Annotated in this window: 42 protein-coding genes and 1 riboswitch (1 of these 43 running past the window's edge); of the genes, 18 read left to right on the forward strand and 24 right to left on the reverse strand. The window is 67.9% G+C overall.

What is annotated here, in order from left to right; translation table 11 throughout:
• Positions 1-38: 38 nt before the first annotated feature.
• On the reverse strand, positions 39-932 hold the full coding sequence (locus tag UB43_RS20450) for a DMT family transporter (protein ID WP_045214605.1): 894 nt from the start codon (positions 930-932) through the stop codon (positions 39-41).
• A 256-nt stretch (positions 933-1,188) separates the two neighbouring features.
• On the opposite strand from UB43_RS20450, the gene UB43_RS20455 reads away from it, so the two are divergent.
• On the forward strand, positions 1,189-1,989 hold the full coding sequence (locus UB43_RS20455; protein WP_045214607.1) for a helix-turn-helix domain-containing protein: 801 nt from the start codon (positions 1,189-1,191) through the stop codon (positions 1,987-1,989).
• 3 nt (positions 1,990-1,992) lie between these two features.
• Here UB43_RS20455 and UB43_RS20460 read toward each other — a convergent pair whose 3' ends face one another.
• Positions 1,993-2,529: an RNA polymerase factor sigma-70 gene (locus UB43_RS20460; protein ID WP_045214609.1), complete on the reverse strand. Its 537-nt coding sequence runs from the start codon at positions 2,527-2,529 to the stop codon at positions 1,993-1,995.
• Between the two features lie 347 nt (positions 2,530-2,876).
• Here UB43_RS20460 and UB43_RS20465 point away from each other — a divergent pair, with 347 nt between their 5' ends.
• The 6 genes from UB43_RS20465 (at position 2,877) to UB43_RS20490 (ending at position 26,905) form a co-directional block, all read left to right on the forward strand.
• Entirely contained in the window at positions 2,877-3,095 is a 219-nt protein-coding gene (locus UB43_RS20465; RefSeq protein WP_045214611.1) for an MbtH family protein, read from the forward strand.
• A gap of 3 nt (positions 3,096-3,098) precedes the next feature.
• Entirely contained in the window at positions 3,099-3,821 is a 723-nt protein-coding gene (locus UB43_RS20470) for a thioesterase II family protein (protein WP_052969585.1), read from the forward strand.
• 21 nt (positions 3,822-3,842) lie between these two features.
• Entirely contained in the window at positions 3,843-4,829 is a 987-nt protein-coding gene (locus tag UB43_RS20475) for a TauD/TfdA family dioxygenase (protein ID WP_045214612.1), read from the forward strand.
• Positions 4,830-5,241: 412 nt separating this feature from the next.
• On the forward strand, positions 5,242-18,042 hold the full coding sequence (locus UB43_RS20480) for a non-ribosomal peptide synthase/polyketide synthase (RefSeq protein ID WP_045214615.1): 12,801 nt from the start codon (positions 5,242-5,244) through the stop codon (positions 18,040-18,042).
• An 11-nt stretch (positions 18,043-18,053) separates the two neighbouring features.
• The gene (locus tag UB43_RS20485) at positions 18,054-25,934 is read left to right on the forward strand and encodes a non-ribosomal peptide synthetase (RefSeq protein WP_045214618.1); all 7,881 of its coding nucleotides are present in this window, start codon (positions 18,054-18,056) and stop codon (positions 25,932-25,934) included.
• Positions 25,931-26,905: an alpha/beta hydrolase gene (locus UB43_RS20490; RefSeq protein WP_045214620.1), complete on the forward strand. Its 975-nt coding sequence runs from the start codon at positions 25,931-25,933 to the stop codon at positions 26,903-26,905. The genes UB43_RS20485 and UB43_RS20490 overlap by 4 nt, the downstream gene beginning before the upstream one ends.
• Before the next feature lie 250 nt (positions 26,906-27,155).
• Here the strand turns inward: UB43_RS20490 and UB43_RS20495 are convergent, their stop codons facing one another.
• Positions 27,156-28,217 (reverse strand): ABC transporter substrate-binding protein, encoded by a 1,062-nt coding sequence (locus tag UB43_RS20495; protein ID WP_045214622.1) that lies wholly within the window; start codon positions 28,215-28,217, stop codon positions 27,156-27,158.
• 257 nt (positions 28,218-28,474) lie between these two features.
• Here UB43_RS20495 and UB43_RS20500 point away from each other — a divergent pair, with 257 nt between their 5' ends.
• The 3 genes from UB43_RS20500 to UB43_RS20510 all read left to right on the forward strand — a co-directional run bounded on the left by UB43_RS20500 (position 28,475) and on the right by UB43_RS20510 (position 32,622).
• Positions 28,475-30,076: an ABC transporter permease gene (locus UB43_RS20500; protein WP_082085883.1), complete on the forward strand. Its 1,602-nt coding sequence runs from the start codon at positions 28,475-28,477 to the stop codon at positions 30,074-30,076.
• The gene (locus UB43_RS20505; protein ID WP_045214625.1) at positions 30,073-30,900 is read left to right on the forward strand and encodes an ABC transporter ATP-binding protein; all 828 of its coding nucleotides are present in this window, start codon (positions 30,073-30,075) and stop codon (positions 30,898-30,900) included. The genes UB43_RS20500 and UB43_RS20505 overlap by 4 nt, the downstream gene beginning before the upstream one ends.
• A 111-nt stretch (positions 30,901-31,011) precedes the next feature.
• The gene (locus UB43_RS20510) at positions 31,012-32,622 is read left to right on the forward strand and encodes an arylsulfatase (RefSeq protein ID WP_045214627.1); all 1,611 of its coding nucleotides are present in this window, start codon (positions 31,012-31,014) and stop codon (positions 32,620-32,622) included.
• Positions 32,623-32,779: 157 nt separating this feature from the next.
• Here the strand turns inward: UB43_RS20510 and UB43_RS29885 are convergent, their stop codons facing one another.
• From UB43_RS29885 to UB43_RS29625, 3 genes are all read right to left on the reverse strand, one after another.
• Complete coding sequence (locus UB43_RS29885; RefSeq protein WP_177329812.1) at positions 32,780-32,932, reverse strand: hypothetical protein; 153 nt, start codon at positions 32,930-32,932, stop codon at positions 32,780-32,782.
• 2 nt (positions 32,933-32,934) lie between these two features.
• Positions 32,935-33,312: a DUF3509 domain-containing protein gene (locus UB43_RS20515; protein WP_045214629.1), complete on the reverse strand. Its 378-nt coding sequence runs from the start codon at positions 33,310-33,312 to the stop codon at positions 32,935-32,937.
• A gap of 89 nt (positions 33,313-33,401) precedes the next feature.
• Positions 33,402-33,665, reverse strand: coding sequence for a hypothetical protein (locus tag UB43_RS29625; protein WP_156160460.1), 264 nt, complete (start codon positions 33,663-33,665; stop codon positions 33,402-33,404).
• Positions 33,666-33,726: 61 nt separating this feature from the next.
• Here UB43_RS29625 and UB43_RS20520 point away from each other — a divergent pair, with 61 nt between their 5' ends.
• The gene (locus UB43_RS20520; protein WP_045214632.1) at positions 33,727-33,957 is read left to right on the forward strand and encodes a hypothetical protein; all 231 of its coding nucleotides are present in this window, start codon (positions 33,727-33,729) and stop codon (positions 33,955-33,957) included.
• Between the two features lie 33 nt (positions 33,958-33,990).
• On the opposite strand, the gene UB43_RS20525 is transcribed toward UB43_RS20520, so the two are convergent.
• On the reverse strand, positions 33,991-34,305 hold the full coding sequence (locus UB43_RS20525) for a YqjD family protein (RefSeq protein ID WP_045214634.1): 315 nt from the start codon (positions 34,303-34,305) through the stop codon (positions 33,991-33,993).
• A gap of 359 nt (positions 34,306-34,664) precedes the next feature.
• Between UB43_RS20525 and UB43_RS20530 the strand changes: the two genes are divergently transcribed.
• Together UB43_RS20530 and UB43_RS20535 are read left to right on the forward strand one after the other, a co-directional pair.
• Positions 34,665-35,111 (forward strand): N-acetyltransferase, encoded by a 447-nt coding sequence (locus UB43_RS20530; protein WP_045214896.1) that lies wholly within the window; start codon positions 34,665-34,667, stop codon positions 35,109-35,111.
• Positions 35,105-35,416: a DUF2388 domain-containing protein gene (locus UB43_RS20535; protein ID WP_156160461.1), complete on the forward strand. Its 312-nt coding sequence runs from the start codon at positions 35,105-35,107 to the stop codon at positions 35,414-35,416. Before UB43_RS20530 ends, UB43_RS20535 begins: the two co-directional genes overlap by 7 nt.
• Before the next feature lie 38 nt (positions 35,417-35,454).
• Here UB43_RS20535 and UB43_RS20540 read toward each other — a convergent pair whose 3' ends face one another.
• The gene (locus tag UB43_RS20540) at positions 35,455-35,862 is read right to left on the reverse strand and encodes a hypothetical protein (protein WP_045214636.1); all 408 of its coding nucleotides are present in this window, start codon (positions 35,860-35,862) and stop codon (positions 35,455-35,457) included.
• Between the two features lie 132 nt (positions 35,863-35,994).
• Complete coding sequence (gstA, locus tag UB43_RS20545; RefSeq protein ID WP_045214639.1) at positions 35,995-36,609, reverse strand: glutathione transferase GstA; 615 nt, start codon at positions 36,607-36,609, stop codon at positions 35,995-35,997.
• A gap of 109 nt (positions 36,610-36,718) precedes the next feature.
• On the opposite strand from gstA, the gene UB43_RS20550 reads away from it, so the two are divergent.
• The 5 genes from UB43_RS20550 to UB43_RS20570 all read left to right on the forward strand — a co-directional run bounded on the left by UB43_RS20550 (position 36,719) and on the right by UB43_RS20570 (position 44,085).
• Positions 36,719-37,042 carry a helix-turn-helix domain-containing protein gene (locus UB43_RS20550; protein WP_045214642.1) on the forward strand — a complete coding sequence of 108 codons (324 nt, stop codon included), beginning with the start codon at positions 36,719-36,721 and terminating at the stop codon, positions 37,040-37,042.
• Positions 37,043-37,406: 364 nt separating this feature from the next.
• The gene (gene putA / locus UB43_RS20555) at positions 37,407-41,342 is read left to right on the forward strand and encodes a trifunctional transcriptional regulator/proline dehydrogenase/L-glutamate gamma-semialdehyde dehydrogenase (RefSeq protein WP_045214644.1); all 3,936 of its coding nucleotides are present in this window, start codon (positions 37,407-37,409) and stop codon (positions 41,340-41,342) included.
• Positions 41,343-41,802: 460 nt separating this feature from the next.
• Positions 41,803-42,393, forward strand: a complete 591-nt coding sequence (locus UB43_RS20560; protein WP_045214646.1) for a c-type cytochrome — start codon at positions 41,803-41,805, stop codon at positions 42,391-42,393.
• A 9-nt stretch (positions 42,394-42,402) separates the two neighbouring features.
• Entirely contained in the window at positions 42,403-43,458 is a 1,056-nt protein-coding gene (locus tag UB43_RS20565) for a c-type cytochrome (protein ID WP_045214649.1), read from the forward strand.
• 96 nt (positions 43,459-43,554) lie between these two features.
• Entirely contained in the window at positions 43,555-44,085 is a 531-nt protein-coding gene (locus UB43_RS20570) for a hypothetical protein (protein WP_045214651.1), read from the forward strand.
• A gap of 58 nt (positions 44,086-44,143) precedes the next feature.
• On the opposite strand, the gene UB43_RS20575 is transcribed toward UB43_RS20570, so the two are convergent.
• From UB43_RS20575 to UB43_RS20640, 15 genes are all read right to left on the reverse strand, one after another.
• Entirely contained in the window at positions 44,144-45,007 is an 864-nt protein-coding gene (locus UB43_RS20575) for an ABC transporter ATP-binding protein (RefSeq protein WP_045214653.1), read from the reverse strand.
• Positions 45,008-45,012: 5 nt separating this feature from the next.
• Complete coding sequence (locus tag UB43_RS20580; protein ID WP_045214656.1) at positions 45,013-45,843, reverse strand: ABC transporter permease; 831 nt, start codon at positions 45,841-45,843, stop codon at positions 45,013-45,015.
• A complete protein-coding gene (locus tag UB43_RS20585; protein ID WP_045214658.1) occupies positions 45,840-46,607 on the reverse strand; it encodes a hypothetical protein in 768 nt (255 codons plus the stop codon). Before UB43_RS20585 ends, UB43_RS20580 begins: the two co-directional genes overlap by 4 nt.
• A complete protein-coding gene (locus tag UB43_RS20590) occupies positions 46,595-47,233 on the reverse strand; it encodes a cysteine hydrolase family protein (RefSeq protein ID WP_256205196.1) in 639 nt (212 codons plus the stop codon). Before UB43_RS20590 ends, UB43_RS20585 begins: the two co-directional genes overlap by 13 nt.
• Positions 47,230-47,994, reverse strand: a complete 765-nt coding sequence (locus UB43_RS20595; RefSeq protein WP_045214660.1) for a creatininase — start codon at positions 47,992-47,994, stop codon at positions 47,230-47,232. Before UB43_RS20595 ends, UB43_RS20590 begins: the two co-directional genes overlap by 4 nt.
• The gene (locus tag UB43_RS20600; RefSeq protein ID WP_045214663.1) at positions 47,991-48,866 is read right to left on the reverse strand and encodes a DMT family transporter; all 876 of its coding nucleotides are present in this window, start codon (positions 48,864-48,866) and stop codon (positions 47,991-47,993) included. Before UB43_RS20600 ends, UB43_RS20595 begins: the two co-directional genes overlap by 4 nt.
• Positions 48,866-49,615, reverse strand: a complete 750-nt coding sequence (locus UB43_RS20605) for an SDR family NAD(P)-dependent oxidoreductase (RefSeq protein WP_045214666.1) — start codon at positions 49,613-49,615, stop codon at positions 48,866-48,868. The genes UB43_RS20600 and UB43_RS20605 overlap by 1 nt, the downstream gene beginning before the upstream one ends.
• The gene (locus UB43_RS20610; protein WP_045214669.1) at positions 49,615-50,388 is read right to left on the reverse strand and encodes an SDR family NAD(P)-dependent oxidoreductase; all 774 of its coding nucleotides are present in this window, start codon (positions 50,386-50,388) and stop codon (positions 49,615-49,617) included. The genes UB43_RS20605 and UB43_RS20610 overlap by 1 nt, the downstream gene beginning before the upstream one ends.
• Positions 50,389-50,390: 2 nt before the next feature.
• Positions 50,391-51,413 carry a fatty acid desaturase gene (locus tag UB43_RS20615; RefSeq protein WP_045214671.1) on the reverse strand — a complete coding sequence of 341 codons (1,023 nt, stop codon included), beginning with the start codon at positions 51,411-51,413 and terminating at the stop codon, positions 50,391-50,393.
• Between the two features lie 53 nt (positions 51,414-51,466).
• Complete coding sequence (locus UB43_RS20620) at positions 51,467-52,474, reverse strand: ABC transporter substrate-binding protein (protein ID WP_256205198.1); 1,008 nt, start codon at positions 52,472-52,474, stop codon at positions 51,467-51,469.
• A gap of 44 nt (positions 52,475-52,518) precedes the next feature.
• A riboswitch (guanidine-I (ykkC/yxkD leader) is annotated at positions 52,519-52,622 on the reverse strand.
• A gap of 222 nt (positions 52,623-52,844) precedes the next feature.
• Positions 52,845-54,014, reverse strand: a complete 1,170-nt coding sequence (locus UB43_RS20625) for an MFS transporter (protein ID WP_045214673.1) — start codon at positions 54,012-54,014, stop codon at positions 52,845-52,847.
• Between the two features lie 124 nt (positions 54,015-54,138).
• Positions 54,139-54,279, reverse strand: coding sequence for a hypothetical protein (locus UB43_RS29630; protein WP_156160462.1), 141 nt, complete (start codon positions 54,277-54,279; stop codon positions 54,139-54,141).
• A gap of 192 nt (positions 54,280-54,471) precedes the next feature.
• A complete protein-coding gene (locus UB43_RS20630; RefSeq protein ID WP_045214675.1) occupies positions 54,472-56,265 on the reverse strand; it encodes an amidohydrolase family protein in 1,794 nt (597 codons plus the stop codon).
• A complete protein-coding gene (locus tag UB43_RS20635; protein ID WP_045214678.1) occupies positions 56,262-57,005 on the reverse strand; it encodes a sulfite exporter TauE/SafE family protein in 744 nt (247 codons plus the stop codon). Before UB43_RS20635 ends, UB43_RS20630 begins: the two co-directional genes overlap by 4 nt.
• Positions 57,002-57,671 carry the 3' portion of a bile acid:sodium symporter family protein gene (locus tag UB43_RS20640; RefSeq protein WP_045214681.1) on the reverse strand. The gene runs 242 nt beyond the window's last position, so 670 of the gene's 912 nt are visible here — the last part of the coding sequence; its start codon lies beyond the right edge, outside the window — the gene reads right to left on this strand; it ends in the stop codon at positions 57,002-57,004. The genes UB43_RS20635 and UB43_RS20640 overlap by 4 nt, the downstream gene beginning before the upstream one ends.

Below are 57,671 nucleotides of genomic sequence, written 5' to 3' on the forward strand. Positions count from 1 at the left end.
ATGGCCCGCTCCTACAGGGGATTGCCGGTGTTCTTGAATCAGCGGGCGCTGACGGCCGCGACGGGTTTCTCCCGTGGCCGCCAGAGCTCGGCGAGCAACACGCCACCCAGGATCAGCGCGCCACCGATCAGGTGGTAACTGGTCAACTGCTCACCCAGCACCACGGCGGCGATGGCGGCGGTGATCACCGGCAGCAGGTTGAAGAACAGCGCCATGCGGCTCGGCCCCATGCGCTGCACGCCCTGCATCCAGGCCAGCGCGCCGACGATGGAGGCCAGCAGCCCCGCATACAGTACCAGCGGCAGGTTGGCGGCGTTCAGGCCATGGTGCGGCGAGGCCAGGTACAGCGGCGCCAGCGCAACGATGGCCACCAGCACCTGCAGATAGAGCATCAGTAGCGGCGGCAGCGGCAGGTTCCATTTCTTCAGCAGCACGCCATACACGCCGTAGGCGAGGGTGGCGACGATCATCATGCCATCGCCCAGGTTCACGCCATGGCTGATCAGTTGCCGCGGGTTGCCCTGGGTGATCACCAGCAGCACGCCGCCCAGCGACACCAGCGCGCCCAGCAGTGCGGCGATACTCAGCTTGTGGCGCAGCAGGATCGACGCCAGGGCGAGGGACATCAGCGGCATCAGCGACAGGATGATGCCCATGTTGGTCGCCGAGGTCAGCGCGGCGGCGTAGTACGCCAGGCACTGGTAGACGGCCATGCCGAGCAGGCCGAGGGTGACGATCCTGCCCAGGTTGGCGCGGATCACCGGCCAATGGGCGAGGGTGGCGCGCAGCAGGAAGGGCGTCAGCAGCGCGCCGGCCAGTACCCAGCGGAAGAAGCCGATCTCCGCCGGGGCGATCTGCCCCACGGCGAGCTTGTTGACGACGGTGTTGCCGGACCAGATGACCACGGCCAGCAGGGGGAACAGGTAATTCATGGGTTCTTGCAGATCTCAATTTTGTCGTCGGAGTGGTGGCTGTTTCCCTCTCCCTGAAGGGAGATGGGACTGTCTCGAGTTTGCGGACAATCCAGTGCCAGCCGGCTGACTCCGCTATTGCGCTGCGCGCCAGCCGGCTCCCTCTCCCTTCAGGGGGGGGGCTGGGGAGAGGGCGCCCCACGGATGGCACCCATTCTCGCTCCGTCCTAAACCAGACGTATAATGAAAACCGGACAATCCACCCCGGCTTTCGGACATGACCCGCGTACTGCCGCTTCCCCTTCCTGACATCGACCGGCTGCCGGCCGATCTGTACTTCCGCTACGACGAGTTCGACGCCGGTACCCACTCGCCCAGCCACCGCCACCCCTGGGGCCAGCTCAACTACGCCTCCCACGGGGTGATGGAGCTGGAAGTGGACGGCCAGCGCTTCCTCTCGCCGCCGCAGTACGCCGTGTGGGTGCCGCCGGGGCGTTTGCACAGCTGCTACAACCGCCAGGCCATCATCTATCGCTCGCTGTACGTGTCCGCCGAACTGGCGCGCAAGCTGCCGGAGAATCCCTGCACCCTGGCGATCAGCGACATCCTCAAGGCGATCCTCTCCGACTTCGCCGCGCGGGAAGTGAACGTCCCGCAGAGCGCCGCCGACCAGCGCCTGGCCGAAGTGGTTTTCGACCAGTTGCAGGCCGCGCAGCCCCACGACGACTACCTGCCTTATGCCAGCGGCGGCGCGCTGGGCGAGGTGCTGGCCGCGCTGCAGGCCGAACCGGGCGACAACCGCACCCTGGCGCAATGGGCCGAGCGCGTGCACAGCACCGAGCGCACCCTGGCGCGGGCCTGTCAGCGGGAGTTGGGAATGTCGTTCGGCGAATGGCGCCAGCGCCTGCGGTTTCTCGCCGCCATCGAGGCACTGGCATCGGGGGAGGGGGTACAGCAGATCGCCTTCAACCTGGGCTACAGCAGCCCCTCGGCGTTCATCGCCATGTTCCGGCGGCTGTCGGGCACCACGCCGGAGCAGTATCGCTTGACCTTCCGCGCCCTGGCGGCGGAAGGCTGAGCATCAGCCGCGGCCTTCTTCCAGGCCCTTGAGGGTCTTGCGGCAGTGGATCAGCGCGTCGCGCACCATGAAGTTCACCAGGGTCGGGGAGACGCCCAGTTCCTCGGCGATTTCCTTCTGCGTGCGGCCGTGCAGGCGGTACATCTCGAAGGCGTAGCGGGTGCGCTCGGGCAGCGTCTGCAGGGCGCTGGAGATGGCCTCCAGGGTCTGCCGGTCCTCGTGCTCGATCTCCGGTGACGCGGACGGCGTCGCGATGTGCATGCCTTCTTCCTCGCTACCCGAGTAGCGCTTCTCCAGCGCCTGGCGACGATAGAGGTCGATGGCCAGGTTGCGCACCACGCGCATCAGGTAGCCGCTCTGCGACTGGATGCCGGGGGTGAGGTCGCTCGCATTGAGCTTGAGGTACGCATCATGCACCACGTCTTCGGCATGGCTGCGGCAGCCGAGGATGCGTGCGGCCGCATTGATGAAGGTCTGCCGGTGGGTAGCGAACAGCTCGTGGAGAGCGGGGCGCGACTCGGCGGGCATTGGCTTGGACATGCAAGGGTTTCCTATGCGGCGGCGGAGGCGGGGACGTCCACATGGGTTGAGGCGGCCAATCTAGTTCAAATGATAATTATTATCAATTTATTCGGAAGACTCGGACTATCGCTCTGGGACAGGGTTCCCACACAAGTGTGAAGATTTTTCATTCGCATCCATTCGTCAGAACTCTCGACTTACAGGTGAAGGGCAAGCCCGGAAATTTCGCCGGCGCATATCTTATGAGAATTAATCGCATCCGAGAACACTAACTATTTCATTGCCTCTCTCGTCTTCATGGCAGAGCTGGAAAACATCGGTAATGGCCGGTGGCCGGCATCCCATACAGCTGAAGGAGAAAGGCGATGGCGTTCGATCGCGAAGAGGCGGTTTACAAGGTGCTGGTCAACGGTGAAGAGCAGTACTCGCTGTGGCCGGACTACAAGGAAGTCCCGGCCGGCTGGCGCGAAGCCGGCAAGCAGGGGAGCAAGGCCGAGTGCCTGGCCTTCGTCGAAGCCAACTGGACCGACATGCGCCCGCTGAGCCTGCGGCAGAAGATGGACGGCCAGGCAGCGGGGCACTGACCCGTGCTGCGGCTGTTCTGCCTGCCGTACTCCGGCGCCAGCGCCATGGTCTATGCGCGCTGGAAGCGCCAGCTGCCGTCCTGGATCGAAGTCTGCCCGGTGGAGCTGCCCGGTCGTGGCCGGCGCTTCGCCGAAAGCCTGCAGACCGACCTGCGCGCGCTGGCCGGCCAACTGGCCGATGAGATCGCCGCGCGCCTGGACCAGCCCTACGCCGTCTTCGGCCACAGCCTCGGTGGCCTGCTGGCTTTCGAGCTGGTCCACGCCCTGCGTGAACGCGGCCTGCCGATGCCGCAGGCGCTGTTCGCCTCGGCGGCCTCCGCGCCGGCGCGCCGCGACAGCCATCGCGAGCTGGCGCAGGAGCAGAGCGACGCCCAACTGGTCGAACGCATGCGCCGCCTGGGCGGCACCCCCGAAGCGGTGTTCGCCGACGAGGAAATGCTGCGCCTGACCCTGCCGGTGATGCGCGCCGACTTCCTCCTCTGCGGCCTCTACGACTACCGCCGACGCGCGCCGCTGGCCTGCCCGATCCACGTGTTCGGCGGCAAGGCCGACCGGCTCTCGGTGGAGTCCCTGTCCGCGTGGCAGGACGAGACCAGCGCGGGCTTCTCCCTGGAGATGCTCGACGGCGGCCACTTCTTCCTCAACGCCGGCGAGGCGCGCCTGCTCGAGCTGCTGCTCGGCCGTCTGCGCCTGCCCGGCCAGTCGACCAGCGCAGCGCTGGCCTGATCGATTCAAGTGGAGACCCCGATGCCCAGCTCCTCTCTGTTCGACATTGCTCCCCTGGCCGAAGCGCGCGGCGGCCTGCCGCTGCTGGTCCAGGCCCGCGGCGACGGCATCGACCTGCTCGACGCCCTGGCCGAGTTGCGCCCGCTGGTGGATGAGCGGCTGCCGGTGTGCGCCGGCATCCTCTTCCGTGGCTTCCAGGTCGGCGCGGCGGAGCGCTTCCGCGAGTTCGCCGCCGGCTTCGGCCACCCGCTGCTCAACTACGAGTTCGGCTCCACGCCGCGCAGCAACGTCACCAGTGGCGTGTACACCTCCACCGAGTACCCGCCGCACCAGCACATCCCGCTGCACAACGAGCAGGCCTACACCCGCGAGTGGCCGATGAAGATCTGGTTCTACTGCGTGCAGGCCGCGCAGAGCGGCGGCGAGACCCCCATCGCCGACAGCCGCGAAATCTACCGCCGGGTGGACGAAGGTATCCGCCGCCGCTTCACCGAGCGCGGGCTGATGTACACGCGCAACTTCGGCAACGGCCTGGACGTGGCCTGGGAGCAGGTGTTCAACAGCGACGACCCGGCCGTGGTCGAGGCTTACTGCAAGGCCCACCGGATCGGCTGGGAGTGGAAGGAAGACGGCGAGCTGCGCACCCGCCAGGTGTGCCAGGCCGTCGCGCAGCACCCGGTGACCCGCGACTGGGTCTGGTTCAACCAGGCGCACCTGTTCCACGTCTCCAACCTGCCGCCGGAAGTGCGCGAGAGCCTGCTGGAAATCGTCGACGAGGAAGACCTGCCGCGCAACGTCTACTACGGCGACGGCAGCCCCATCGAGCCGTCCGTACTCGACGAAGTCCGCGGCGTGCTGGAGGAGGCCAAGGTGAGCTTCCCCTGGTACAGCGGCGACGTGCTGATGCTCGACAACATGCTGGCGGCGCATGCGCGCTCGCCGTTCTCCGGGCCGCGCAAGGTAGTGGTGGCGATGGCGGAAGGGCATGGGGCTGATGCACAAGCTTGAACGCCGCACGGATAGCTCCCTCTCCCTAACCCTCTCCCTGAAGGGAGAGGGGACTGATCGGAGTTTACGGAAGCACCAGAAGTAAGCCGGTTCCTGCAGCCGACACAGATAGCTCCCTCTCCCTGAAGGGAGAGGGGACTGATCGGAGTTTACGGAAATACCAGAAGTAAGCCGGTTCCTGCAGCCGACACAGATAGCTCCCTCTCCCTTCAGGGAGAGGGCGGGGGGAGAGGGCAGCGTCCAGCGCCGGAGCGGCCGGATGCACCCTCTCCCTAACCCTCTCCCTGAAGGGAGAGGGGATTGATCGGAGCCCGCGAGAAGTTTGGTGCTCTGATTCAGAAACGCAAAACAGCTGCATCCACGAATTTCCTCCGGCGAGCACCCACCGCCCGCCGCCAGAACAGGTGATGTCATGAACGACCGTTACGAAGCCGCAGGAAACCTGGTCGAGGCCCTGCTGCAACGCGCCTGCGAAATGCCGCGCAAGACTGCCCTGCGATTCATCGCCGAGAACGTCGAACAGCCCATCAGCTTCCGCGAGCTGGACGAGCGCGCCCGCGCCATGGCCGCCTGGATGCTGCGCCACGGCCGGCACGGCGACCGCGCCGTCCTGCTGCTGCCCAGCGGCCCGGACTACGTCACGGCGTTCTTCGCCTGCCTCTACTCGGGCATCATCGCCGTGCCGGCCTATCCGCCGGAATCCGTGCGCCCACAGCACCTGGCGCGCCTGCGGTCGATCCTCGACGATGCCGAGCCGAGCCTGGTGCTCACCGACTCCACGCTGATCGAAGCCCTGCGCCCGGCCTGCGTGCGCGAGAACGGCGAGAGCCCGCTGCTGCTGGCGGTGGACCAGGCCGACCCGGCGCTGGCCGTCGAATGGCAAATGCCCGAACTGGCCGACGACGACATCGCCTTCCTGCAGTACACCTCCGGCTCCACCTCGACGCCCAAGGGCGTGCAGGTCAGCCACGGCAACCTGGTCGCCAACGAGCGCCTGATCCGCCACGGCTTCGGCATCGGTGACGACGACGTGATCGTCAGCTGGCTGCCGCTGTTCCACGACATGGGCCTGATCGGCGGCCTGCTGCAACCGATCTACAGCGGCATCGAGTGCGTGCTGATGTCGCCGCGCTACTTCCTCGAGCGCCCGCGCCGCTGGCTGGAAGCCATCGCCCGTTTCGGCGGCACCGTCAGCGGCGGCCCGGACTTCGCCTACCGCCTGTGCTGCGAGCGGGTCAACGAGGCCGCGCTGGAAGGCCTGGACCTGAGCAAATGGCGCGTGGCCTTCTCCGGCTCCGAGCCGATCCGCCCGGACACCCTGGAGCGCTTCGCCGCCTGGTTCGCCCCGGCGCAGTTCGACGCCTCGTCCTTCTACGCCTGCTACGGCCTCGCCGAAGCGACCCTGTTCGTCACCGGTGGCGTGCGCGGCGAAGGTATCGGGCAACTGGAAGTGGACCTCAACGCCCTGGGCGAAAACGTCGCCCGCCCGGGCCGCGGTACTTCGCTGATCAACTGCGGCCGCACCCAGCCGGACCACGACGTGCAACTGGTCGACCCGGTGAGTGGCGAAACCCTCGGCCCGGACCGCGTCGGCGAAATCTGGAGCAGTGGCCCCAGCGTGGCGCTGGGCTACTGGCGCAACCCGGAAGCCAGCGCGCGCACCTTCGTCCTGAAGGACGGCCGCACCTGGCTGCGTACCGGCGACCTGGGCTTCCTGCACAACGACGAACTCTTCGTCACCGGCCGCCTCAAGGACATGCTGATCGTCCGTGGGCAGAACCTCTACCCGCAGGACCTGGAGCGCTGCGTGGAAGAGGAAGTGGACCTGGTGCGCAAGGGCCGCGTCTCCGCCTTCGCCATCGAGCACCAGGGCCGCGATGGCATCGGCATCGCCGCCGAAGTCGGCCGCAGCGTGCGCAAGCTGATCTCCGCCGAAGCCCTTGCCAAGGCCATCTCCGCCGCCGTGGCGGAAACCTTCCAGGAGGCACCGCTGGTGGTGGCGCTGCTGGAGCCGGGCGCACTGCCCAAGACTTCCAGCGGCAAGCTGCAGCGTTCGGCGTGCCGCGCCCAACTGCTCGATGGCAGCCTGCAGGCCTACGCCATCCAGCGCGCCGGCGAGCCGATCAGCGATGGCGCCAGCGCCAAGCCGGTCGCGCCGCTGAGCGCTGAAGAGCAAGCCATCGCTGCGCTATGGAGCGAGGTGCTGGAGCTGCCGGCGATTCGTCGCGACGACAACTTCTTCGCCCTGGGCGGCAACTCGATCAAGGCCACCCAGCTGATGGCGCGCCTGCGCGAGCGTCTCGGTCGAGCCGTGGAACTGCGCCTGCTGTTCGAAGCCCCGGAGCTGGGCGCCTTCGTTGCTGCGCTGGCCGCATTGCCGACCATTCAGGTCGAGGCCGTGCCACAGGTCCCGCGTGACGGCCTGCTGCCGCTGTCGCCGGCCCAGCGCCGGCTGTGGTTCCTCTGGAAGCTGGAGCCGGAAAGCGCCGTCTACCACATCGCCGGACGCATGAACCTGCGCGGTGAACTGCGCCGGCCGGCGGTGGAACAGGCGTTCGCCGTGCTGCTGGGCCGCCACGAAACCCTGCGCAGCCGCTTCATCGAGCAGTCGGACGGTGAAGTGTCGCTGAGCCTCTCCAACGACACGCAAGTGCAATTGACCGAGAGCGACTTCAGTTCCCTGGGCAACGCCCGCCGCGACAGCGCCGCCCGCGAAGATGCCGATGCCTTTGCCGCCGAACCCTTCGACCTGGCCGCCGGCCCGCTGCTGCGCCTGCGCCTGCAGAACCTCGGTGGCGGCCGCCAGGCGCTGCTGCTCGGCGTGCACCACATCATCGCCGACGGCTGGTCGCTGAACCTGTTGCTGGACGAATTCGCCGAGTGCTACCGCGCCATCGTCGAGCAGCGCGAGCCTGTGCTGCCGGCGCTGTCACGCCAGTACCTCGACCTCGCCGCCGCCCAGCAGGGCAAGCTGGAAGCGGGCGAGGGCGCCCGCCTGCTGGACTGGTGGAGCGAGCGCCTGGGCGACCAGCATTCGCCGCTGGAGCTGCCGTTCACCACCGGTGAAAAAGGCCAGAGCGCCGCACTGATCGAACAGGAGGTCGATGCCGACCTGACGCGTCAATTGCGCGGCCTGGCCCAGGCCCACGGCGCAACCCTGCCGATGCTCCTGCTCAGCGCCTACAACCTGCTGCTGCAACGCTACAGCGGCCAGCACGACCTGCGCATCGGCCTGACCCAGGCTGGCCGCGAACAGCTGGACAGCGAGCGCCTTGTCGGCTTCTTCGTCAACCTGCTGGTGCTGCGCAGCGAGCTGCCCGAAGGCGCCAGCCTGCGCGGCGTGCTCCGCCAGCTGCGCGACGACCTGCTGCAATCCCAGGCGCACCAGGGCCTGCCGTTCGAACAACTGGTGGAAGCGCTGCAACCCGAGCGCGGCCATGGTCGCCACCCACTCTGCCAGGTTGCCTTCGACCACCAGTGGCAGCCGCGCGCCGGCAACGGCCTGCCGGGCGTCAGCGTGGAAGCCCTGGAACAGCTTGACCTGGAAACCCCGTTCGACCTGGTGCTGCGCGTCCGCGAGGGCGAACAGACCCTGCGCCTGAGCTTCTGCTATGCCCGCGAGCGTTACGCCGCCGCTGGCATGCAGCGCCTCGTCGGGCACTTCCTCGAGCTGTTGCGCGCACTGCCGAAAATGAACGCCGACGCCGTCCTCGACGCCCGCGACTGGCTGCCCGCCAGTGACTGGAGCATTGCCGTGGCCGGCGAGGCGCCGGCCTTCGAGGCGCTGAGCGAGACCATCGCCGCCCAGGCCCGCCGCCATCCGGCCAAGGTCGCGCTGATCGACGAGCAACGCGAGGTGAACTTCGCGGAACTGGAAGACCGCTCCAACCGCCTGGCGCAGCGCCTGATCCAGCGCGGCATCGGCCCGGAGCGCCGGGTTGCCGTGGCGCTGCCGCGCGGCGTGGATATCCCGCTGGCCCTGCTGGCCGTCATGAAGGCCGGCGGCGCCTACCTGCCGCTGGACGTCGACTACCCCGAGGAACGCCTGGCCTGGCTGATGCAGGACGCCGGCGTCGACCTGCTGCTGACCAACGCCGCGCTGGCCGAGCGCCTGCCGCTGCCCGAAGGCGTCGAGCGGCTGGTGCTGGAAGAGGCCGACCTCGCCAACGCCCTGGCCGTGCGCCCGCTGCTGCACATCGAGCCGCAGAACCTCGCCTACCTGATCTACACCTCCGGCTCCACCGGCCAGCCCAAGGGCGTTGCCGTCGCTCACGGCGAGATCGCCGCGCACTGCCGCGCCATCGGCCAGCGCTATGCCATGAGCGACGCCGACCGCGAGCTGATCTTCATGTCCTTCGCCTTCGACGGCGCCCATGAGCGTTGGCTCACCGCGCTGTCCCACGGCGGCAGCCTGCTGATCCGCAACGACGCGCTGTGGACCGCCGAGCAGACCCTCGAACAATTGCGCCGCCATGCAGTCACCGTCGCCGCCTTCCCGCCGGCCTACCTGCAACAGCTGGCCGAGCAAGCGACGGCTCTGGATAAAGAGCATGGCCACGCACCGAGCATGCGCATCTACTGCTTCGGCGGTGACGCGGTGCCGGAAGCGGCCTACCAGCTGGCGCACCAGGCGCTGAAGCCCGAACACCTGATCAACGGCTACGGCCCCACCGAAACCGTGGTCACCCCGATGCTCTGGAAGGCCGACGCGCGCACCGCGTGCGGCGCGGCTTATGCGCCCATCGGCGAAGTGGTCGGTTCACGCAGCCTGTACATCCTCGACGACCGCCTGCAACCGCTGCCGCGCGGCGTGGCCGGCGAGCTGTACATCGGCGGCCACGGCCTCGCCCGTGGTTACCACCAGCGCGCCGGCATGACCGCCGAGCGTTTCGTCGCTGACCCCTACGCGGACGGCCTTCGCCTGTACCGCAGCGGCGACCGCGTGCGCTGGCGTGAAGATGGTGCGCTGGACTACCTCGGCCGCGTCGACCAGCAGGTGAAGATCCGCGGATTCCGCATCGAGCCGGGCGAGATCGAAGCCCGCCTGCGTGCGCTGCCCGGCGTGCGCGAAGCGGCGGTGATCGCCCGCGACAGCGAGCGCGGCAAGCGCCTGCTGGGCTACGTGACGGGTGAAGGCGTCGCCGAAGACATCCTGAAAGCCGCGCTGCGTGCGCAACTGCCGGACTACATGGTGCCGTCGCGCCTCCTCGTGCTTGGCGAAATGCCGCTCAACGCCAACGGCAAGATCGACCGCAAGGCGCTGCCCGAACCACAGGACGCCGCCAGCACCACCGAAGCCCCGCGCGACGGCCTGGAAAGCCGCGTCGCCGCCGTCTGGGCCGAAGTGCTCGGCGTGCCGGCCATCGGCCGCGAGGACGACTTCTTCGAGCTGGGCGGCCACTCGCTGCTGGCAACCCAGGTGATCTCCCGCCTGCGCCGCGACCTGGGCTGCGAAGTGCCGCTGCGCGACCTGTTCGAAGCCAGTCGCCTGGAAGAATTCGCGGCCCGCCTGGGCGCTGCGAATCCCTCCGCTCGCCCGCCGCTGCGCGCCGTGACCCGCGACGGCGACCTGCCGCTGTCCGCCGCCCAGAGCCGCCTGTGGTTCTTCTGGCAGATGGAGCCGGCCAGCGCCGCCTACAACGTTCCCGGAGCGCTGCGCCTGCGCGGTGAGCTGGACGAAAACGCCCTGCGCCGTGCCTTCGATGCCCTGGTGGCGCGCCACGAAACCCTGCGCACCACCTTCGACGAGGTGGACGGCCAGGCCTTCCAGCGCATCCAGCTGGCGCAGCCGCTGGACCTGGTGCGTGTCGACCTGTCCGCCGAAGCCGACGCTGAAAGCGCCGCGCGCCGACTGGCCGAGGAAGAGGCGCAGCGTCCGTTCGACCTGCGCAACGGCCCGCTGCTGCGCCTGACCCTCATGCGATTGTCTCCAGAAGAAGTGGCCGACGCCGACCACGTGCTGCTGCTGACGATGCACCACATCGTCTCCGATGGCTGGTCGATCCGCGTGCTGGTGGACGAGTTCAGCCGCCTCTACGGCGCCTTCGCCGCTGGCGAGGAACTGCAACTGCCGGCGCTGCCGGTGCAGTACGCCGACTACGCCCAGTGGCAGCGCGAGCTGCTGGCGGGCGAGGAGGGGCAGCGTCAGCTGAACTGGTGGACCGAGCAACTGCGTAGCGAGACGCCTGTACTGGAGCTGGCCGCCGACCGCCCACGACCGGCCGTGCAGAGCTACCGTGGCGGCAGCCTCGGTTTCAGCCTGGACGCCGGGCTGGGCAGCCGCCTCAAGCAACTGGCCCGCGAGCAGGACGTCACCCTGTTCATGCTGCTGCTGGGCGCCTACGCGGTGCTGATGCAGCGCTACAGTGGCCAGCGCGACCTGCGCGTGGCCGTGCCCATCGCCAACCGCCAGCAGCTGGAAACCGAAGGGCTGATCGGCTTCTTCGTCAACACCCAGGTGATGCCGTGCGCACTGGCTGACGACGAATCCTTCGCCGCGCTGCTGGCCCGCCTCAAGCCGCTGGCGCTGGGCGCGCAGGCGAACCAGGACCTGCCGTTCGAACAACTGGTGGAAGCGCTGCAGCCCGAACGCAGCCTGGCCTACAACCCGCTGGTGCAGGTGAAGTTCAACTTCGGCTTCGACGTCAGCCGCCTGCCCGACGCTGGCGCGCTGAAGCTGGAACTGTTCAGCGAAGAACAGTACGGCGCGCGCTTCGACCTCGCCCTGGACATGGCCGAGGCGCTGGACGCCAGCGGCCAGCCGGGCGATGAGCTGCGCGGCAGCTTCGTCTATGCCCGCGACCTGTTCGACGAGGACAGCGTCGCCGCCATCGCCGGCCAGTTCGAGGCGCTGCTGCGCCAACTCTGCGCCGAGCCGCAACGTACCCTTGGCGAGCTGCCGCGCCCGGTGGCGTCCCGCCGTCGCGGCGAGGCGCGCCAGTGGCCGCAACCGGATGTTCTCGGCCTGTTTGCCGCGCAGGCCGCCGTGCAACCAGATGCCATCGCTTTGCAGGATGACCACATCCGCTACAGCTACGCCGAACTGGATCAGCGCAGCAACCGCCTGGCCAACGCGCTGATTGATAGCGGCGTGGAGCAGGGCGAGTGCGTCGCCATCTGCCAGGAGCGCAGCGCGCAGTGGGTTCTCCTGCTGCTGGGCGTACTCAAGGCCGGCGCCACCTACGTGCCGCTGGACCCGGCGCAGCCCGCCGAGCGCCTGCGCCAGCTGCTCAAGGACAACGCCATCGGCCGCGTGCTGGTCAGCGACGCGGCGCTGCTGGAGACCTTCGGCGAAGCCGCCATGCTGATCCCGAGTGGCGGTCCGCAGCAGGGCACTGAAGCTACGCCTGTGCGCCAGATCGATCCGCAGCAAGCCGCCTACGTCATCTTCACCTCCGGCTCCACCGGCCAGCCCAAGGGCGTGCGCGTCAGCCACGCCGCGCTGGCCAACTATGTGCAGGCCGTGCTGGAACGCCTGCAACTGGACCGGGGCCGCGCCCAGGGGCTGGGCATGGCGATGGTCTCCTCGGTGGCCGCCGACCTCGGCCACACCACGCTGTTCGGCGCGCTGTGCGGCGGTGGTCGCCTGCACCTGGCCGATGCCCAGGCGGTGGCCGATGCCGAGCGCTTCGCCGCGTTCATGCAGGACGTGGACGTGCTGAAGATCGTCCCCAGCCATCTCGCCGGATTGCTGGCGGCCGCACCGAATGCTGCCGCCGTGCTGCCGCGCCGCCTGCTGGTGGTGGGCGGTGAAGCCTGCGACCGCGCGCTGCTGCAACCGCTGCGCGAGCTTGCACCCAAGCTGCGCATCGTCAACCACTACGGCCCCAGCGAATCTACCGTGGGCGTACTGACCCATGAATGGTCGCTGGTGGATGATCTGCCGGCGGGCAACCTGCCCATCGGTACGCCGCTGGCCAACACCGCCATCCGCGTACTCGACGAGAACGGTCGCGACCTGCTGCCGGGCGTGCCGGGCGAGCTGTATATCGGTGGCGCAGGCCTGGCGCTGGGCTACCTTGGCCAGCCGGAAATGACGGCGGAGCGCTTCGCAGCGATCGAAGGCGAGCGCCTGTACCGCAGCGGCGACCGCGTGCGCCTGAACCGCCGCGGCGAAGTGGAGTTCCTCGGCCGCGTTGACGACCAGGTGAAGATCCGCGGCTACCGTGTCGAGCCGGGCGAACTGGCGCAGGCGCTAAAGCGCCTGCCGGGCGTGCGCGATGCCGTGGCGCTGGCCGAGCGCGAAGGCGACGGTCCGATGAAGCTGCTGGCCTGGGCCGTGGCCGAGGGCCAGAGCGTAGAAACGCTGCGCGAAGCCCTGGCCGGAGAAGTCCCGGAATACCTGCTGCCAGCCCAGCTCATCCTGCTGGAGCGCCTGCCGCTGAACGCCAACGGCAAGGTGGACCGCAAGGCCCTGCCGCGTGCCGAGTCGGTCGCCAAGGCCGTGGACAGCGCGCCGCTGAGCGAACTGGAACAACGCATCGCCGACATCTGGCAGGCCGTGCTGAAGGTCGAGCGCGTCGGTGCCGAAGACAACTTCTTCGAGCTGGGCGGCGACTCCATCCTCAGCCTGCAGATCATCGCGCGCATCCGTAAGCTGGGTTACAAGCTCAGCCCGAAACAGCTGTTCGAGCGGCAGAGCGTCCGCCAACTCGCCCAATGGCTGGAAAGCCGCGCGCCGGCTGCCGTTGCAGCACCGGCTCCGGTGGCTACCGTCAGCGGCGAAGTCGCCTTGTCGCCGGTGCAGGCGCGCTTCTTCGAACGCGTGCCGAGCGCCCAACGGCATCACTGGAACCAGGCACTGTTGCTGCAACCGCGCGCAGCGTTGGACGGCGACGCACTGGCCCGCGCGCTGCACTGGCTGGTGGGCCAGCACGACGCGCTGCGCCTGCGCTTCGACGGCAGCCGCCAGCGTTATGCCGAACAGGGGCCGCTGGACCTGACCCTTCTCTGGCGCCGACGCGCCGCCGATACCCGCACCCTGGAGCGCCTGTGCGACGACGCCCAGGCCAGCCTGGATATCGCCAACGGCCCGCTGCTGCGTGCCATGCACGTCACGCTGGAAAGTGGCGGCGAGCGCCTGCTGCTGGTGATCCACCACCTGGCGGTGGACGGCGTGTCCTGGCGCATCCTGCTGGAGGACCTGCAGTACGCCTACCGCGAACTGCGCGGCGGCCGTACGCCCGCCGCGCTGCCGCGCAGCGACAGCTACCAGGCCTGGAGCGCTCGCCAGCAGGCAGCCGCCAACAGCGCCGAAGTCGCTGCGGAGCTGGCTTACTGGCAAGGCGAACTGCGCGGTGCGCCGCCGCTCAACCGTGCCCGCAGCGACGCTCCGGCCACCTGGAAAGAAGCCGCCAACTCCCGCTTCAGCCTCGACGCCGAAACCACCCGCCAACTGCTCGGCCCGGCGCTGAAAGCGCAGCGCGTGCAGATCAATGACCTGCTGCTGACCGCCCTGGCCCGAGCGCTCTGCGCCTGGACCGGCGAGTCCTCCGCGCTGGTGGAAATGGAAGGCCATGGCCGCGATGCCTTCGATAACCAGGCAGCGCTGGACCTGAGCCGCTCCGTGGGCTGGTTCACCGCGCTGTACCCGCTGCGCCTGCAAGCTGGCGGCGAGCCGGGCGCGGACCTGCGCGCCACCCGCGAACACCTGCGCAACCTGCCGCGCGCCGGCACGGGTTACGGCCAACTGCGCTATCTCAGCCAGCACGCGGCCAGCCTGCGTGACCTGCCGGCGCCGCAGGTAACCTTCAACTACCTCGGCCAGCTCGACCAGGCCTTCGCCGACGCCGACTTCCTGCCGGCCTTCGAAGGCGTGGGTCGCAGCCAGCCGCTGAATGCCGCGTTGGGCAATGCGCTGGTCTACGCCGGCCGTGTGCTCGGCGGTGAGCTGAGCCTGGAAGTCACCTACAGCAGCGCGATGTTCGACGCGGTCGACATCGATGAGCTGCAAGCGCTGCTGCGTGCCGAATTGCAGGCGCAGGTGGCTTACTGCCTGGCCACGCCGCGCAAGCTGGAAGCCGCCGAGCTGCCTTTGGCCGATCTGGATCAGGCCCAGCTTGACGCGCTGCCGCTGCCGGCCGGCGTGGAAGACCTCTATCCGCTGTCGCCGATGCAGCAGGGCATGCTGTTCCACGCCCTCGACGTGCCGGGCTCGTCGCTCTACGTCAACCAGCTGCGCGTCGACCTGGACGGTCTCGATGAAGCCCGCTTCCTCGACGCCTGGCGTGCGGTCATTGCCCGCCACGCCAACCTGCGCACCGGTTTCCTCGCCAGTGCGGATTCGGCGCCGCTGCAATTCGTCCTGCGTGAGGTGCAGTTGCCGGTGCAGTCCTTCGACTGGCGCGACCAGCCGGTCAGCGAGCAGCAACTGGAAAGTGTCGCTGTGGCTCAGCGCAACCTGGGCTTCGACCTGGCCCAGCCGCCGCTGCAACGCCTGGCGCTGGTGCGCCTCGGCGAGCGCCGCTACCACCTGATCTGGACTTGTCACCACCTGCTGCTGGACGGCTGGAGCAGCGCGCGGCTGATCGGCGAAGTGCTCGCCCTGTACCGTGGCGAGTCGCTGCCGGTGCCCGCCGCGCAGTACGGCGACTACATCGGCTGGCTGCGTGCCCAGGACGGCACCGTCGGTGAAACCTTCTGGCGCGAACGCCTGAAAGGCTTCGACGAGCCGACCCTGCTGGCCACCGCCTGCAACGCGAGCTTCCGCGAGGAACCGCTGCGCGAGCTGCACAGCCGTCTCGACACGGCGCCGCTGCAACGCTTCGCCCAGGCCCAGCGCATCACCCTCAACACGCTGGTGCAGGGCGCCTGGGCGCTGCTGCTGCAACGTTACTGCGGCCAGCGCAGCGTGACTTTCGGCGCCACCGTCGCCGGCCGCCCGGCGACCCTGGCGGGAGCGGAGGAAAGCCTCGGCCTGTTCATCAACACCTTGCCGATCGTGCAGGCCCCGGACGACGCCCAGCACGTCGGCGCCTGGCTGCGTGAACTGCAGGCCTTCAACCTCGACGTGCGCGAGTTCGAGCACACGCCGCTGTACGACATCCAGCGCTGGGCCGGCCGTGGCGGCCAGGCGATGTTCGACAGCCTCATCGTGTTCGAGAACTTCCCCATGGACGCGGCGCTGTCGTCGTCCAGTGGCGATGAGCTGCGCATCCTCGGCCATCGCCCGGTGGACGGCACCAACTACGCCCTGGCCCTGGTGGCCAGCGCCGGCGAGCAGCTGGACGTGCGCTACACCTACCGCGCCGACCGCTTCTGCGCGAGCCAGATCGAACAGCTGCGCGGCCACTTCGAGCGCCTGCTGCTGGCTTTGGTGGAAGACGCCGAGCGCCCCCTGGGCCGCATCAGCCAACTCGCCGGCGAAGAGCGCAACAATCTGCTGCAACGCTTCAATACCACCGAGGCAGTGTTCCCGGCAGACGTGCAACTGCAAAGCCTGATCGAGGCGCAAGTCGCCGCGACTCCAGACGCGCTCGCCCTGCAATTCGGCGAGCAGCGCCTGAGCTACGCCCAGCTCAACGCCCGCGCCAACCAGCTCGCGCACTGGCTGCGCGGGCAGGGTGTCGGCCCGGACATGCTGGTCGGCGTGGCTGCCGAGCGTTCGCTGGAGCTGGTGGTGGCCCTGCTGGGCATCGTCAAGGCCGGCGGCGCGTATGTGCCGATGGACCCGGACTACCCGCAGGATCGCCTGCAACACATGCTGGGCGACAGCGGCGTGACTCTGCTGCTGACCCAGCAACACCTGTTGGAGCGCCTGCCGCAGACCGCTGCGAAAACGCTGTGCCTGGACAGCCAGTGGAGCGAGATCGTCACGGCTTCCGAGCAGAACCCTGTCATCCAAGGCAGCCCGCAGAACCTCGCGTACCTCATCTACACCTCCGGCTCCACCGGCAAGCCCAAGGGCGCCGGCAACAGCCACCGCGCGCTGGTCAACCGCCTGCACTGGATGCAGAAGGCCTACGCGCTGGATGCCTCCGATCGCGTGTTGCAGAAGACCCCGTTCAGCTTCGACGTGTCGGTGTGGGAGTTCTTCTGGCCGCTGATGACCGGCGCTGCCCTGGTGGTCGCCGCGCCCGGCGCGCACCGCGATCCGGCAGCACTGCGCCAGGTGATCGAAGCCGGTCAGGTCACTACGCTGCACTTCGTGCCGTCGATGCTGCAGGCCTTCGTTGCCTCCGGCGAACTGGAGTGCTGCCCGTCGCTGTTGCAGGTGATGTGCTCCGGCGAGGCGCTGCCCTACGAGCTGCAACAGCAGTTCCGCCAGCGCTGCAGCGCGAAGTTGCACAACCTCTACGGCCCGACGGAGGCGGCGATCGACGTCAGCTTCTGGGCCTGCGATGAGGACAACGCGCGGCAGGTCGTGCCCATCGGCCGGCCCATCGACAACCTGCGCCTGGTGCTGCTGGACGAGCGCCTGGAACCGGTGCCGCAAGGCGTGGCCGGCGAGCTGTACATCGGTGGCGTCGGCCTGGCGCGCGGTTACCACGCACGCCCCGGCCTGACCGCTGAGCGCTTCGTGGCCGATCCACACGGACAGGGTGAACGCCTGTATCGCACCGGCGACCTGGCTCGCCAGCGCGAGGACGGGGCCATCGAATACCTCGGCCGTCTCGACCACCAGGTGAAGATTCGCGGCCTGCGCATCGAGCTGGGCGAGATCGAGGCGCGCCTGCAAGCGCAACCGGAAGTCAGCGAAGCCGTGGTGGTGGCGAAGGACGGCGTACTGCTGGCCTATGTGGTCGCCAGCGCCGACCCCGAAGCGCTGCGCCAGGTACTGCAAAGCGAGCTGCCGGACTACATGGTGCCGTCGCGGATCATCGCCCTCGACGCCATGCCGCTGTCGCCCAACGGCAAGCTGGACCGCAAGGCCCTGCCGGACCCGCAACTCGACAATAGCCAGCGTGAGTACGTGGCACCGCGCAGCGACCTGGAAGTGGAGCTGGCCGGCATCTGGCAGCACGTGCTGCAGGTGGATCGCGTCGGCCGGCACGACGACTTCTTCGAGCTGGGCGGCCATTCGCTGCTGCTCACCCAGGTCGGCTTGACCCTGCGTCAGCGCCTGGGGCTGGAGCTGCCGCTGCATCGCCTGTTCGAGCTGAGCAACATCGAATCGCTGGCCGCCTGGATCGAAAGCCAGCGGGCGGGCTCCGCCAGCGCGGAAGAGGAACTGGACCTGATGGATGAACTGCTCGGCGAGCTGGAGAATCTCTGATGAGTGGGGGAATGAATCACCCGATGGATGCCCAGCTGAAACAGGTCGCGGAGCGCCTTGGCGCGCTGTCCGAAGACAAGCAGATCGTCTTCCTGCGCCAGCTCCGCGAGAAAGGCGTGAGCCTGTCGCGCCTGCCCATCCTCCGCGAGGGGCGCGTGCATGCGCCGCTGTCGGCGGCCCAGGCGCGCCTGTGGTTCCTCTGGCAGATGGAGCCGCACAGCGCCGCCTACAACATCCCGGCCGCCGTGCGCCTGCGTGGCGCGCTGGATGAGGGCGCGCTGGAGCGTGCCTTCACCTCGCTGATCGCGCGCCATGAAAGCCTGCGCACGGTTTTCCGCACGGCAGAAGACCGCTCCGGTGGGGCGAATGACGCGCAGCGTCATCCGCCGCAGCCTGGGCAGAGTGCGACGGCGGATAACGCTGGCGCGTTACGCGCCCTACGGGAATCGGATGGCGAAGTCATGCAGTGCATCCTGCCGCCGGGGCCGGCGCATCTGGAGGCGAAGGATTTCGGTAGCGAAGCCGAGGCGCGGCAATGGCTCAACGAATGTGCCCAGCGCTCCTTCGATCTCGCCGAAGGCCCGCTGCTGCGCCTGCACCTGGCACGGTTGCCGGGTGAGGCGCTGCTGCTGGTGAACCTGCACCACATCATTGCCGATGGCTGGTCCATCGGTGTGCTGATAGACGAGTTCGCGGTGCTGTACAGCGCTGATGTGCAGGGCGCGAAAGCCGACCTGGCCGAGCTGCCGATCCAGTACAGCGACATCGCCCGCTGGCAGCGCCTGTGGCTGGCGGCCGGCGAGGGCGAGCGGCAACTGGCGTACTGGAAGGAGCAACTGGGTGACGAATCGCTGCTGCTGACCCTGCCGGGTGACCGGCCGCGCCCGCTGGTGCAGAGCTACCGCGGCGCGACCCTGGAGTTCGAGCTGCCGCGCGGGCTCAGCGATTCCCTGCGCGATCTGGCGCGGGGGCAGGGCGCCACGCTGTTCATGCTGATCCTCGCTGCGTACCAGTTGCTGCTGTCGCGCTACAGCGGCCAGCGCGAGCTGCGCGTCGGCGTGCCCATCGCCGGCCGTGGCCGTGCCGAGAGCGAGCGGCTGATCGGCTTCTTCGTCAACACCCAGGTGCTGTCCGCACGCATCGATGGCGACGAATCCTTCAACGGCTTCCTCACCCGCACCCGCGAAGCGGTGCTCGGCGCCCAGGCCAACCCGGACCTGCCGTTCGAACAACTGGTGGACGCGCTGCAACCCGAGCGCAGCCTGAGCTACAACCCGTTGTTCCAGGTGGCCTGCAACCACCAGCCGAGCCGTCGCGATGCCCTGCGCGAACTGCCCGGCGGCCTGCAGCTGGAAAGCCTGGAACTGGACAGCGGCATCGCCAAGTTCGACCTGACCCTGAACACCGAGGAAAGCCGTGATGGCCGGGTGCGCGGGCAGTTCATGTACGCCACCGACCAGTTCGACGCGGCGACCATCGAACGCCTCAGCGGCCACTTCCTCAACCTGTTGCGCGGCATCGTCGCCGATCCGCAATGCCCGGTGGCGCGCTTGCCGCTGCTGGACGGCCGCGAGCGCGAACAATTGCTCTACGGCTGGAATGCCACCGGGATGGATTATCCGCGCGACGCTTGCCTGCATCAGCTGATCGAGCAGCAGGCGGCCCGCACGCCGCACGACATCGCGCTGACCGATGGCCAGCGCCGCTTCAGCTACGCCGAGCTGAACAGTCGCGCCAATCGCCTCGCACACTGGCTGCGCGCGCAGGGCGTCGGCCCGGACAGCAGCGTCGGCGTGGCGCTGGAGCGCTCCGTCGAACTGCCGGTGGCGTTGCTCGCCGTGCTCAAGGCCGGCGGCGCCTACGTGCCGCTGGACCCGGAATTCCCCGGCGAACGCCTGGCGCACATGCTCGAAGACGGTGGCGTGCGCCTGCTGCTGACGCAGGAGCATCTGCTTGGCGAGCTGCCGCAGACAGGCGCGCGCGCGTTCTGCCTGGACCGCGACTGGGCGCAGCTGGGTGCCTGCGCCGACAGCGACCTGCAAAACCTCGCGCGCCCGGACGATCTCGCCTACGTCATCTACACCTCCGGCTCCACCGGCAAGCCCAAGGGTGTCGCGGTGCGCCACGGCGGGGTGGTCAACTTCATGCTCAGCATGGCCCGCGAGCCGGGGCTGGAAGCGCGGGACCGCGTGCTTGCGCTGACCTCGCTGTCCTTCGACATCTCCGCGCTGGAGCTATACCTGCCGCTGCTGGTCGGCGGCCGCGTGGTGCTGGTGGACCGCGACGTCGCCCGCGATCCGGCACGCCTGCTGGGCGTGGCGCTGGAGCAGGGCGTGACGGTGATCCAGGCGACGCCGAGCACCTGGACCCTGCTCAGCGGCCATGAGGACTTCCCGCGCCTGACCGGCTGCCGCTTCTACTGCGGTGGCGAGGCGCTGTCCGCCGAACTGGCGGACAAGCTCACGGCGCAGACCGACGCCCTGTGGAACCTCTACGGCCCCACCGAAACCACCATCTGGTCGGCGGCCTGGAAGATCGACAAGGGCGCCCGCGCACTGCTCGGCAAGCCCATCGCCAACACCCAGCTGTACATCCTCGACGGCGAGCTGCAACCGGCGCCCATTGGCGTGGCCGGCGAGCTGTACATCGCCGGTGATGGCCTGGCGCGCGGCTACCACGGCCGACCCGAACTGACTGCCGAGCGCTTCGTTGCCGATCCCTACAGCCGGGATTCCAATGCGCGCATGTACCGCACCGGCGACCTTGCGCGCTGGCGGGCAGATGGTGTGCTGGAGTACCTCGGCCGCATCGACCACCAGGTGAAGATTCGCGGCTTCCGTATCGAACTGGGCGAGATCGAGTCGCGCCTGCTCGGCCAACCCGGCGTGCGCGAGGCAGTGGTGATCGCCCGCGATGCGGGGCAGGTGAAGCAGCTGGTGGGCTACGTGACCGGCCATATCGATAGCGACCTGCGTGCCGCGCTGCTGGAAGAGCTGCCGGACTACATGGTCCCGGCGCAGATCGTCCAATTGGAGCGCATGCCGCTCACGCCCAACGGCAAGCTGGACCGCAAGGCCCTGCCGGAGCCGGACTTCAGCCTGTTGCAGAAGAGCTACCGCGCGCCGGAGAGCGAGCGCGAGCAGACGCTCGCGGCCATCTGGTGCGCCGTGCTGGGCCTGGAGCGCGTTGGCCTGGACGACAACTTCTTCGAGCTGGGCGGCGACTCCATCGTCTCCATCCAGGTGGTCAGCCGCGCCCGCGCCGCCGGACTGCAGCTGAGCCCGAAGGACCTGTTCCAGCACCAGACACTGCAGGCGCTGGCCCGTGTGGCCGGTGAATACATTGCCGTCGAAATACCGGAAACCCCGGCGGCCATCGACGCGCCGGACGCGGTGCAGATCGCCGCGCTCGGCCTGAATCCGGCCGAGATCGAAGACCTCTACCCGCTGACGCCCATGCAGCAGGGCATGCTGTTCCATGGCGTGGACGGCAGCGAGGGCGGCGTCTACGTCAACCAGCTGCGCGTGGAAGTGCAGGGGCTGGACGTCGAGCGCTTCCGCGGCGCCTGGCAGGCCGCGCTGGATGCCCATGACAACCTGCGTGCCGGCGTGCACTGGCAGGGCCTCGATAAACCGCTTCAGGCCGTGCACAAACGCGTCGAGCTGCCGCTGGAAGTCCTGGACTGGCGTGGCCGCGAGAACATGGAGGCGGCACTGGACGAGCTGGCTGCCGCCGAACGCAGCCGCAGCTTCGACCTGGAGCGTCCACCGCTGCTGCGTCTGGTCCTCGTGCGCAGCAGCGAGGACAGCCACCAGCTGGTCTACACCCACCACCACATCCTGCTCGACGGCTGGAGCAATGCCCAACTGTTCGCCGAGGCGCTGCGCCGCTACAACGGCGAGGCCATCGCCGAGCAGGGCCGCTATCGCGACTACATCCACTGGCTGCAAGCGCAGGATCAGCAGCAGGCGCAGGACTTCTGGAGCGCGCGCCTGCAAGGCTTCGCCCAGCCCACCGTGCTCGCCGACAGCCTGGCGCGCCCGGCCGAGGGCAGTGGCCACGGCCTGGAGTACAGCCGCTACGACGCGGCGGCTACCGAGCGCCTGAAAGCCTTCGCCCGCAGCCAGCGGGTGACGCTGAACACTCTGGTGCAGGCAGCGTGGATTCTCCTGTTGCAGCGCTACACGGGCCAGCAGCGCGTGGCCTTTGGCGCCACCGTGGCCGGTCGTCCCGCACAGTTGCCGGGTGCCGACAGCCTGCTGGGCCTGTTCATCAACACGCTGCCCATCGTCCAGGCGCCGGCGGAGCACGCCGATCTGGGCGACTGGTTGCGCGAACTGCAGGCCTACAACCTGGACGTGCGCGAGTTCGAGCACACGCCGCTGTACGACATCCAGCGCTGGGCCGGCCAGGCCGGGCAGGCGCTGTTCGACAGCATCATCGTGTTCGAGAACTACCCGGTCGACGAGGTGCTGCGCAGCGCCCAGGGGCCGCGCTTCGGCGAGCTGAAATCCAAGGACGAGACCAGCATTCCGATGGACCTCGCCGTGCGGGTTGGCGACCAGCTGGAGATCGAGTACCAGTACCTGCGCGCGCACTTCAGCGCACCGGCCGTGGCACGCCTGCGCGGCAACCTGGAGCAGGTGCTGGACAGCCTGCTGCACGGCGCTGGCAAGCGCGTCGGCGAGCTGCAATGCCTGTCCGCCAATGACCGCGCGGCGCTGGCTGCCTGCCGTGGCCCGCACCAGTCCTTGCCGCCGGCCGAGCCGGTGCACCTGGCCATCGCGCGTCAGACCGCTCTGCGCGGTGATGACGTGGCGCTGATCTGCGGCGACGAGGAGATCGACTACGCGGCGCTGGAGCGTGACTCCAACCGCCTGGCCCATCGCCTGATGGCGCTGGGTGTCGGCCCGGAAGTCCGCGTCGGCGTGGCGTTGCCGCGCAGCGTGCGCATTCCCTTGGCGCTGCTGGCGGTGCTCAAGGCCGGCGGCGCCTACGTGCCGCTGGACGCCGAGTACCCGCGCGAGCGCCTGGAATTCCAGATGGCCGACGCCGGCATTGCACTGCTGATCACCGACAGCCGACTGCGCGAACGCCTGCCGCTCCCGGCAGGGGTGAAATGCCTGGAGCTGGATGGCCTCGATCTTTCTGGCGAAGACAGCGACCTGCCGGTGGTGGCGCTGGAGCCGGAAAACCTCGCCTACCTGATCTACACCTCCGGCTCCACCGGCAAGCCCAAGGGCGTGGCGGTCAGCCACGGGCCGCTGGCCATGCACTGCGCGGCCATCGGCGAGCTGTACCGGATGGATGCGGCAACCCGCGAACTGCACTTCATGTCGTTCGCCTTCGACGGCGCCCACGAACGCTGGCTGACCACCCTGGTCCACGGCGGGAGCCTGGTGCTGCGTGGTGATGAGCTGTGGACGCCGGAACAGACCTACCGCGTGCTGCACGACAAGCAGGTCAGCGTGGCGGCCTTCCCGCCGGTGTACCTGCAACAGTTGGCCGAGCATGCCCTGCGCGACGGCAACCCGCCGCCGGTGCGCATCTACTGCTTTGGCGGCGACGCGGTGCCCAACGCCAGCTTCGAGCTGGCCAAGCGAGCGCTGCGCGCCGAGCACCTGATCAATGGCTACGGCCCCACGGAAACCGTGGTCACGCCGCTGCTGTGGAAGGCTGATCGCGCCACGGCCTGCGATGCCGCCTATGCACCCATCGGCAAGGGCGTCGGCGCGCGCAAGCTGTACATCCTCGACGAGCAACTGCGCCAGGTTCCGCTGGGCGTAGCGGGCGAGCTGTACATCGGCGGCGACGGCCTGGCGCGCGGCTACCACGAGCGCGCCGGATTGACCGCCGAGCGTTTCGTGGCCGATCCGTTCGATGCTCGCGGTGGCCGGCTCTACCGCTCCGGCGATCTGGTGCGTGGCCGCGCCGATGGTGTGATCGACTATGTGGGCCGGATCGACCATCAGGTGAAGATTCGTGGCTTCCGCATCGAACTGGGCGAGATCGAGGCGCGCCTGCAGGATCACCCGCAGGTCAGCGAAGCGTTGGTGGTCGCTCGCGACGGTATCAGCGGCAAGCAACTGGTGGGTTATGTGATTGGTGAGGTGGAGGGCGACACGCTGCGCAGCTTCCTCCGCGAGCAGGTGCCGGACTACATGGTGCCGGCGCAGATCCTCCGGCTGGAGCGTTTCCCGCTGTCGCCCAACGGCAAGATCGACCGCAAGGCATTGCCCGAGCCGACCTGGCAGGGCGAGGCCTACGAGGCGCCGCGCAACGAGCGCGAGCAGGCCCTGGCCGACATCTGGCAGGACGTGCTGCAAGTGGAGCGCGTCGGCATCCGAGACAACTTCTTCGACCTCGGCGGCGACTCCATCCTCAGCCTGCAGATCGTTTCCCGCGCCCGCCAGGCGCTGGGCGAGGGCGTGGAGATTCGTCTGCGCGACCTGTTGCAGTACCAGACTATCGCCGGCCTGCTGGAGCGCGCTGAGAGCGTGGCCGAGGCCGCGCCGATAACGGCCGTGGAGGTCGCCGATGATGGCGAGTCCTTCGGCCTGGTGCCGATCCAGCACTGGATGTTCGAGCAGCAGCTGGAGGAGCCGAACCACTTCAACCAGGCGGTGTTGCTGGAGTGCCGCCAGCGCCTGGATGCCGATGCGTTGGAGGCGGCGCTGCAAGGCTTGCTGGCCGAGCACGGCAGCCTGCGCCTGGCCTTCGCCCGTGGCGCGGATGGCGTGTGGCGCCAGCGCACTCGCGAAGCCAGCGAGATCACCGGTGCGTTGCTCTGGCAGCGCCAGGCGGCGAATGCCGAGGAGGCGCTGCTGATCGCCAACCAGGCGCAGCGCAGCCTGGACCTTAGCGAAGGCCGGCTGCTGCGCGGCGTGCTCACCGACATGGCCGACGGCACCCAGCGCCTGCTGCTGGTGATCCACCACCTGGGCGTTGACGGCGTGTCCTGGCGCATCCTGCTGGAAGAGCTGCAACAGCGTTACGCTGCGCAGGTCAGCGGCGAGCCGGCGCCACGTTTCGAGCGTACCAGCGCCTACCGTGCCTGGGCCGAAGGCCTGCGCGAGTATGCCGACAGCCAACTGGCGCAAGGCGACCTGCCGTACTGGCTGGAGCAGACCGACACCACCGGCCTGGGTGAGCCGCAGCGCGACAACCCGCGTGGCGCCGAGCGCATGGCGCACCTGGAGCAGTCGTTCCTGCGCCTGGACCGCGAGCAGACCCAGCGCCTGCTGAAGGTCGCGCCCGAGGCTTACCGCACGCAGATCAACGACCTGTTGCTGACGGCACTGGGGCGCACGCTGTGCCAGTGGTGCGACAGCGAGTCGGTGCTGATCGGCCTGGAGGGCCACGGCCGTGAAGACATCCTCGACAGCGTCGACCACAGCCGTACGCTCGGCTGGTTCACCAGCCTGTTCCCGCTGCGCCTGACGCCGGGGCAGGGCGGTTACGCCCTGGCCATCCCGGCGATCCGCCAGCAACTGCGTGCGGTGCCGGACAAGGGCATCGGCTACGGCGCCCTGCGCTACCTGGGCGACAGCGCGCTGCGCCGCCAGCTCGCCGCCCGCGCCGAACCGCGCGTCACCTTCAACTACCTCGGCCAGTTCGACCAGAGCTTCGACGACCAGGCGCTGTTCGTGCCCTTGCAGGAGAAGCCCGGCGACACCTACGCCGCCAGCACGCCGATGAACAACTGGCTGGAGATCGTCGGCCAGGTCTACGACGGCGAGCTGACCCTGCGCTGCATGTTCAGCCGCCGGGTGTTCCGCCCGTCGCGCATCGAGGCGTTGATGGCAACGCTGCGCGAGGAGCTGGACGGCGTGATCGGCCATTGCTGCTTGCAGGTCGAGGCCGGCACTCGAGCGGAGAGGGCAACCGTATGAATGCTTTTCTGAAAGAGGTTGGCATGCTGCACCCGGAGATTTCCGCGTTTCTCGATATGGTCGACGAGGGCCGCCGCAGCGGTCGCCCGGCGCTGCATGAACTGCCGGTAGGGCAGGCGCGGGAGGACTTCGAAGCCTCGTCCGAGTCGCTCAAGGCCGGGGCGCCGTCGATGCCCGTGGAGGCATTGCGGATTCCTGTGCGGGATGGCCGCGAACTGCCCGCACGGCTGTATCGGCCCGCTTTCACCGGAAACGGGGTGGGCGACGCGGCGATCCTGTATTTCCACGGCGGCGGCTACACGGTCGGCAGCCTGGATTCCCACGATGGCTTGTGCCGGCTGCTGGCGAAGCACTGCGGTTGCTCGGTGATTTCGCTGGGCTACCGGCTGGCACCGGAGGCGCCTTTCCCGGCGGCTACCCACGACGCCCGCGATGCCTGGAACTGGTTGCTGGCTTCTGCCGCCAGCCTCGCCCTGAACCCGTGCCGCCTGGCGGTGGGCGGCGACAGCGCCGGCGCCACCCTGGCCACGGTGCTCTGCGCCGAGCTGGCGGGCGAGGGCGTCGAGCAGCCCTGCGCCCAGTTGCTGTTCTATCCCGCGGCGGATGCCAGCCAGCGCAGCGAGTCCCAGGAGTTGTTCGCAGACGGTTACCTGCTGGAAACGGCCAGCCTGGACTGGTTCTACGAGCAGTACGTGCCCGACGTTTCTCAGCGCCGCGACTGGCGTTGCTCGCCGTTGCATGCGGGTGCGGCCCTGCAAGGCAGCGCTCCGGCGCTGCTGTTGGCCGCGGAATTCGATCCGTTGCTGGACGAAGGCCTGGCCTACGCCCAAGCGCTGGTGGCGCAGGGCGTGGAGGTGGAAGCCGAGCGCTGCTGTGGCATGACCCATGACTTCCTGCGGATGGGCAACCTGGTGCCGGAGGTGGAGGGCTATTACCGGCGGGTGGCGGAGTTCCTGGCGGCGCGCTGGTGATACCGCTTCAACGGACGCTTGCTGCGTTGTTGAAGCGTAGGGCGAATAACCTGGAACAGGTTATCCGCCGGCCACTTAGCGGCGCATAACGCTGGCGCGTTATGCGCCCTGCGATACTCGCGAAGTGCTGGCTGGGCTTTTGTAGGAGCGAGCTTGCTCGCGAACCGCACTCTGCCGATGCGCCGGATCAGGCGGCGAATGGTTCGCGAGCAAGGACTGGGCGTCCCCCTCGGTCCTACGAAGAGCAGGCTTACCGCACCGCCGCCACCGGCTGCGCACCCACCTCGCGGCTGGCGGCGTCCTGCAGCGCCGGGCTGGCCCAGTCGGCGGCCTTGAATTCACGGCGGATCAGGCCGTAGCTCCTGGCTGCCGTGATGGACGCATCCAGGCGGCCGAGGAAATCGGCGTCGAGCTTCGGCGAGAGGACTTCCGCCAGGGGGCGATCCTTGAATTCGCTCTTGAAGATCACCGACGGGTAATTGGCCTGCTTCGATACCAGCTCGATATAGGCATCGCGGTTGGCCTCGGCGCTGGCCCACTGCACGGCTTGCAACTGTACCTTCAGCAGGCGCTCGGTGATGTCCGGGTGGGCGTCGACGAACTCGCCGTTGCCTACCAGCAATGCCTGCAAGGTGCCGGCGCCGCCGAGGTCGTGGGTGCTCAGGGGGATTTCCGCCAGGCCCTTGTCGCGCAGGGCGAACAGGCCGGCAAGGCCCCAGGTGGCGTCGATCTGCTTGGCCGCCAGGGCGGCGAGGGCGGCGCTGAAATCCAGGTTGATGACCTTCAGGTCCTTCTCGGAAAGGCCGGCGCTGGCCAGGGCGTTGTCGAACGACAGCTGGCTGGCGGTGCCGCGGAAAATGCCCACGCGCTTGCCCTTGAGGTCGGCCAGAGTCTTGATTCCCGAGCCCGGCTGCACGCCCAGGTAATGGTTGACGCCGCGCGCGGTGGCGGCCAGCACGCGGCTGTCCAGGCCGCTGGACTTGCCGATGATCGCCGCCAGATCGCCCAGGTAGGCAAAGTCCACCTGGCCATTGGCGAAGGCCTCGTTGACCACCGGGCCGGCGCCCTTGAAGAAGCTCCATTTCACCTGGATGCCGTCCTTGGCGAATTCCTTCTCCAGCAACTGGCGGGTGTAGAGGATGTCCACCACGCCGCCGCCGGAGTGGTTCTGCCCGGCGCTGACGTCGGGCACGGCGATGCGGATTTCCTTCAGCGGGTCGGCCGCCTGGGTCACCAGCGGGTAGGCGCCGAGCAGGCCGGCCAGTACTGGCGCAGCGAAGAGGGACAGCAATTGTTGGGTGAGGGCCTTCATGGCGCCTGCCTCCTGCAGTAGGGGAGCGCATGCGGCTCCGGCGCCCGCACTAAAGGCACGGGGCCGCCCTTCAACAAAATAATAAAAATGCATTTTTTAGAAACTGTTCGAGCTAAGCGAGGGATCACAGGGCTTCGCGGGCAGATGCCCGGAGGGCATAAAAAATATTCGGCGAATGCATTGGATGAGCGCCCGGGCCTTCCCTTAAATGGCCTGTGTTAGCTCATAAATGCATTGATATAACTATTTATATTCCAATGAAGAATATTACGAAGCCCTATCGCCTTGCGCTTCCCAGCCCCCGCCTGAGGCCTTCGACCTTCGGCTGGAGCGGGTTCGAACCCCTGTTGCCGTGGTTGCTGCCGCTGAGCATCGGCTTGCTCTGGTGGATCGCCAGCCACCGTCACTGGATGTCCGCGCAGATACTGCCCACGCCCGAGCTGGTGCTGCAGGCCGGGCGCGAACTGCTTGCCGGTGAGCTCTGGCAGCAACTGGGCATCAGCCTGAAGCGTCTGCTCTGGGGCCTGCTGGCCGGTATCCTCAGCGGGCTGGCACTGGGCGCCTGGCTCGGTTTCAGCCGCCGTGCCGAGCGTCTGGTGCTGCCCACCTTCAGTGCCCTGGCGCAGGTCCCGACCCTCGCCTGGATTCCGTTGTTCATGCTGTTCTTCGGCATTGGCGAGCTGCTCAAGCTGGTGGTGCTGATCAAGGCCATCATCGTGCCGGTGACGCTGCACACCCTGGTCGGCGTGCGCGATGCCCAGCCGCGTCTGCGCGAGGCCGCTGCCGTGCTGCGTCTGCCGCGCCACCTGCTGCTGTGGCGGTTGATCCTGCCGGCAGCGCTTCCCGCCTTCCTTACCGGCGTGCGCCTGGCACTGGCGCAGGGCTGGACCTCGCTGCTGGCCGTGGAGTTGCTGGCTTCCAGCGAGGGCATCGGCTACCTGATGGTGCAGGCGCGGCAGTTGTTCATGCTGGATATCGTGTTCGTCTGCATCCTGGTCATCGGCCTGGTCGGCGCGGCGATGGATCGCGGTATCCAGGCCCTTGATCGGCACCTGGTGCACTGGCCGCAACAGGCTGCCGGCGAGTTTCGCCGAAGTGAAGCCGGGCAGGGCTGGCAGCGTCTGCAACCCTGGCTGCTGCCGCTGGGGCTGCTGGCGATCTGGCAGGCGGCGAGCGCGCTGGAGTGGGTCGATCCGGCCATTCTCGCCAGCCCCGCGTCGGTGGCGGTCGCGCTGTGGGACGGGTTGCTGGATAACAGCCTGACCACTGCACTGTTCGCCAGCCTGCAACGCACGCTCGCCGGATTGCTGCTGGGCGGCTCGCTGGGCTTCCTGCTTGGGCTCGGCCTGGGCTTGTGGCGTCCGGCGGAAAGACTACTCGGCCCGTCCTTCGCGGCGCTGCGCCAGGTGGCGATCTTCGCCTGGGTGCCGCTGCTCACCGCCTGGTTCGGGCTCGGCGAGCTGGCCAAGGTGGTGTTCGTCGGCCTGGCCGCGTTCTTCCCGCTGCTGCTGGCGACCCAGCGCGGCATTGCCAGCCTGCCGGCGCAACTCAGCGAGGCGGCCATCGCGCTGCGTCTCTCGCGCTGGCAACGGTTGCGCCGGCTGGTGCTGCCGGGCGCCGCGCCGTCGGTGTTCGCCGGGGTGCGCCTGGCGCTGATCTACGCCTGGCTCGGCACCATCGGCGCCGAGTACTTCATGCCCTCGGACGGTGGCATCGGCAGCCTGATGATCGGCGCGCAACAACTCTTCCGCATGGACCTGGTCGGCGCCGGCATGTTGCTGGTCGGCCTCAACGGAGCTCTGCTGGCCGCGCTCGGCCAGCGCATCGAAGCGCGGCTGACGCGCTGGAGACACGCATGAACGCTTTCGCATCGCAGGCGCTGGTGAGCTTTCGCCAGGTCGCCAAGAGTTTCCCCGTGGACGGCCGCGAGCTGCAGGCCATCGAACGCTTCGACCTGGAAATTGCCGACGGCGAGTTCATTGCCATCGTCGGCGCCAGCGGTTGTGGCAAGTCCACGCTGCTGCGCCTGCTGGTCGGGCTCGACCGTGAGTTCCGGGGCGAGATCCGTATCGACGGCGCGCTCATCGACGGCATTGGCGGCGAACGCGGCATCGTGTTCCAGGAACACCGCCTGTTCCCCTGGCTGAACGTGGAGCAGAACGTCGCCCTTGGTCTGGTCAACGAACCGCTGAGCGAGTCCGGCAAGGCTTCGAAAGTGGCTGATTACCTGGAGTTGGTGGGTTTGACCGCCTTCGCCCGCGCCTACCCGCACCAGCTTTCCGGCGGCATGGCGCAGCGCGTGGCCATTGCCCGAGGCCTCGTGGCCAGCCCGCGCATCCTGCTGCTGGACGAACCCTTCGGCGCGCTGGACGCGCTGACCCGCCAGCAGTTGCAGGAGGAGCTGTTGCGCATCCGCCAGCGCGAGCGCATCACCACCGTGCTGGTGACCCACGACGTGGAGGAGGCGCTGTTCCTCGCCGACCGCGTGGTGGTGATGGCGCCGCGTCCGGGGCGCATCAAGCGCATCGTCGAGGTGCCGCTGGCGCATCCGCGCGAGCGCGGCGGCTACGACTTCCTGCGCCAGCGCGAGGCGTTGCTGCACGAGTTGACGGGCGAGGGCGACTACGTCGCGCCGCAGCTCAAGCGGGTGGAAGACCTGCCGTTCGAGTTCATTGCCTGCTGATCCAAACACCAAACCCTGTAGGAGCGAGCTTGCTCGCGAATCGCCCTGCAGCGGGGTTTGTTCGCGAGCAAGCTCGCTCCTACATAGAACACCCACCTACCGAGTCCGACCATGAGCAAACGCCCCAACTTCCTCGTCATCGTCGCCGACGACCTCGGCTTCTCCGACCTCGGCGCCTTTGGTGGCGAGATCGCCACGCCGCACCTGGACGCCCTGGCCCTCGAAGGCCTGCGCCTGACCGATTTCCACACCGCGCCGACCTGCTCGCCGACGCGCTCGATGCTGCTCACCGGCACCGACCACCACATCGCCGGCATCGGCACCATGGCCGAGGCACTGACGCCGGAGCTGGAAGGCAAGCCGGGCTACGAGGGCTATCTCAACGATCGCGTGGTGGCGCTGCCGGAGCTGCTGCGCGAGGCGGGTTACCAGACCCTGCTCTCGGGCAAATGGCACCTGGGCCTGAAGTTGGAGCAGGCGCCCCACGCGCGCGGCTTCGAGCGCTCCTTCTCGCTGCTGCCGGGCGCGGCCAACCATTACGGTTTCGAGCCGCCCTACGATGAAACCACTCCGCGCATCCTCAAGGGCACGCCAGCGCTGTACGTCGAGGACGACCAGTTCATCGACGAGCTGCCGGCGGACTTCTATTCCTCCGATGCTTTCGGCGACAAGCTGATCCAGTACCTCAAGGAGCGTGATCAGAACCGCCCGTTCTTCGCCTACCTGCCGTTCTCCGCGCCGCACTGGCCGCTGCAGGCGCCCAAGGAGGTGGTCGACAAGTACCGGGGCCGCTACGACGCCGGCCCCGAGGCGTTGCGCCTGGAACGCCTGGAGCGGCTCAAGCAGCTGGGCCTGATCGACGCCGACGTGCAGGCGCATCCGGTGCTGGCGATCAGCAAGGAGTGGGCGCGTCTGAGCGACGAGGAGAAGGCCAAGTCGGCGCGGGCCATGGAGGTCTACGCGGCGATGGTCGAGCGCCTGGACTGGAACGTCGGCCGCGTCGTCGAGTACCTGCGCCAGCAGGGCGAGCTGGACAACACCTTCGTCCTGTTCATGTCCGACAACGGTGCCGAAGGTGCGCTGCTGGAGGCCTTCCCGCGCTTCGGCCCGGACCTGCTGAGCTTCCTCGACCAGCACTACGACAACAGCCTGGAGAACATTGGCCGCGCCAACTCCTACATCTGGTACGGCCCGCGCTGGGCCCAGGCAGCCACCGCGCCGTCGCGGCTGTACAAGGCCTTCACCACCGAGGGCGGCATCCGCGTGCCGGCCCTGGTGCGCTACCCGGCGCTGCAGCGCCAAGGCGAGATCAGCCACTCGTTCTCCACGGTGATGGACATCACCCCGACCATCCTCGACCTGGCCGGCGTGCGCCATCCGGGCAGGCAGTGGCATGGCCGCGAGGTGGCCGAGGTGCGCGGCAAGTCGTGGCTGGGCTGGTTGTCCGGCGAGACGGAGCAGGCTCACGACGAGAAGACCGTCACCGGCTGGGAGCTGTTCGGCATGCGCGCCATCCGCCAGGGCGACTGGAAGGCGGTGTACCTGCCCGCGCCGGTCGGTCCGGCCACCTGGCAGCTGTACGATCTGGCCAGCGACCCGGGCGAGACAAAGGACCTGGCCAAGAGCGAGCCGGCGAAGCTGGAAGCGTTGATCGAGCACTACAAGCAGTACGTCAACGAGACCGGCGTGATCGACGCGCCGCCACCGTTCCTCGCGCGCTGATCGCCAGCGCCACAGCGTTGCTTCCCGCTCGTGCGGGAAGCAACGGCAGTCCCGCGCAAGGGATAGAACCGGCAGCCGCCCGATTGCTCGGACTGACGGCGGCCACCGGAATGTACTTCCCATCGGTTTGGCTGCGCTGGCCTTCTGTCTTGTCGGCTTATGTGGGCCCGTCGTTGAGGCCGTCCTGGTGGGCAGCGGACAGATGGGGCTCCTGCCGGCTGTCCTCGGGCTCGATGTCCAGCCGTTCTTCCAGTGACTCCTCGCGGGTCACTCTGGGATCGGGGTCAGGGGTATCCACGGGGGTTTTCATGCTCACCTCGCTTGCCGGGCCTGCTTGCCGGCCAGGGCGCGCAGGCGTGCGCCGGCGACCACCACCTTGCGCGGCCGGTGGGTCGGGTTCACCGGGACGAAGGTCTGCAGTTCGATGCGCTTGAGGAACCAGTCGACGTTGTCCTCCTCCAGCGGGCCTTCCACGGTCATCAGGTCGCGACGGATCCGCTCCACCAGATTGTTCAGGAGGATGGTGCTGGCTTGCTCCTCCTGCTGGATGACGCGGGAGATCAGGCGCTTGCCCAACGCGTTGCGCAGGTTTATCAGCAAGGTGCCGTCGGGCCTGGGCGAGAATTGCGGATGGTAGTCGCTGAACAGGTGACTCAGGTGCTTGATGGCCGTATCGCGGCAACTGGACATGTCGATCCCTCCCGGTGGTTGGCAAAAGCCAGAGCGCTGGCTTGAGCCTGAAACCTCGCATCCGCCGTGCCAGAGCGGGAGAGACTGTTTCATCCGCTTAACAGGTTGTTATTGCTGGAAATCGCGCAGGCATGCTGGCCTTTGGTCATTTGCAGGATGCAAGGTTGCACCGGCAATGGGCTGGAAAATGCACGGCCAGGCACCTCGCCACCTTCATCGTCGCCCTGCCTGCCGCGTTGGCAGGCCTTCTGTCCGAAACCCGCACCGGCCCGAAGGCCCTCCTGACGCCTGCGGTGCCTGCCGGCGCTGGTGATCCGCTTGCCGATGCCGGAGAACTCCGTTGCCTGGGCCAATCGCCAGCATTTCCCTCGGGCAACCGAGCGGGCAGGGTTGATCTAGGAAGAGGAGGTGGCCATGACGCAGTTCCGACGCCTGGACGTGGAAGCAGTGCTCCACGAAGCCTATCCGCTGTTCCATTTCTCCTGCTACCGGGAGGAGGGTGGCCGCTATTCGATCCGCCTCAGCAGCCAACTGGCGGACATGCCCTGTACCACCGTGGTCGGTATCCACGGCGACGAGCTGAGCAGCGCAGGGCGGGTGCGCAGTCTTGGCCTGGAGCTGATTGATAGTTTCATCGACCAGTGAGCGGCGACGGCGCCGCCGCTCACCGCTCGGGCATCAGCGACTGCGGCTCAAGGCGCAGGCCGCCGCCAGCAGCCCTGCGGCGGTGGCCAGCACTGCAGCGGTCTGCCAGGGATGTTCACCGGCGTACTCGCCGCTCGCGCGAATGGCCCGGCGGCTGCGCTGAATCAGGTGTTCGCTGGTTTCCCGGCTGTCGTCCACCAGGTCCCGCAGCCTCGTCTTGAACGCCGGCAGTTGTTCTGCCGTCAGGTCCCGGCTGCTGGCCAGCAGGTTTTCCAGGTCGTTCACCAGGGATTGCAGTTCCTGCACGCCGCTGTTGCGGGAAGCAGGGAACCATCGATAGCTGCCCATTGATTGTCTCCTTGATCGCTTCTGGTTTGAGTGCGCCGGGTCGACTGCGCTGTCGGAGGTTGATCCGCCACTGGCGTTCTGGCGCGCTGCCTCGCGGGTTGGCGGATTTTCCGGCGCCTTTCGACAGAGCCCCATGACCGCCAGTCGTTCATTGATTCTGATGAGTGGAGCCTGACGGTTCGTGCCGGGCGTGCTTGAGTGCAAGGGGCGCTCGCCGGCCCTTTTTTTGCCATCGTTGGAGGCTGTGCAGGTGCGACGATTGGTGGCAGCGCGCGGGGGCGCGCAGGGGCGATCGCTTGTGCGAGGATGCCGCCGCCACGCCATGAGCACTTCAACGAACCGGGAGACGACTGCCGATGCTGATCCGTGACTTTCGCGACGACGACATGGAGCGGGTGCTGGATATCTGGCTGCGCGCTTCGCAGCAGGCCCACGACTTCATCGATACCGATTTCTGGCAGCAGCGGCTGCAGGACATGCGTGACGTCTACCTGCCTGCCGCCGCGTCGCGCGTCGTCGAGAACGACGGCTGCGTGAGCGGCTTCTACAGCCTGCATGACGGTGCGCTGGCCGCCCTGTTCGTCGCGCCGGAATGCCAGGGCAAGGGGCTGGGTTCGCACCTGCTGAGCGATGCAAAGATTCACCTGCCGATGCTGGAACTGGCGGTTTACTCGGCCAATGCCGGCGCGGTGGCGTTCTACCAGCGGCACGGTTTCGAGGTGCTGGAGGAACGTGCGGACGAACACACCGGCCATCCCGAGAAACGCATGGGCTGGATTGCGCGCCCGACGGTCTGTGGATGCTGAAGAAAGCCGTTGCCGCTCTGCTGCTGGCCATTGCCGGCCCCGTCACTGCCATGGATGGCAAGGGCAACTCCTCGGATCACTTCACCGTTGGCACCAGCCTCGGCACGGCCGCTGCCAGCGAGTCCAGCAGCCATTCACCGCGTGCCTACCAGCAGGCGCGCGATGACGCTTTGGCCTACGTTGCCTCTGCCGGTCTGATCCATGGCGCGCAACTGGAACACGCGTTGCGCGAATACCGCAGGGTGCATCCGCAATCGACGCTCAGTGACCTGCAGTTGGCCCAGGCCTTCGCCAGTCAGGGCTGAGGCATCCGGCTGAGCAGCCGTTAGCGGCGCGCCAGGCCTCAGCCAATCCAGTGGCTCGCGGCATGCCGGCTGGAGGCATAGTCCAGGTGCAGGGCGAAGGAGGCCTGGAAGAACTCCAGTAGCCGGGAGTCCAGCACCAGTGTATTGAGCGAGGCGAGAGAGCCGATCACCTGTTTCACATCGGCGTCGGTTTCTCCGCAGCGGTTTTCATGGCACAGGCGCTGGGTCTGCCGGTCGGCGCTGATACGGCAGATGCACTCGGCATCGCGGCAGTTGCGTACCTTCAGGCTCAGCTCCGGCAGATCGCGGCGACCCTCGAGCAGCTCGATGCTGCACTCCAGGCCGTGCCGGCGCGCGAACTCGCTGGCGCGGGCGAAGACCGGCAGGGCCACCTCCACCAGTGCGCTCTGGTAGGCATCGGCGAAACTCTCAGGGTCAGCGCTCATCCGGTCTCTCCTGTGCTCGCTACACAAATTCCCGGCGCAAGGCAGGCCGGGGATGTGTGATGGACCACGAAATTCGCGGCTTGCGCGCTGCCCGGCCGGATTTTCCGCCGAGCGGTTGTGCAGCCTGGCGTCTCAGATGGCCGTCGTCCGGGCTTCGGCCTGCAACGCCTGGATCACCGAGGGGCGTGCACCGACCTCCTGGCGGAAACGACGGATCGCCGGATACGCCTGGAGATTGACCTCCAGGTGTTCGGACCAGCCCAGCACGGTGAACAGGTAGGCATCGGCGATGCTGAAGCGGCCCGCGAAGGTGTGGCCATTCGCGGCCAACACCTGTTCCAGGTAGTCCAGGCGCCGGGCCAGCTTCGCGCGCAGCCGATCCTTCACCGGGTCGGGGATTTCTCCGTCGAACAGCGGGCTCATCCCCGCATGCAGTTCGCTGCCGATGAAGTTCAGCTGTGCCTGCAGTTGCGTGCGCCCCAGGGTGCCATTGGCGGGCGCAAGGCCTGCTTCGGGTCGCAGGTCGGCGAGGTACTGTAGAATTGCCGCGCCTTCGGTCAGCACCGTGCCGTCTTCCAGTTGCAGCGCCGCGACATAGCCTTTCGGGTTGATCTGGTAGAAGTCGTGGCCGTCCGCGGTGCGCTTGGTCTGGTTGTTCACGCGCACCAGCGAGAAGGGCAGGCCGAGCTCGCGCAGGACGATGTGCGGAGCGAGGGAGCAGGCGTCGGGGGCGAAGTAGAGCTTCATCGGGCGGACTCTGGTCGGAAATGGGCGGCCAGTATTCCCGACCCCGATGCGGCGCGTAAGAACGCACTTTTTTGTGCGCTGGGCACAAAAAGGTTACCGGGAAGCGAAGATGAAGAAGAACGTTTCGGGCTGCTCGGTCGAGGAAGCCATGCGGGTGATCGGCGGTCGCTGGCGGCTGCTTCTGGTGTCGTACCTGCTCGACGGCAGCAAGCGTTTCAACGAGTTGCGCCGCGACATGCCGGAGATTTCCCAGCGGGTGCTGACCGCCGAGCTGCGTGCGCTGGAAGAGGCCGGGCTGGTGACTCGCACCGTGTACCCCGAGGTCCCGCCGCGCGTGGAGTATCGCCTGAACGATGACGGTGACCGGCTGCGTCCGGTAGTGGACGCGGTGAAGACCTTCGGCCTCTGGCTCAAGGCCCGCCCGGCATCGTAGGGCTGGCGGGGGCGCCTGGCCCATGCCGACGATCCATCGGCAGGGCCGACGATGCCACCTGCGCCGCAACCTGAGCGGGAGCGACGCTCCTGCACCGGATTACTCCGGGTTGCACCTTTTCCAGCTCTGGCACGAACACTGCTTCCTTCCCGTCATCCGGCCGCCCCTTGCGGGTTGCAGCCGGGCGAGCCCGTGGCCGTGCTCCGTTTGGTAGCGCCGTGTGTGGGAAATGTCACTGGTTGCACCGGTTTTGCGCGTACGATCAAAGGCTTGTTTTTATTGGGTTGCACCTGGTTGCACCCTGCGATTCGGCGGTATAACCTTGCGCCGTTTTCAGGCACACCTTCTAACAACAGGAAGCCCCATGGCCACCACCACCCTTGGCGTGAAGCTCGACGACGCCACCCGCGAGCGCCTCAAGCTGGCTGCCCAGCAACTCGACCGTACCCCGCACTGGCTGATCAAGCAGGCCATCTTCTCCTACCTGGAACAGGTGGAAAGCGGTCTGACCCCGGCCGAGCAATCCGGCCTGGCCGCGGCGGCGGGCGAGGAGTCGCTGGATTCGCTGAACGAACAAGGGTTGCAGGTCTTCCTCGATTTCGCCGAAAGCATCCTGCCGCAGTCCGTGCTGCGTGCGGCCATCACCGCCGCCTACCGCCGCCCGGAAACCGAGGCGCTGCCGATGCTGCTGGACCTGGCCCGCCTGCCGAAAGAGCAGGCCGGCGCCGCCAGCAAGATGGCGCTGGGTATCGCCGAGAAGCTGCGTAACCAGAAGAACGCCGGTGGCCGCCAGGGCCTGGTGCAAGGCCTGCTGCAGGAGTTCTCCCTGTCGTCCCAGGAAGGCGTGGCGCTGATGTGCCTGGCCGAAGCGCTGCTGCGCATCCCGGACAAGGCCACCCGTGACGCGTTGATCCGCGACAAGATCAGCAACGGCAACTGGAGCCAGCACCTGGGCCAGAGCCCGTCGATGTTCGTCAATGCGGCCTCCTGGGGCCTGCTGATCACCGGCAAGCTGGTGGCAACGCACACCGAAGCCGGCATGTCCTCGTCGCTCAATCGCATCATCGGCAAGTCCGGCGAGCCGCTGATCCGCAAGGGCGTGGACATGGCCATGCGCCTGATGGGCGAGCAGTTCGTCACCGGCGAGACCATCGCCGAAGCGCTGGCCAACGCGGCCAACATGGAATCCCGCGGCTTCCGCTACTCCTACGACATGCTCGGCGAAGCCGCGCTGACCGAGGAAGACGCCAAGCGCTACCTGGCCTCCTATGAGCAGGCCATCCACGCCATCGGCAAGGCTTCCCACGGCCGTGGCATCTACGAAGGCCCGGGCATCTCGATCAAGCTCTCCGCCCTGCACCCGCGCTACAGCCGCGCGCAGTACGACCGCGTGATGGACGAGCTGTACCCGACCGTGCTCGGCCTGGTGAAGATGGCCCGCGACTACGACATCGGCATCAACATCGACGCCGAGGAAGCCGACCGCCTGGAAATCTCCCTCGACCTGCTCGAGCGCCTGTGCTTCGAGCCGTCGCTGGCGGGCTGGAACGGTATCGGTTTCGTCATCCAGGCCTACCAGAAGCGCTGCCCGTACGTGATCGACTACGTCATCGACCTGGCCAAGCGCAGCCGCCACCGCCTGATGATCCGCCTGGTGAAGGGCGCCTACTGGGACAGCGAGATCAAGCTCGCCCAGGTCAACGGCCTGGAAGGCTACCCGGTCTACACCCGCAAGCCGTACACCGACGTGTCCTACCTGGCCTGCGCGCGCAAGCTGCTGGCCGTTCCGGAAGCCATCTACCCGCAGTTCGCCACCCACAACGCCCACTCGCTGTCGGCCATCTACCAGCTGGCCGGGCAGAACTACTACCCGGGCCAGTACGAGTTCCAGTGCCTGCACGGCATGGGCGAGCCGCTGTACGAGCAGGTCGTGGGCAAGGTCGCCGACGGCAAGTTCAACCGTCCGTGCCGTATCTATGCACCGGTGGGCAGCCACGAAACCCTGCTGGCGTACCTGGTGCGTCGCCTGCTGGAAAACGGCGCCAACACCTCCTTCGTCAACCGCATCGCCGACCACAGCATCTCGCTGCAGGACCTGGTGCTCGACCCGGTGCTGCAGGTCGAGCAGATGGCTGCGCAGGAAGGCACCCTGGGCCTGCCGCACCCGCGCATCCCGCTGCCGTGTGACCTGTATGGCGACTCCCGGCTGAACTCCGCCGGCATCGACCTGGCCAACGAACACCGCCTGGGTTCGCTGTCCTCGGCGCTGCTGTCGAGCACCAACCACGCCTATGTCGCCGAGCCGATGCTGGGCCTGGCCGACGCGGCGCCGGGCGATGCGCAACCGGTGCGCAACCCGGCGGATCACCGCGACGTGGTGGGCCACGTGCGGGAAGCCAGCGAGGCCGACGTGAACAACGCCATCCTCGGCGCACTGTCCAGCGCGCAGATCTGGCAGTCCACCCAGCCGGCCGAGCGCGGCGCCATCCTGCAGCGCGCCGCCGACCTGATGGAAGCCGAGATCCAGTCGCTGATGGGCGTGCTGGTGCGCGAGTCGGGCAAGACCTTCGCCAACGCCATCGCCGAAGTGCGCGAGGCGGTGGACTTCCTGCGCTACTACGGCGCCCAGGCCAGCACCCACTTCGCCAACGACAGCCACCGCCCGCTGGGCCCGGTGGTCTGCATCAGCCCGTGGAACTTCCCGCTGGCGATCTTCAGCGGCCAGGTAGCCGCCGCCCTGGCCGCCGGCAACACCGTGCTGGCCAAGCCGGCCGAGCAGACCCCGCTGATCGCTGCCCAAGCCGTGCGCATCCTGCTCGAAGCCGGCGTACCCGCTGGCGCCGTGCAGCTGCTGCCGGGCCGCGGTGAAACCGTCGGTGCCCGCCTGGTGGGTGACGAACGCGTGCGTGGCGTGATGTTCACCGGCTCCACCGAAGTGGCCGGCATCCTCCAGCGCAACATCGCCGGGCGCCTCGACGCCCAGGGTCGCACCATCCCGCTGATCGCCGAAACCGGCGGCCTCAACGCGATGATCGTCGACTCCTCGGCGCTGGCCGAGCAGGTGGTGGTCGACGTGGTCAACTCCGCCTTCGACAGCGCCGGCCAGCGTTGCTCCGCGCTGCGCGTACTGTGCGTGCAGGAAGATGCGGCCGACCGCGTGGTGCAGATGCTCAAGGGCGCCATGGCCGAGTACCGCGTCGGCGCGCCGGAGCGCCTGCACACCGACATCGGTCCGGTGATCGACGAGGAAGCCAAGGGCAACATCGACAAGCACATCCAGGTGATGCGCGACAAAGGCCGCAAGGTATTCCAGAGCGCCCGCGTGGATGCCGAGGAAATCAAGCGCGGCACCTTCGTCGTGCCGACCCTGATCGAGCTGGACAGCTTCAGCGAACTCAAGCGCGAAATCTTCGGCCCGGTGCTGCACGTGGTGCGTTACCAGCGTGCCGAGCTGGGCCAGCTGCTCGCGCAGATCAACGAATCCGGCTATGGCCTGACCCTGGGCGTGCACACCCGCATCGACGAGACCATCGCACAGGTGGTCGGCACCGCCCACGTCGGCAACCTCTACGTCAACCGCAACGTGGTTGGCGCTGTGGTCGGCGTGCAGCCGTTCGGTGGTGAAGGCCTGTCCGGCACCGGCCCCAAGGCCGGCGGCCCGCTGTACCTGTACCGCCTGCTGTCGACCCGCCCGCAGGAAGCGGTGGCCAACCAGCTCAAGGGCGATGGCGCCCAGGCGCTGCCGCGCCCGAAGGACGCCGAGAAGGCCGTGGAAGCACTCGCCCAGTGGGCGCAGAAGGACACCGCCCTGGCGGCGCAACTGGCCGGCTATGTCGCTCTCTCGCAGAGCTTCACCCAGCAGGTGCTGACCGGCCCGACCGGCGAGCGCAACACCTATACCCTGTTGCCGCGCGAGCATGTGCTGTGCCTGGCGGAAGACCGCGCCGACCTGCTCGCGCAGCTGGCTGCCGTGCTCGCGGTGGGCAGCCGTGCGCTGGTCGCCGAGTCCAATGCTGCCGTGGTGAAGGAACTGCCGAAGGAGGTTGCCCAGCGCATCGAGCTGGTCGCCGACTGGAGCGCGACCGACAAGGTGTTCGACGCCATCCTGCACCACGGCGATTCCGACCAGCTGCGTGCGGTCTGCGAGCAGGCCAGCCAGCGCAAGGGCGCCATCGTCGGCGTCACCGGGCTGAACCGTGGGGAAACCGATATCCCGCTGGAACGCCTGCTGATCGAGCGCGCCCTGAGCGTCAACACCGCCGCTGCCGGCGGCAACGCCAGCCTGATGACCATCGGCTGACGACGGTGCCGGGAGCCCCTCACCGGGCGCTCCCGGCCAGCTTTACGGTCGCGCCTGCGACCACCCGGCCTGCCAGCCTTCGGGCGGAGCTACCCGCTCCCGGCAGGCCGTCCCCCTCGCGCTTGCTGCGCAATCCGTTTCGGGCTTGGTGCCCGGCACAACGGCGGAGCTACCCGCTCCGCCGATTTCATTGATGCACCTCGTCTGCCTATCGCACCGGGGGTAGTCCACCTGCCTCGGGCAACCCGCCGGCACGGCTCACCTGATGGATGCGTCAACACCGCCACGCTAGCGGTGGAATGAGCCTCGCCCCAGGCAATCCAGGTGGCGCTTTCCGCCTCTCGGTTCAGCTGCACTCGGCGGCGGCCAGTGAAACCGATGACTTGCTCAGGGGGAAGGATAGGAAGGCCGACGTCGCCTACACTCACGGCTGTCGCAGCACATAGAGGCGGGATACTCGATGCGCAGATGGCCTGCTGTTCTACTTTTTTCCTGTGTCACCGGAGCGGCCATCGCCGATGAAGTACCGGATGCGGTACAAGCCTGTGCTGTCTGTCATGGCATGCACGGCGAGGGTACGGCGCAAGGGCCCATGCTGGCGGGGCTCTCGGCCGATTACATTTCGGCGCAAGTGGCGCATTTCAACTCGCGGCAGCGCAGCAATGCGCTGATGGGACCGATGGCCGAAGCCTACGCCTCGGCCGATCTGCTGCAGCCGGCCGCCGCTTACTACGCCGCCCAAGGCAAGCAGCCGGCGCTGCAGGTTCGCGGGCAACAGCCCGCCGCTTCGCCGGCGGAGAAGCTCTACTACCAGGGTGACCTGTCCCGCGACATTCCGGCCTGTTTCAGCTGTCACGGCCCCTCGGCCGTCGGCGCGGGGCCATTTCCTCGGCTCGCCGGGCAACAGGCGGCGTATCTGCAGGCGCAGTTGCAGGCCTGGCGCAAGGGCGAACGCGGCGGCGACCCGGAAGGCATGATGGGTGCGATCGCCAAGCGCCTGAACGACAAGGACATCACTGCGCTGGCCAGCTATCTGGCGGCGATTCGCTGAGGAGTGCTCATGAACAGAACCCTGCTCTGCATGGCCTTGGCGGGAAGCGTTGCACTGCCGGTTCACGCGACCGATGCGGTGACTACGGCGATGGAAGAAATCACCGCACAACCCAAGGCCAAGGATGCCCATTACTTCAAGCCGCGCGACCTCTCGAAGATCCCCGACGGTGCCTTTGGCGACAAGATCCGCCGTGGCTACCAGCTGTTCGTCAATACCCAGCAGCTCAAGGGCCGCTACGTCGGCAACCAGCTGAACTGCACCAATTGCCACCTGGACGCCGGCACGAAGGCCTACGCCGCACCGATGTGGGCGGCCTACCTGGCTTACCCGGCCTTCCGCAAGAAAGACAACCGGGTGAACAACTTTGCCGAGCGCATCCAGGGCTGTTTCAACTACTCCATGAACGGCAAGGCCCCTGAACTGGGCTCACCCGAGCTGGTGGCGATGTCTGCCTATTCCTATTGGTTGCTCATGGGCGGCCTGCTGGATATGTACGGCATGCAGGACAAGCCCGTGCCGGAACTCAGCGACGCTGAACTGCAGCGCGGCGGTCGAGACGAGGCCTTCGTCCTGCCGGGACCACTGGCGGACAGGGTGAAGATGAAAGGGCGCGAAAACATGCCCGGACGTGCCTTTGCCGCGTTGCCGGCACCGCCGCTGGCCTACTCTCCGGAGCGGGGTTTGCAGGTCTATACCGAGCACTGTGCGATCTGCCACGGCCAGCAGGGGGAAGGCCGCCGGATGGCCGATGTGCCGGTGATTCCCGCGCTGTGGGGCAGCGATTCGTATAACTGGGGCGCCGGCATGCACCGGGTCAACACCGCCGCCACCTTCATCTACGAGAACATGCCGCTGGGCAAGAGCGTGCAACTCAACGTCCAGCAGGCCTGGGATGTAGCGGCCTACATGAACAGCCGGGAACGCCCGCAGGACCCGCGCTTCAAGGGGGATGTTGCCAGGACGGCAAAGGACTTCCACGCCTCCGACCAGGGCTATTACGGCCAATCGCTCGACGGAGCGGTGCTCGGCAGCCGGGCCTACCCGGCTGGCGTGCAGCCCTGACTGGCAGCGGTATGACCCGACGGCATCGACCCGCCGCCAGGCGGGCTCCATGAGCGAATTCGATCTCAGCGCATTAGCGGTAAGAAGGGGACGCAGATGAATACGGTGTTGCTCAAGATCAAGCACGAGTTCATCAAGGCACTTCCGCCGACCCTCTTCTTCTTCGTCATCCTGCACATCGTTGCCGCCATTCGCGCACTCATGATCAAGGGAACAGGCGTGCCGCTGCCCGTGACGGCTTCGGTCCTGATCGCCTCGCTGGTGCTCGGCAAGTCGGTACTGGTGGCCGACATGCTGCCGTTCATCAACCGCTTCCCGGAAAAGCCGCTGATCTGGAACGTCACCTGGAAGACCCTGATGTACGCCCTGGTCGCACTTTGCGTGCACTACCTGGAGCGACTCTACGAGTACTGGAAAGAGGCCCCCAGTCTGATGGACGCGAACTCCATGCTGTGGACGTCCATGAACTGGCCGCGCTTCTGGGCGGTGCAGATTCTGCTCATCACCTTGATCTTCATGTACTGCGTCATCTCGGAGCTGGCGCGGGTGATCGGCCATGATCGCCTGAGGAAAATGTTCCTCGGGCCACTGCCCCCAGGCCTGGGAAGTGACCGATCGGCCGAATGAGCTCGCGCTCGAAGGCGGTGACCTGTGAGCACCGGCGCGAGTGACGGCGGCACCGTTTTCAACCCTGGGGCCTTTGTCCCTCGTGCTGCACGGTGCGGGTCAGTTGCTCCAGCAGTTCCAGGTCGGTACTCATGCCCGAGGTCTCGCGGATGCGCGCGAGGATTTCCTTTTTCAGCGCGATGAATTCGGGAGCGACCTTCATGTCCTGATGGCGTTCGGCTGGCAGCGGAACCTCGTAGACGCTGTCGATGCGGCCGGGGCGGGGCGCCATCAGTACCACGCGGCCGCCCAGGTAGATCGCTTCCTCGACGTCGTGAGTGACGAACAGGATGGTGCTGTTCTCCAGCCGGTGCACATGGCGGATCAGGTCGTGCATCACCTCGCGGGTCTGCGCATCCAGTGCGCCGAAAGGCTCGTCCATCAGCAGGATCTGTGGCTTGGGCATCAGCGCGCGGGCGATCGCCACGCGTTGCTGCATGCCGCCGGACAACTGGCTGGGGTAGGCCTGGGCGAAGGCCGACAGGCCCATCAGGTTGAGCAAGGCATCGGCGCGGCCGCTGGCGACTTCCACGTCGGCGTCGCCGCGCACGGTGTCGGACACCACCTTGAGCCGGCGGCAGAACTTGATGTTGTCCATCACCTTCAGCCAGGGGTAGAGGCTGTAGTGTTGGAACACCATGGCGCGGTCGATGCCGGGGCCGTCGACGGCGCGGCCATCGACGAGGATGTCGCCGCCGCTGTGGCGCTCCAGTCCGCCGATGCTGCGTAGCAGGGTGGATTTGCCGCAGCCGGATGCTCCGACGAAGGTGACGAACTCGTTGGCGCGGATGTCCAGGTTGACGTCCTGCAGTGCCTGCACGTGGCGGCCCTGGCTGCTGAAGACCTTGTCGACGTGGCGAATGGCGATCTTGTTCTGGCTCATCAGGCTTACCTCTTCATCCAGGGAAAGGCCACTCGGCCGAGCCAGCGGAACGCCTGGTCGGTGAGCAGGCCGATGACGCCGATCAGCAGGATGCCGGCGAAGATCTTGTCGGTCTGCATGTAGCGCTGGGCGCGCAGGATGGCGTAGCCCAGGCCGGAGTTGGCGGCGACCAGTTCGGCCACCACCAGGTAGGTCCAGGCCCAGCCGCAGGTGATGCGCAGGGTGTCCAGCAGTGCCGGGCGGGCCGAGGGCAGCACCACCAGCTTGATGATCTCCGTGCGGTTGGCGCCCATGGTCTGCGCCGCCTCGATCTGCGCCATGGGCACGCGGCGCACGTCCTCGGCGACCATCAGGACCATCTGGAAGAAGGTGCCGATGAAGATGATCAGCACCTTGGAGCCTTCGTCGATGCCGACCCAGAGCATCACCAGCGGGATGAACGCCACCGCCGGCATGTAGCGGATGAAGTCGGTGAGCGGTTCGAGGAACGCCTGCACCGGGCGGTAGGTGCCGATGTACAGGCCCAGCGGCAGGGCGATCACCGCCGAAGCGAGGAAGCCGGCCATGACCCGGTAGACGCTGATGGCGATGTCGCCCAGCAGGCCCTCGTCGCTCCACCAGTGGCCGATGCGCTTGAGCACGGCGTCCGGGCCGGGGAAGAACATCGGGTTGGCCAGCCCGGCGGCGCTGTAGGCCCACCAGAGCAGCAAGGGCAGCAGCAGGCCGGCGGCAGCCAGGGTCCAGATGGCGCTGCGTGGCAGCTCGCCACGGATCACCCACCAGCGCTGGCGGGCGGGCTGCGCGACGGGCCGGGGCAGGGGCTGGTGGGCGGTCATGGCGTCACCTCCTCATCGGGGAACAAGGGCTGCTCGTAGGGTTGCCAGCCACCGGTGGGTGGCGTGGCGCCCAGGCTGGCGAGCCACTTGGCGTCACTCAGCAAGGCGGGGTGGTCGGGATCGGCGGCGGCAGGCAGCAGCCGGGCACCGATGCGCGCCGGCAGGGTGCTGAGTTCGATGCGCCAGGGCGCTACGCCGCCCTGGTGGCGGCCGAAGCTCAGCTCGAAATCCAGCCGTTCGGGGTGGTCGCGATCGAACAGCGCGGCAAGCGATTGCGCGTGCGGCAGCGGCAGTCGGCGCCCGGCGGCGAACAGGAAGCAGTCGCCGGCCAGCAGCAGGCAGCCCTGGCGGCCATCGGCGGCGCTCAGCCATACGCCACGGTTGCGCCCGAGAGACTCCGGCAGGCGCTCCCAGACTTCGTGGTAGCTGCCGTCCAGGCCGTCTTCGAGGACCTTTTCGGTGTTCACGAAGTGCATGCGGCCGATGTCCTTGCCGCCGTTGGGTGGCTGGAAGTCGATGGCGCGATGCCACTGGCAAATCTCGCCGCTGATCTCGGTGATGCCGGCAAATCCCGCCTGGGTGGCCAGCTCGGCGGATGATTGCGGCGCCGGCAGGGGGATGCGCAGGTCGGCGAACAGACGCTCGGTCTGCAGCCAGAAGACACGGGTGCTGGTGTCGCGGGTGCCCGCGGTGGTGGTCAGCAGGGTGCGCTGCCAGACGCCGAGGTAGGCGGGCGGTACCGCGGGAATGTTCAGGCCAGGCATGCGTTTTCCTCCCATTCGACGAGTACGCTCCCGCTGTCCAGCACCCTGCCGAACAGGCCGCCTTCCACCTCGACCATGGCCAGGGCGGCGGCGTGCAACTCGGCGCTCGGCGAGCCGCAGGCATCGCCGGCCACTGTGCAGGCGTAGCCCAGCTCCACCGCTGCGCGCAGGGTGGAGGATACGCAGACTTCGGTGGTGACGCCGCAGAGCACCAGGTGGCCGATGCCGCGGCGGCGCAGCAACAGATCCAGGTCGGTGTAGGCGAAGGCACTGTAGCCGGGTTTGTCTACCACCGGTTCGCCGGGCAGGGGGCGCAGTTCATCGATCAGGTCGTGGCCGTACTCGCCGCGCACCAGCAGGCGGCCCAGCGGGCCCTGGTGGCCGATCGGCGCACCGGCGAACTCGGCGCGGTGGCGCTTGCTGGCGTGCAGGTCGCTGAGATCGGCGCGGTGGCCTTCGCGGGTATGCACCACCAGCAGGCCCAGGGCACGGGCGCTGTCCAGCAGGCGGGAAATGGCCGGGATCGGCGCGCGCAGGCGATCGATGTCCAACCCGGCCTGGTCGGCGTAGCCGCCGGGGGCGCAGAAGTCGCGCTGCATGTCGATGACGATCAGGGCGGTGCTCACAGGCGGAACTCCTTGCGCACGGCCTGGGCGATGCCGCCGACGATGTCGCGGGCCATGCGCAGGCCCTTGTCGGCGCTGGAGCCGCGCGCCGAGGAGAGCACGCCCGAGGGCGGCACCCATTCGGTGCGGCTGGGGTACATGTCGTAGGGCGGGAAGTCGGCGGGGCCGTCGTCGGGGATCAGGTCCAGGCGCACGAGGTTGGGCAGGTAGTGCAGCATCAGCGAAGTCTCGATCACCGCCGCGTGCTCCAGGGCGAAGCCGGGGAAGCCGTCGGGGAATACGTCGTTCAGCGTGGCTTCGCTGCAAAAGTCCCAGTGCTCCAGACGCATCACTTCCAGCGGGCTGGAAGGCCCCAGTTCGCGCAGCGCGAGCTGGATGCCCTCGGTGACGAACCACTGGTTCTCGTAGTGCCCGTCAACCAGCACCAGGCGGGTGACGCCGTGGCGGGCGAACTCGCGCACGGCGTCGCGCACCAGGGCGATCAGGGTCTGCCCGTCGAGGCTGGTGGTGCCGCAGAAATGCTGGCCGCCGCCGCATTTGGGTTGGGACTTGTAGCCGTAGGAGAGGGCGGGCGCGACCAGCCCGTCGACCTGGCGGGCGACGTCCTCGCACAGCGCGCTGGCCAGCAGCGCGTCGGTGCCCAGCGGCAGATGCGGGCCGTGCTGCTCGGTGGCGCCACAGGGCAGGAAGACCATGGGGGATTGCTCGCGCACCCGGCGCGCGTATTCGACCCAGCTGAGCTGGTCCATGCGGACAGTCATGTTTCGGCCTCGCAGAGAGTGGGGGAAAGGTCAGGAGAAGGGCGCGCGGCGATCAGTGCCGCCGCCAGAACCAGGGAGCCGCCGAGCCATTCGCGCAGGCCCAGCTCGCGGTCGCCGAACCAGGCGGCGGTGAGCACCGCGACCAGCAGCTCGATCACCACCAGCACCGCGGCGCGGCTCGCTTCGACGTGGCTGAAGCCGTATTGCGCGGCGCCCATGGCGGCCAGCCAGAACAGGCCGAAGCCGGCCAGCTGCAGCCATTGATGAGTCTCGATGACGGGCAGCGGCGTGCCTTGCAGCAGGCAGAACAGGCCACCCAGCGCGGCGCTGCCGATGAAGCCGACTACCGCCTTGCTGGCCAGTGGCACCTGCTCGGCGGCGCGGGTGGCCAGGTTGTTGAGGGCGAAGGCGAAACCGGCGGAGAGCGCCAGCCAGTCACTGGCGGTCGGCGGGCGGAAGGTCTCCCGGCTGATGCCGAGGGTCAGGGCGATGCCGAGCATGGCCAGTGCGAGGGCGCCGAGCCGCGAAGGCGTCAGGCGTTCGCCGAACAGCAGCCGACCGCCGAGCAGGCCCCAGACCGGCGCCAGGTAGAACAGCAGCATGGCGCGCACCACGTCGCCTTCGGACAGCGCCGCCACCAGCCCGGCCGTCGCCCAGCCGCCGAACACGCCGATGGCCAGCAGGGCGCCGCGTTGCCGCCACCACTGCCGGCGCTGGCTCAGCACCAGCGGTACGGCCAGCGCGCAGAGCAGCCCGTAGGTGCAGAGCACCAGCGGCATGCCCGAAAGGCCCTGGCCGGCAAAGTGCGCCAGGGGCATCCAGCCCAGGCCCCAGAGGGCGGCACCCAGCAGCAGGACGATTTCCGCGCGCATCAGGCGCCCATCCAGGCGCCGCCGTTGGCGCCGAGCATCTGGCCATGGAAGAAACTGGCCTCGGGCGAGACGAGGAACAGCACGGCCGCCGCAATTTCCTCGGGCTTGCCCAGGCGCCCGGCGGGAATCGCCGTTTCGCGGGCGATCATCGCCTCGCTCATGTGCTCCACCGAAACCATCGGCGTGTCTACCGGCCCCGGCGCCACGCCGTTGATGCGGATGTGCGGGGCGAATTCGCGGGCCAGCGCCTTGGTCAGGCCGATCACCCCGGCCTTGGCCGCGCAATAGGCGGCGTAACGCTCGCGGCCGAGCTGGCCAAGTTCCGAGGCAATATTGACCACGCAGCCGTCCCCGCGCGCCTGCATGTGCGCCAGGGCATGACGGCAGCAGCGATAGACCGCCGTGAGGTCGACGCCGAGCAGCGTGGCCCAGTCGTCCTCGCTGGTGTCCAGGAAGGGCTTCTCCAGGATGATCCCGGCGTTGTTCACCAGGATGTGCAGGTCGCCCTCGGCAAGCACGCGGGCGAACATCTCCTCGACCTGCTGCGGTGCGGCAACGTCGGCCTGAACCGCGTAGGCCCGCCCGCCCGAGGCGGCGATGCGCGCCACCAGCGCGGTGGCGGCTTCGGCTTGGTCGAGATGGTTGATCCATACCGTCGCACCGGCTCCCGCCAGCGCCAGGGCGGTGGCGCGGCCGATGCCCTGGGTGGCGCCGGTGACCAGCGCGGTCTGTCCTGCAAGAGGTTTCATCAGTGCATCACCTCGCCATGGCTGACCGACAGCGCCTGGCCGGTGAGGGCGGTGGCCAGCGGGCTGCCGAGGAACAGGAAGGTGCCGGCCAGGTCAGCCGGCGTCAGCAGTTCGGGCACTGCCTGGGCGGCGAGTATCTGCGCCAGTTCCTCGGTTTCGCTGCGCCCATTGGCGGCGGCCATCACCGCGAGCGAGCGCATGGCCGCCTCGGTGGCGATCCAGCCGGGGCACACGGCGTTGACGCGGATGCGCCGTGGCCCCAGCTCCCACGCCAGCGAGCGGGTCAGGCCGATCACCGCGTGCTTGCTGGCGACATAGGCGGAAAAGCCCGGTACGCCCTTCAGGCCCCAGATAGAGGCCTGGTTGATCACGCTGCTGCCGGCCTTGAGATTGGGCAGTAGGGCGCGGGTCAGCCGCAGCATCGAGGCGACGTTGTTGTCCAGCAACGCCTGCCAGCGGCTGTCCGCTTCGCCATCCGGGTCGTCCAGCGGCGTGGCGTACTCGACGCCGGCGTTGTTGATCAGCACGTCCAGCGCAGCGCCCTGGCGGTTGTCGGCAAAGGCGGCGATGGCGTCGCCGTCACCCAGGTCGAGGGTGGCGCAGCGTACCTCGCAGAGAGCTGCCAGCTCGGCCGCCACGTCTTGCAGTGCCTCTGCGTTGCGGTCGACCAGTTCCAGCGTCGCCCCCTGTACCGCAAATGCCCGTGCCAGTCCCTTGCCGATGCCGCTTCCGGCACCGGTGATGAGTACGCGTTTGTCCCGGTAGTCGATCATGCTCAGACCGCCGTCAGGAAGGAGACGCCCACGGCGCCGTAGAAGCCGTCGGCGCGGTCCTTGCCCTTGGGCGCCACCTCGCCGTAGTGGTCGTCCACCACGCGGCGCAAGCGGTGCCGGTGGAAGCCCTTGAACAGCAGGTGCATCGGCAGCACCTGGGCGTAGCCGTCGCCGTACAGCTCGTGGTGCAGCTTGCGCAGGCGGTACCAGGGCGCCACGGGTTTCTCGTGGTGGGCGTTGTGGTACGCGAAGTTGAGCAACAGCAGGTCGAGCACCGGCCAGCGCACCGAGACCACGTTGCTGTAGGTATTCATCTGCTCGTAGGTGCGGTCGCGGGACTTGTCGTCGGGGATCTTGCCGCCGTCCTCCAGTACCGCGAAGGCGTCGTAGGTGTGCTGGTAGGCGTCGGTGAAGCGCAGCACGATGATCATCAGCGTCCAGGCGACGAAGTACAGCAGCAGCGCCTTCAGCGAAACCGCCGCCACCAGGGCGAACAGTGCACCGCGTACCAGCAGGGTCAGCGCCACGCGGCGGCGGTTGGCGCGGTGGCGCGGGTTGTCGGTGATGAAGGGCAGCAGGATCACGTAGTAATGCATGATCAGCTCCACCGCCGGCACGTAGGCCCATTCCGCAGCCAGTACCAGGCCGCGCGCCCAGCGCGGGCAGCGGGCGAGGAAGGCCTTGGTGTCGAAGGTGATCACGTCGGCGCGGTCGACGTGGTGGCGCATGTGCTTGCGGCGCAGGTCCTGGAAGCCGGCGTAGCAACTGCCACAGAGCCAGCTGCAGGCCTCGCCGGCCCAGGTGTTGTGCGCCGGCTTGGCGAAGATGGTGCCGTGGGCGAATTCGTGGATCAGGTAGGCCGCGACGATCATCGCGTGGCCCAGCAGCAGGGTGCCGGCGGCGTTGAGGAGCCAGTTGTCGGCGAACAGCAGGGCAAAGCCGGCGGCATAGCCGCCAAAGGCATAGGCCAGGGCCAGGCTGTTGGGCAGCCGGCCATCGGCGTAGCGGTACAGGGACGCGGACATGGATACCTCCGTGAGCGCTCCCGCCGTCCTGGCGGGAGCGGTGGCTGAGCGTCTTACTGGGCGAGGGCCTGGACGAATTGCGCGTCGAAGGTCTGGGCGAGGTCGGGGATCGCCGGGATCTGGCTGTTGTCCTTGAGCAACTGGGCGATGACCGCGCCGCTGCCGAAGAAGGAGCTGGTGGCATCGGACTTCTCGAAGTTCTTGCTCATTTCCGCCAGCGGGATGTTGTAGACCCCGGCCATCTGCTCCCTGGCCTCGGCGGCGCTGACGCCCAGTACCTTGCCGATGATGTCGGCGGATTCGTCCGGGTGCGCCTTCATGTAGGCGAGGCCGTCGGCGTAGCCCTGGATCATCGCGGTGATCGCTTTCTGGCGTTTGCCGATCACCTCCTGGTTGAACACCAGCACGTCGGTGATCAGGCCCGGTGCGTCCTTCGACGAATACACGACGTGGAACTTGTCGCCCGGCATGCCGAGAATCTGCGAGACGTTGGGTTCGTAGGTCACGCCCACCGGCAGGCTGCCCGAGGCCATGGCGCCGGGGATGCCTTCGGGCGTCATGTTCACCGGGCTGACGTCCTTGTCGCTCAGGCCGTGGCTCTTGAGCGCGTAGGCGAGCAGGAAGTCGGAGGGCGACAGCGGGTTGAAGCCGATCTTCTTGCCCTTGAAGTCGGCGACCGACTTGATCGACTTGTCGGCGACGATGGCGTCGCCGCCGTTGGAGAAGTCGATGGGCATCACCACGCGGTACGGCTGGCCCTTGGCGACGCCGCCGACCACCTGGTCGTAGGTGAGCATGCCGCCATCCAGCGCGCCGCCGGTCATGGCGGTGGGGATCAGGGCCGGATCGTTGAAGAACTGCAGCTCCACCTTGAGGCCGTGGGGCTTGTAGAGGTCGAGCTTGTCGGCGACGTAGAAGGGCGCGTAGCCGGCCCAGACGACGGTGCCGATCTTGAGCTTCTCGGCGGCTTGCAGAGTCAGCGGCACGACCCCGGCGGCAGCAAGCAGACAGGCACCGAGCAGGGTCTTGCGCAGGGAACGCAGGGAAAGCGGCATGGTCATGGCATTGCTCCTAACGGTTGGAAATCGGCACGGGATGACATCACGTCTCCCGGGCTTTTCTCCCGCCGTGTAGCCCTGTCCCTAGGGCCGGAAAACTCTCGGACCAGACATCCTCGTGCAGAGGACCGGAACCCTAGTTCGCCTGTGGTGCAACTCCAGTGTGTGCCTTGCAGCGTTCGCCCACCCGGTGGCTACCTTGCCGTGGGTGATGCATCCCGTTGCAGGGGACAGAGCAATTGAAATGCCAGTTTTCCTTCCGAGGCAAAAGCACGGGGAATTTCAAACGCTTAGCGAAAATGCCCGAGACAGGGCGGGTGCCGGCGCGACGGCGCCGGCACCAAGTCGATGCGCCTTGCCTTCTATTGAGGCATCAGGCGGTGCGCAGGGCGGTGCGGCGCAGCGAGGCGGCAGCGGTGGCCACGAATAGCCCGGCGGCGAGCGCCAGTGCCACCGGCACGCCCTGCGGGCCGAGGTCCATCAGGCTGCCGCTGAGCAGCGGCCCGAGCAGGCTGCCGACGCCCCAGAGCATGCCGGCGGCGGCGTTGGCGGTGACCAGGTCGCGGCCGCGGAAACGCTGGCCGATCAGTACCAGGGCCAGGGTATAGACCCCGCCGGCCACGGCGCCGAGCAGCATCAGCGCCGGCCACAGAAGCGACGGCTGGCCGATCAGCCAGGGCAGGGCGAGGCCGATCAGCATCGCCGCGACGCCGCAGCCGAGGTGCAGGGCGGGGCGGTCGAGGCGGTCGGAGAGCCAGCCCAGCGGCAACTGGCAGATCATGTCGCCGAGCAGGATCACCGTTGCCATGAACGCGGCGATACCCACCGCGTAGCCGTGGCTGGAGGCGTAGACCGGGAAGAGCGAGAGCACCACGCTGTCGAAGAAGGAGAAGAACAGCACGCCCATGCACAGCGCCGGGGCAACCCGCAGGAAGCCGGCCAGGGAGAAGCTGCGCGGCTCCTCGACGTGTTCGTGGATGCCTTCCTCAGGCATGGCGAAGGCCACGGTGGCCAGGGCGACCAGGTGCCCGGCGCTGACCAGCAGCACCACCCACGGCGTCTGCGCGCCGAGCAGTGCCACCAGGGTCGGGCCGAGCAACTGGAAGGCGGTGAAGCTGGTGGCATAGAGGGCAACGATGGTGCCGCGATTCTTCTCGCCGCACAGCTCGTTGACCCAGGCCTCGCCGAGGATGATCGCGATGCCCATGCCGACGCCCAGTGCCAGACGCGCAGCGGCCAGCGCCCAGAGGGAATGGCTGCTGAACTCGATGGCGAGGGTACTGGCAGTGCACAACACGAAGCACAGCAGGTACAGGCGGCGCCGGCTCATCAGCTGGCAGGCGCGGTCGACCAGGGTGGCGGCGAGGATCATGCCCGCCGCCGGAACAGCGGAAAGAATGCCGATCTGCAAGGCGCTGGCGCCGTTCTCCAGCAAGCGCAGCGCCACCAGCGGCAGCGTCGCGCCCAGGCTCAGGCCGACGATGGAGACGGCGAACAGCAGCACCGCCAGCAAGGGTTTGTTGAGGGTGGTCGGGGTATTCATGGAAACCTTCTCTTGCCCTGGCGCTCCAGCGGCAGGGCTGCAAATGCAAACGAGCCCGCCGGGATTCACCGGTGGGCGGAGTCGAAATGCGGAATGACCGGCGCGAGGGCGCGCGGTATCCGGCTCAGTGGCCGGTGGGCGGGGAGAAGGTGAAGGCGAAGAGGACGCTGCGACGCAGGTTCAGCACGGCATCGACCTTGCGCACGCGCGGAGGCTCCCGCAGCAGGGCGAGGGACGGATCGGCGAAGCGGCAGAACGGGGTCATGATGCGGGTGCAGCGTAGGATGTAGGAAAGCGCGCACTCTAGTGAGTGCGCGGCAGGGCGTCAATCTCGGCCGGCCGCACGGTTATTCGGTGGGGCTGGCGTCAATCGGGTTCGCGAGCAAGCTCGCTCCTACGAAGAGCACGCGCTCCGTGTAGGAGCGAGCTTGCTCGCGAACCACCAGCGACACCGATCTTACCGACCGTAAACCGGGCTGCCCGCCGGCACCTCCTGCGGCCGGCTCAGCACATCGCGCCCCGGCAGGAAGGTGCCGAACACGCGCTCCTTGCCCAGCGCTTCGGGGAAACCGCTTTCACGCCGATACGCCACGCGACCATTGATCAAGGTGGCGTCCACCGCATCGTCGTTGCGCTTCACCAGCCGCGTCAGGCCTATCACTTCCATCGGTGCCTCGCAGACTTCGTCCAGCTCGTCGGTCAGCCCGGTCGGGTTGACCACCACCAGATCGGCGCGGTCGCCAACGCGGATATAGCCGGCGTCGATCCCGGCGAAGTCGGCGAGTTCGCCCGTCAGGCGGTGCACCGCGCGACCGACGTCCATGAAGCTTTCGCCGGCCAGTTCGGCATCGCGCACGTACTTGAGCATGCGCAGCGGAAAGTTGTACTGCGCGTGGGAAGCCAGGTGCGCGCCGGAATCGGCGAAGCCCGGTTGAGTCCAGGGGCTGGCCAGCAGCTTGCCCATGATCTGCGGGCGGTGGTTGCCGTAGCAGGTCGTCCATTTGAGTTCGTTGCGATACTGGCCCGCCAGCTCGAAGAAGGCGTCCACCGGGTCGAGTCCGCGCTCGCGGCCGATGTCCTCGAAGTTGCGCCCGACCAGCGATGCGTCCGGGCACTCGCGCACCCAGCAGTCGGACAGGTTGCGATGCCACAGGCCGAGGCTCAGGGTGGCCTTGATGTCCTTCTTGAAGCGCTCGCGGAAGGCCGGGTCCTGGATGCGCGTGTAGAGCTCTTCCGGGTCTTTGATGTCGCGCAGCACTTCGCCGGCGCCGAACTCCTCGAAGCCGTTCATGTTCAGCCCCTCGATACGTACGACGAAGGGGGCGGGCAGCGTCTGCCAGCGGTAGCGGCCGCGCAGCAGGCGGTTGGCGACCCAGCCGGAGGCGCGGGTAATGCGGTGCATGAACGGCTGGGACTTGAGGTCCAGCGCGGTGAGCATCGAGCACTTGAGCGGTCGGCGGAACCAGCCGTGGGCCTGGTAGAGGAAGGCGAACACGTTGATCTTGGTGACCGCGTTGGGCGCGCCCTGCATCAGGGCGTTGCGCCGGCGCAGCACGGCGAACAGGCGGGAGAATTCCTTCCAGCTGGCGAAGGTGGAGGGCAGCGGGCTGGACCAGGCGCGGTCGCCGTCCATCTTGTCCAGGCGCGTGGTCATCACCGAGAGGCCGAAGCAGCCGGCGTCCAGCGCCTGCTCCAGCAGCTCTTCCATGCGTTGCAGCTCAGCTTCGGTGGGCTTGGCGCCGCTGATGGCGCGCTCCAGCCCCATGACTGTCACGCGCAGCTCGGAGTGGCCAAGGAAGGAGCAGAGGTTCGGCCCCAGCGGCTGCTGGTCGTAGAAGGCGCGATAGCCCTTGGCGTCCTTCCAGGTGCGCTTGTCGCGCAGGATCGGCAGCACCTGCTCGCGCGGCACGGCTTCGACACGGGTGAACAGGTCCGAGCAGTCCTCGGCCTCGCCCAGCACCATGCTGATGGAGCAGGAACCGACGGAGACGGTGGTCACGCCATGGCGCACCGATTCCTTCAACGCCGGGGCGGCGATGGCCTCGGCGTCGTAGTGCGAGTGGACTTCCAGGAAGCCCGGGGTGACCCAGCGGCCGCTGGCGTCGATCACCTCTGGGCAGTCGCTTTCGTCCAGCGGGCTGACGCTCAGGGTGTCGATACGTCCATCCTTGATGCCGACGTGGCGCAGGCTGCCGGGGGCGTCGCTGCCGTCGAAGTAGAGGCCGTTCTTGATGATGATGTCGTAGCTCACAGGAGACTCCAGGGCGACAGCAGCAGGACGCCGCTGACCAGCAGCAGGCAGTGGATGGCGAGGCGGAAATGGTGTTCCTCGAAGCGCTGGTGCAGGCGTTCACCCAGCCACACGCCGAGCAGCAGCAAGGGCGCGTAGGCGAGCACCTGGGGCAGCGCCGGGCGCAGGCGACCGTCGAGGAGGAAGGCCAGGGTCAGCAGGCCGTTGAGGGTGAACCAGACGCAGACCAGGGTGGCGCGCAGGCGGGTCTTGTCCAGCGGGCGGGTCGAGAGCGCGTAGACCAGCAGCGGCCCGCCGGAAGCGAACAGGCCATGGCAGACCCCGGCGGCACCGGTGGCCAGGCGCACCACCCAGTTCGGCGTTCTGCCACGCTCCGGGGCACTGGCGCGCAGGCGCCACAGCTCACGGCCGGCGAACCAGAGGATCAGCACGCCCAGCCCGCGCTTGAGCGGTTGCGGGTCCAGGTGCGGCAGCAGCAGGTAGCCGATCAGCATGCCGATGAGCATCCCCGGCAGCACGGTGCGCAGCAGCAGGCGGGTATCGATCAGGCGGCGGTGACGCCAGCACAGGTAGCCGGTCATGCCGATGTTCAGCGGCACAAGGATCGGCAGCAGCGTCTCGATGGGCATCAGCAGCGCACCGAGGGACAGGGCGATCACCACGCTGCCGAAGCCGGTGATGGCTTCCAGCGTGTAGGCCAGCAGGATGAAGCCGCCCAGGGCGAAGGCGGGTGCGTTCATGACGCGGTCACTGCGGTGGCGCGAGGCTCGCGGCGCGCCCAGAGTTGCGCTAGGACCAACCCGGAGAACAGCTGCCAGCAGCCCCAGAATGCGGCGATCAGCAGCATGCCGCCGGCCTGCGGGAAGAAGGTGAGGATCAGCGCCATGCCCAGTGCGGAGTTGTGGATGCCGCTTTCCAGGGTGACGGCGCGCACATCAGCGTCCGGCAGCTTCCACAGCCGCGCGCAGGTATAGCCCAGCAGCAGCGCCGTGCCGTTGAGCAGCAGCACCAGCCAGAAGAACAGGTGGAAGTAGGCCATGAACTGCTGGAAGTTCTTGGCGAAGGCCATGCCGACGAAGCCCAGCATCACCAGCAGCGACAGCTGTCGCATGGGTTTCTCCAGGCGCCGCGCGAGCTGTGGCTTGTGCTTGCCCAGGGCCATGCCCAGCAGCATCGGCAGGATCAGCACCAGTAGCACCACACCGACCAGTTCCAGCGGGTCGATGTGGATCTGCGTGAGGCGGTCGCGGGTTGCCGGGTTGATGCCGGCGTACAGGGCGAAGTTCAGCGGCGTGAAAATTCCAGCGCTCAGCCCCGACACGGCGGTGACGCTGGCCGATACCGCGACGTTGCCGCGGGCCATCCAGGTCATGATGTTGGAGAAGGTGCCGCTGGGGCAGGTGGCC

Origin of the sequence: Pseudomonas sp. 21, from assembly GCF_000955805.1 — a bacterium.
Lineage (GTDB): Bacteria > Pseudomonadota > Gammaproteobacteria > Pseudomonadales > Pseudomonadaceae > Pseudomonas.

Coding starts and splice junctions, on each gene's coding strand:
- UB43_RS20450 (WP_045214605.1), bottom strand. CDS start 932: ATGAATTACCTGTTCCCCCTGCTGGCCGTGGTCATCTGGTCCGGCAAC.
- UB43_RS20455 (WP_045214607.1), top strand. CDS start 1,189: ATGACCCGCGTACTGCCGCTTCCCCTTCCTGACATCGACCGGCTGCCG.
- UB43_RS20460 (WP_045214609.1), bottom strand. CDS start 2,529: ATGTCCAAGCCAATGCCCGCCGAGTCGCGCCCCGCTCTCCACGAGCTG.
- UB43_RS20465 (WP_045214611.1), top strand. CDS start 2,877: ATGGCGTTCGATCGCGAAGAGGCGGTTTACAAGGTGCTGGTCAACGGT.
- UB43_RS20475 (WP_045214612.1), top strand. CDS start 3,843: ATGCCCAGCTCCTCTCTGTTCGACATTGCTCCCCTGGCCGAAGCGCGC.
- UB43_RS20480 (WP_045214615.1), top strand. CDS start 5,242: ATGAACGACCGTTACGAAGCCGCAGGAAACCTGGTCGAGGCCCTGCTG.
- UB43_RS20485 (WP_045214618.1), top strand. CDS start 18,054: ATGAATCACCCGATGGATGCCCAGCTGAAACAGGTCGCGGAGCGCCTT.
- UB43_RS20490 (WP_045214620.1), top strand. CDS start 25,931: ATGAATGCTTTTCTGAAAGAGGTTGGCATGCTGCACCCGGAGATTTCC.
- UB43_RS20495 (WP_045214622.1), bottom strand. CDS start 28,217: ATGAAGGCCCTCACCCAACAATTGCTGTCCCTCTTCGCTGCGCCAGTA.
- UB43_RS20500 (WP_082085883.1), top strand. CDS start 28,475: ATGAAGAATATTACGAAGCCCTATCGCCTTGCGCTTCCCAGCCCCCGC.
- UB43_RS20505 (WP_045214625.1), top strand. CDS start 30,073: ATGAACGCTTTCGCATCGCAGGCGCTGGTGAGCTTTCGCCAGGTCGCC.
- UB43_RS20510 (WP_045214627.1), top strand. CDS start 31,012: ATGAGCAAACGCCCCAACTTCCTCGTCATCGTCGCCGACGACCTCGGC.
- UB43_RS29885 (WP_177329812.1), bottom strand. CDS start 32,932: ATGAAAACCCCCGTGGATACCCCTGACCCCGATCCCAGAGTGACCCGC.
- UB43_RS20515 (WP_045214629.1), bottom strand. CDS start 33,312: ATGTCCAGTTGCCGCGATACGGCCATCAAGCACCTGAGTCACCTGTTC.
- UB43_RS20520 (WP_045214632.1), top strand. CDS start 33,727: ATGACGCAGTTCCGACGCCTGGACGTGGAAGCAGTGCTCCACGAAGCC.
- UB43_RS20525 (WP_045214634.1), bottom strand. CDS start 34,305: ATGGGCAGCTATCGATGGTTCCCTGCTTCCCGCAACAGCGGCGTGCAG.
- UB43_RS20535 (WP_156160461.1), top strand. CDS start 35,105: ATGCTGAAGAAAGCCGTTGCCGCTCTGCTGCTGGCCATTGCCGGCCCC.
- UB43_RS20540 (WP_045214636.1), bottom strand. CDS start 35,862: ATGAGCGCTGACCCTGAGAGTTTCGCCGATGCCTACCAGAGCGCACTG.
- gstA (WP_045214639.1), bottom strand. CDS start 36,609: ATGAAGCTCTACTTCGCCCCCGACGCCTGCTCCCTCGCTCCGCACATC.
- UB43_RS20550 (WP_045214642.1), top strand. CDS start 36,719: ATGAAGAAGAACGTTTCGGGCTGCTCGGTCGAGGAAGCCATGCGGGTG.
- putA (WP_045214644.1), top strand. CDS start 37,407: ATGGCCACCACCACCCTTGGCGTGAAGCTCGACGACGCCACCCGCGAG.
- UB43_RS20560 (WP_045214646.1), top strand. CDS start 41,803: ATGCGCAGATGGCCTGCTGTTCTACTTTTTTCCTGTGTCACCGGAGCG.
- UB43_RS20565 (WP_045214649.1), top strand. CDS start 42,403: ATGAACAGAACCCTGCTCTGCATGGCCTTGGCGGGAAGCGTTGCACTG.
- UB43_RS20570 (WP_045214651.1), top strand. CDS start 43,555: ATGAATACGGTGTTGCTCAAGATCAAGCACGAGTTCATCAAGGCACTT.
- UB43_RS20575 (WP_045214653.1), bottom strand. CDS start 45,007: ATGAGCCAGAACAAGATCGCCATTCGCCACGTCGACAAGGTCTTCAGC.
- UB43_RS20580 (WP_045214656.1), bottom strand. CDS start 45,843: ATGACCGCCCACCAGCCCCTGCCCCGGCCCGTCGCGCAGCCCGCCCGC.
- UB43_RS20585 (WP_045214658.1), bottom strand. CDS start 46,607: ATGCCTGGCCTGAACATTCCCGCGGTACCGCCCGCCTACCTCGGCGTC.
- UB43_RS20595 (WP_045214660.1), bottom strand. CDS start 47,994: ATGACTGTCCGCATGGACCAGCTCAGCTGGGTCGAATACGCGCGCCGG.
- UB43_RS20600 (WP_045214663.1), bottom strand. CDS start 48,866: ATGCGCGCGGAAATCGTCCTGCTGCTGGGTGCCGCCCTCTGGGGCCTG.
- UB43_RS20605 (WP_045214666.1), bottom strand. CDS start 49,615: ATGAAACCTCTTGCAGGACAGACCGCGCTGGTCACCGGCGCCACCCAG.
- UB43_RS20610 (WP_045214669.1), bottom strand. CDS start 50,388: ATGATCGACTACCGGGACAAACGCGTACTCATCACCGGTGCCGGAAGC.
- UB43_RS20615 (WP_045214671.1), bottom strand. CDS start 51,413: ATGTCCGCGTCCCTGTACCGCTACGCCGATGGCCGGCTGCCCAACAGC.
- UB43_RS20620 (WP_256205198.1), bottom strand. CDS start 52,474: ATGACCATGCCGCTTTCCCTGCGTTCCCTGCGCAAGACCCTGCTCGGT.
- UB43_RS20625 (WP_045214673.1), bottom strand. CDS start 54,014: ATGAATACCCCGACCACCCTCAACAAACCCTTGCTGGCGGTGCTGCTG.
- UB43_RS29630 (WP_156160462.1), bottom strand. CDS start 54,279: ATGACCCCGTTCTGCCGCTTCGCCGATCCGTCCCTCGCCCTGCTGCGG.
- UB43_RS20635 (WP_045214678.1), bottom strand. CDS start 57,005: ATGAACGCACCCGCCTTCGCCCTGGGCGGCTTCATCCTGCTGGCCTAC.